The organism is Chitinophaga rhizosphaerae (assembly GCF_003958645.1).
Lineage (GTDB): Bacteria > Bacteroidota > Bacteroidia > Chitinophagales > Chitinophagaceae > Chitinophaga > Chitinophaga rhizosphaerae.
The window spans coordinates 286,741-339,928 of the sequence record NZ_RXLO01000007.1 but is presented as its reverse complement, the minus strand read 5'-3'; the positions used below and the strand labels follow the sequence as shown (position 1 = coordinate 339,928).

Annotated in this window: 48 protein-coding genes, 2 tRNA genes and 1 pseudogene (1 of these 51 cut by a window edge); 25 read left to right on the top strand and 26 right to left on the bottom strand. The window is 55.4% G+C overall.

All coding sequences use genetic code 11. The annotated features are described in order from the left end of the window. The first annotated feature begins 9 nt into the window (after positions 1–9). Positions 10–624 (top strand): annotated as a pseudogene (locus EJ361_RS25895) (ISAon1 family transposase). Between the two features lie 128 nt (positions 625–752). Here the strand turns inward: EJ361_RS25895 and EJ361_RS18125 are convergent. Both EJ361_RS18125 and EJ361_RS18120 read right to left on the bottom strand, forming a co-directional pair. After that, positions 753–836, bottom strand: a tRNA-Leu gene (locus EJ361_RS18125). Between the two features lie 46 nt (positions 837–882). Then, on the bottom strand, positions 883–2,025 hold the full coding sequence (locus EJ361_RS18120; protein WP_126247049.1) for a sensor histidine kinase: 1,143 nt from the start codon (positions 2,023–2,025) through the stop codon (positions 883–885). 126 nt (positions 2,026–2,151) lie between these two features. Between EJ361_RS18120 and EJ361_RS18115 the strand changes: the two genes are divergently transcribed. The 3 genes from EJ361_RS18115 to EJ361_RS26025 all read left to right on the top strand — a co-directional run bounded on the left by EJ361_RS18115 (position 2,152) and on the right by EJ361_RS26025 (position 3,766). Further along, complete coding sequence (locus EJ361_RS18115) at positions 2,152–3,189, top strand: glycosyltransferase family 2 protein (protein WP_240646669.1); 1,038 nt, start codon at positions 2,152–2,154, stop codon at positions 3,187–3,189. A gap of 59 nt (positions 3,190–3,248) precedes the next feature. Continuing rightward, complete coding sequence (locus tag EJ361_RS18110) at positions 3,249–3,443, top strand: hypothetical protein (RefSeq protein ID WP_126247047.1); 195 nt, start codon at positions 3,249–3,251, stop codon at positions 3,441–3,443. A gap of 191 nt (positions 3,444–3,634) precedes the next feature. Next, positions 3,635–3,766, top strand: a complete 132-nt coding sequence (locus tag EJ361_RS26025) for a hypothetical protein (RefSeq protein ID WP_262707079.1) — start codon at positions 3,635–3,637, stop codon at positions 3,764–3,766. Positions 3,767–3,794: 28 nt separating this feature from the next. Here EJ361_RS26025 and EJ361_RS18105 read toward each other — a convergent pair. Beyond that, positions 3,795–3,867: transfer RNA gene (locus EJ361_RS18105), tRNA-Gly, on the bottom strand. Between the two features lie 195 nt (positions 3,868–4,062). On the opposite strand from EJ361_RS18105, the gene EJ361_RS18100 reads away from it, so the two are divergent. Then, on the top strand, positions 4,063–5,271 hold the full coding sequence (locus EJ361_RS18100) for a DUF6786 family protein (protein WP_126247046.1): 1,209 nt from the start codon (positions 4,063–4,065) through the stop codon (positions 5,269–5,271). Here EJ361_RS18100 and EJ361_RS18095 read toward each other — a convergent pair whose 3' ends face one another. After that, a complete protein-coding gene (locus EJ361_RS18095; RefSeq protein WP_126247045.1) occupies positions 5,272–5,868 on the bottom strand; it encodes an IMPACT family protein in 597 nt (198 codons plus the stop codon). 9 nt (positions 5,869–5,877) lie between these two features. Beyond that, on the bottom strand, positions 5,878–6,867 hold the full coding sequence (gene ribD / locus EJ361_RS18090; RefSeq protein WP_126247044.1) for a bifunctional diaminohydroxyphosphoribosylaminopyrimidine deaminase/5-amino-6-(5-phosphoribosylamino)uracil reductase RibD: 990 nt from the start codon (positions 6,865–6,867) through the stop codon (positions 5,878–5,880). A gap of 99 nt (positions 6,868–6,966) precedes the next feature. Here ribD and prmC point away from each other — a divergent pair, with 99 nt between their 5' ends. Then, positions 6,967–7,821: a peptide chain release factor N(5)-glutamine methyltransferase gene (gene prmC / locus EJ361_RS18085; RefSeq protein WP_164714311.1), complete on the top strand. Its 855-nt coding sequence runs from the start codon at positions 6,967–6,969 to the stop codon at positions 7,819–7,821. Positions 7,822–7,876: 55 nt separating this feature from the next. Here the strand turns inward: prmC and EJ361_RS18080 are convergent, their stop codons facing one another. The 4 genes from EJ361_RS18080 to EJ361_RS18065 all read right to left on the bottom strand — a co-directional run bounded on the left by EJ361_RS18080 (position 7,877) and on the right by EJ361_RS18065 (position 10,870). After that, the gene (locus tag EJ361_RS18080) at positions 7,877–8,290 is read right to left on the bottom strand and encodes an ExbD/TolR family protein (RefSeq protein ID WP_126247042.1); all 414 of its coding nucleotides are present in this window, start codon (positions 8,288–8,290) and stop codon (positions 7,877–7,879) included. A gap of 24 nt (positions 8,291–8,314) precedes the next feature. Next, positions 8,315–9,034, bottom strand: a complete 720-nt coding sequence (locus EJ361_RS18075; RefSeq protein ID WP_126247041.1) for a MotA/TolQ/ExbB proton channel family protein — start codon at positions 9,032–9,034, stop codon at positions 8,315–8,317. 73 nt (positions 9,035–9,107) lie between these two features. Beyond that, positions 9,108–10,358 (bottom strand): peptidase T, encoded by a 1,251-nt coding sequence (pepT, locus tag EJ361_RS18070; RefSeq protein ID WP_126247040.1) that lies wholly within the window; start codon positions 10,356–10,358, stop codon positions 9,108–9,110. 83 nt (positions 10,359–10,441) lie between these two features. Further along, positions 10,442–10,870: an FKBP-type peptidyl-prolyl cis-trans isomerase gene (locus EJ361_RS18065; protein WP_126247039.1), complete on the bottom strand. Its 429-nt coding sequence runs from the start codon at positions 10,868–10,870 to the stop codon at positions 10,442–10,444. Between the two features lie 100 nt (positions 10,871–10,970). On the opposite strand from EJ361_RS18065, the gene EJ361_RS18060 reads away from it, so the two are divergent. Next, positions 10,971–12,131 carry an exo-beta-N-acetylmuramidase NamZ family protein gene (locus EJ361_RS18060; RefSeq protein WP_126247038.1) on the top strand — a complete coding sequence of 387 codons (1,161 nt, stop codon included), beginning with the start codon at positions 10,971–10,973 and terminating at the stop codon, positions 12,129–12,131. A 19-nt stretch (positions 12,132–12,150) separates the two neighbouring features. Further along, positions 12,151–13,068 (top strand): methionyl-tRNA formyltransferase, encoded by a 918-nt coding sequence (fmt, locus tag EJ361_RS18055; RefSeq protein ID WP_126247037.1) that lies wholly within the window; start codon positions 12,151–12,153, stop codon positions 13,066–13,068. A gap of 111 nt (positions 13,069–13,179) precedes the next feature. Here the strand turns inward: fmt and EJ361_RS18050 are convergent, their stop codons facing one another. The 6 genes from EJ361_RS18050 to hemH form a co-directional block, all read right to left on the bottom strand. Continuing rightward, positions 13,180–14,229, bottom strand: a complete 1,050-nt coding sequence (locus EJ361_RS18050; protein WP_126247036.1) for a LysM peptidoglycan-binding domain-containing protein — start codon at positions 14,227–14,229, stop codon at positions 13,180–13,182. Positions 14,230–14,352: 123 nt separating this feature from the next. Continuing rightward, on the bottom strand, positions 14,353–15,735 hold the full coding sequence (locus EJ361_RS18045) for a methyltransferase RsmF C-terminal domain-like protein (RefSeq protein ID WP_126247035.1): 1,383 nt from the start codon (positions 15,733–15,735) through the stop codon (positions 14,353–14,355). Between the two features lie 27 nt (positions 15,736–15,762). Then, on the bottom strand, positions 15,763–17,331 hold the full coding sequence (locus tag EJ361_RS18040; protein WP_126247034.1) for an NAD(P)(+) transhydrogenase (Re/Si-specific) subunit beta: 1,569 nt from the start codon (positions 17,329–17,331) through the stop codon (positions 15,763–15,765). A gap of 7 nt (positions 17,332–17,338) precedes the next feature. After that, positions 17,339–17,647 (bottom strand): NAD(P) transhydrogenase subunit alpha, encoded by a 309-nt coding sequence (locus tag EJ361_RS18035; protein WP_126247033.1) that lies wholly within the window; start codon positions 17,645–17,647, stop codon positions 17,339–17,341. 29 nt (positions 17,648–17,676) lie between these two features. Next, positions 17,677–18,810: a Re/Si-specific NAD(P)(+) transhydrogenase subunit alpha gene (locus EJ361_RS18030; RefSeq protein ID WP_126247032.1), complete on the bottom strand. Its 1,134-nt coding sequence runs from the start codon at positions 18,808–18,810 to the stop codon at positions 17,677–17,679. Positions 18,811–18,948: 138 nt separating this feature from the next. Next, positions 18,949–19,992, bottom strand: a complete 1,044-nt coding sequence (gene hemH / locus EJ361_RS18025) for a ferrochelatase (protein WP_126247031.1) — start codon at positions 19,990–19,992, stop codon at positions 18,949–18,951. A 306-nt stretch (positions 19,993–20,298) separates the two neighbouring features. Between hemH and hemA the strand changes: the two genes are divergently transcribed. The 7 genes from hemA to hemL are packed head-to-tail and all read left to right on the top strand — an operon-like array spanning position 20,299 to position 27,422. Further along, on the top strand, positions 20,299–21,552 hold the full coding sequence (gene hemA / locus EJ361_RS18020; RefSeq protein ID WP_126247030.1) for a glutamyl-tRNA reductase: 1,254 nt from the start codon (positions 20,299–20,301) through the stop codon (positions 21,550–21,552). Between the two features lie 13 nt (positions 21,553–21,565). Then, positions 21,566–22,483, top strand: coding sequence for a hydroxymethylbilane synthase (gene hemC / locus EJ361_RS18015; protein WP_240646667.1), 918 nt, complete (start codon positions 21,566–21,568; stop codon positions 22,481–22,483). Beyond that, a complete protein-coding gene (locus EJ361_RS18010) occupies positions 22,467–23,189 on the top strand; it encodes a uroporphyrinogen-III synthase (RefSeq protein ID WP_126247028.1) in 723 nt (240 codons plus the stop codon). Before hemC ends, EJ361_RS18010 begins: the two co-directional genes overlap by 17 nt. Further along, complete coding sequence (gene hemE / locus EJ361_RS18005; protein WP_126247027.1) at positions 23,186–24,214, top strand: uroporphyrinogen decarboxylase; 1,029 nt, start codon at positions 23,186–23,188, stop codon at positions 24,212–24,214. The genes EJ361_RS18010 and hemE overlap by 4 nt, the downstream gene beginning before the upstream one ends. Beyond that, positions 24,207–25,121: an oxygen-dependent coproporphyrinogen oxidase gene (hemF, locus tag EJ361_RS18000; protein WP_126247026.1), complete on the top strand. Its 915-nt coding sequence runs from the start codon at positions 24,207–24,209 to the stop codon at positions 25,119–25,121. The genes hemE and hemF overlap by 8 nt, the downstream gene beginning before the upstream one ends. Positions 25,122–25,147: 26 nt before the next feature. Next, positions 25,148–26,119, top strand: a complete 972-nt coding sequence (gene hemB / locus EJ361_RS17995; protein WP_126247025.1) for a porphobilinogen synthase — start codon at positions 25,148–25,150, stop codon at positions 26,117–26,119. Positions 26,120–26,132: 13 nt separating this feature from the next. Further along, positions 26,133–27,422 carry a glutamate-1-semialdehyde 2,1-aminomutase gene (gene hemL, locus EJ361_RS17990; protein ID WP_126247024.1) on the top strand — a complete coding sequence of 430 codons (1,290 nt, stop codon included), beginning with the start codon at positions 26,133–26,135 and terminating at the stop codon, positions 27,420–27,422. A gap of 97 nt (positions 27,423–27,519) precedes the next feature. Here hemL and EJ361_RS17985 read toward each other — a convergent pair whose 3' ends face one another. Next, a complete protein-coding gene (locus EJ361_RS17985) occupies positions 27,520–28,293 on the bottom strand; it encodes a carboxylesterase family protein (protein WP_126247023.1) in 774 nt (257 codons plus the stop codon). Between the two features lie 115 nt (positions 28,294–28,408). After that, positions 28,409–29,200: a hypothetical protein gene (locus tag EJ361_RS17980; protein ID WP_126247022.1), complete on the bottom strand. Its 792-nt coding sequence runs from the start codon at positions 29,198–29,200 to the stop codon at positions 28,409–28,411. Positions 29,201–29,372: 172 nt separating this feature from the next. On the opposite strand from EJ361_RS17980, the gene EJ361_RS17975 reads away from it, so the two are divergent. Continuing rightward, positions 29,373–29,966 (top strand): DUF4142 domain-containing protein, encoded by a 594-nt coding sequence (locus EJ361_RS17975; RefSeq protein WP_126247021.1) that lies wholly within the window; start codon positions 29,373–29,375, stop codon positions 29,964–29,966. A 212-nt stretch (positions 29,967–30,178) separates the two neighbouring features. Here the strand turns inward: EJ361_RS17975 and EJ361_RS17970 are convergent, their stop codons facing one another. After that, positions 30,179–30,643, bottom strand: coding sequence for a hypothetical protein (locus tag EJ361_RS17970; RefSeq protein WP_126247020.1), 465 nt, complete (start codon positions 30,641–30,643; stop codon positions 30,179–30,181). 160 nt (positions 30,644–30,803) lie between these two features. Between EJ361_RS17970 and EJ361_RS17965 the strand changes: the two genes are divergently transcribed. Then, entirely contained in the window at positions 30,804–31,907 is a 1,104-nt protein-coding gene (locus EJ361_RS17965) for a calcium:proton antiporter (RefSeq protein ID WP_126247019.1), read from the top strand. A 49-nt stretch (positions 31,908–31,956) separates the two neighbouring features. Here EJ361_RS17965 and EJ361_RS17960 read toward each other — a convergent pair whose 3' ends face one another. Both EJ361_RS17960 and EJ361_RS17955 read right to left on the bottom strand, forming a co-directional pair. Continuing rightward, entirely contained in the window at positions 31,957–32,346 is a 390-nt protein-coding gene (locus tag EJ361_RS17960; RefSeq protein WP_126247018.1) for a DUF5071 domain-containing protein, read from the bottom strand. A gap of 22 nt (positions 32,347–32,368) precedes the next feature. Beyond that, positions 32,369–33,160, bottom strand: a complete 792-nt coding sequence (locus EJ361_RS17955; RefSeq protein WP_240646666.1) for an O-methyltransferase — start codon at positions 33,158–33,160, stop codon at positions 32,369–32,371. 192 nt (positions 33,161–33,352) lie between these two features. Between EJ361_RS17955 and EJ361_RS17950 the strand changes: the two genes are divergently transcribed. After that, on the top strand, positions 33,353–34,591 hold the full coding sequence (locus EJ361_RS17950) for a hypothetical protein (RefSeq protein WP_126247017.1): 1,239 nt from the start codon (positions 33,353–33,355) through the stop codon (positions 34,589–34,591). 112 nt (positions 34,592–34,703) lie between these two features. Next, complete coding sequence (locus tag EJ361_RS17945) at positions 34,704–35,654, top strand: hydrogen peroxide-inducible genes activator (RefSeq protein WP_126247016.1); 951 nt, start codon at positions 34,704–34,706, stop codon at positions 35,652–35,654. Positions 35,655–35,761: 107 nt separating this feature from the next. On the opposite strand, the gene EJ361_RS17940 is transcribed toward EJ361_RS17945, so the two are convergent. Continuing rightward, positions 35,762–37,906, bottom strand: coding sequence for a carboxy terminal-processing peptidase (locus EJ361_RS17940; RefSeq protein ID WP_240646665.1), 2,145 nt, complete (start codon positions 37,904–37,906; stop codon positions 35,762–35,764). A gap of 206 nt (positions 37,907–38,112) precedes the next feature. After that, on the bottom strand, positions 38,113–39,291 hold the full coding sequence (locus EJ361_RS17935) for a PQQ-dependent sugar dehydrogenase (RefSeq protein WP_164714310.1): 1,179 nt from the start codon (positions 39,289–39,291) through the stop codon (positions 38,113–38,115). Positions 39,292–39,417: 126 nt separating this feature from the next. Here EJ361_RS17935 and EJ361_RS17930 point away from each other — a divergent pair, with 126 nt between their 5' ends. After that, positions 39,418–40,674, top strand: a complete 1,257-nt coding sequence (locus EJ361_RS17930; RefSeq protein ID WP_240646664.1) for an MFS transporter — start codon at positions 39,418–39,420, stop codon at positions 40,672–40,674. Positions 40,675–40,681: 7 nt separating this feature from the next. Here the strand turns inward: EJ361_RS17930 and EJ361_RS17925 are convergent, their stop codons facing one another. Continuing rightward, a complete protein-coding gene (locus tag EJ361_RS17925) occupies positions 40,682–41,173 on the bottom strand; it encodes a YkgJ family cysteine cluster protein (RefSeq protein WP_126247014.1) in 492 nt (163 codons plus the stop codon). A gap of 176 nt (positions 41,174–41,349) precedes the next feature. Between EJ361_RS17925 and gcvP the strand changes: the two genes are divergently transcribed. Further along, entirely contained in the window at positions 41,350–44,232 is a 2,883-nt protein-coding gene (gene gcvP / locus EJ361_RS17920; protein WP_126247013.1) for an aminomethyl-transferring glycine dehydrogenase, read from the top strand. A 313-nt stretch (positions 44,233–44,545) separates the two neighbouring features. Beyond that, the gene (locus EJ361_RS17915; protein WP_164714309.1) at positions 44,546–47,323 is read left to right on the top strand and encodes an outer membrane beta-barrel family protein; all 2,778 of its coding nucleotides are present in this window, start codon (positions 44,546–44,548) and stop codon (positions 47,321–47,323) included. Positions 47,324–47,396: 73 nt separating this feature from the next. Here EJ361_RS17915 and EJ361_RS17910 read toward each other — a convergent pair whose 3' ends face one another. Together EJ361_RS17910 and EJ361_RS17905 are read right to left on the bottom strand one after the other, a co-directional pair. Next, positions 47,397–48,926, bottom strand: a complete 1,530-nt coding sequence (locus tag EJ361_RS17910) for a DUF4955 domain-containing protein (protein WP_126247011.1) — start codon at positions 48,924–48,926, stop codon at positions 47,397–47,399. A 63-nt stretch (positions 48,927–48,989) separates the two neighbouring features. Further along, complete coding sequence (locus tag EJ361_RS17905) at positions 48,990–49,499, bottom strand: DinB family protein (protein ID WP_126247010.1); 510 nt, start codon at positions 49,497–49,499, stop codon at positions 48,990–48,992. A gap of 86 nt (positions 49,500–49,585) precedes the next feature. On the opposite strand from EJ361_RS17905, the gene EJ361_RS17900 reads away from it, so the two are divergent. From EJ361_RS17900 to EJ361_RS17890, 3 genes are read left to right on the top strand one after another with little or no spacing between them, the layout of a single operon-like run. Beyond that, positions 49,586–51,475, top strand: a complete 1,890-nt coding sequence (locus EJ361_RS17900) for a CocE/NonD family hydrolase (RefSeq protein WP_126247009.1) — start codon at positions 49,586–49,588, stop codon at positions 51,473–51,475. Positions 51,476–51,505: 30 nt separating this feature from the next. Beyond that, a complete protein-coding gene (locus tag EJ361_RS17895) occupies positions 51,506–52,210 on the top strand; it encodes a membrane or secreted protein (RefSeq protein WP_126247008.1) in 705 nt (234 codons plus the stop codon). Positions 52,211–52,245: 35 nt separating this feature from the next. Next, positions 52,246–52,959: an FKBP-type peptidyl-prolyl cis-trans isomerase gene (locus tag EJ361_RS17890; RefSeq protein WP_126247007.1), complete on the top strand. Its 714-nt coding sequence runs from the start codon at positions 52,246–52,248 to the stop codon at positions 52,957–52,959. A gap of 138 nt (positions 52,960–53,097) precedes the next feature. Here the strand turns inward: EJ361_RS17890 and EJ361_RS17885 are convergent, their stop codons facing one another. After that, a protein-coding gene (locus EJ361_RS17885) for a hypothetical protein (RefSeq protein WP_126247006.1) crosses the window boundary here: on the bottom strand, positions 53,098–53,188 show its 3' end. 176 nt of this gene lie beyond the right edge of the window; only the last 91 of its 267 coding nucleotides appear in the window; its start codon lies off the right edge, out of view; its stop codon occupies positions 53,098–53,100.

Below are 53,188 nucleotides of genomic sequence, written 5' to 3'. Positions count from 1 at the left end.
AGTTTAAATCTGGCAGTCAAAAGATGTTTCCCCAATGCCCACCGGGTAACCGATCGTTTTCATGTGCAACAATTAGCTTTTGATGCTGTACAGGAGACCCGGATCCATTACCGGTGGGAAGCGCTCGAGCAGGAAAATGCGGCCTATGAGCAGGCCCGCAAGCACCAACAGGCCTATCATCCCGAGGTTTTACCTAATGGAGATACGCTTAAGCAGTTGCTGGCCCGCAGCAGGTATCTGCTGTTCAAACACCACCGGCTCTGGACAAGGGAACAACAGCAAAGGGGCGAACTCCTTTTTAGCCGCTATCCTGTTATTCAAAAAGCGTATCAACTGTCTTTGCGGCTGTGAGAAGTTTATCGGTTGTCCACCTGCAAGGAGCAGGCATTCAAGAAGCTGGCGTTGTGGTATAATGATGTGGAAGAAGCAGGGCTTGCTTCCTTCAGAACCCTTGCCAGGACGATACAGCACCATTATTTGGGCATACTGAACTTCTTCAATAACAGGTCAACCAATGCTGCTGCAGAATCATTCAATGCGAAGGTTAAAGCGTTTAGAAAAAGTATGAGAGGGGTAAGAGATATTCAATTCTTCCTTTTCAGACTGGCTAAATTGTATGCTTAAATTTAAAATCCCCCAGGAATTTGACTTGATCCGCGTTTTCCCGCGAAAAACCGTTTCGTATAGGAGTCGATGTTAGGAAAGTAAGGGCATAAAAAAAGCACCGGTTGAATGTTCAGCCGGTGCTTTTGTGCGGAGGAAGAGATTCGAACTCTCACACCCTTTCGGGCTCTACCACCTCAAAGTAGCGCGTCTACCAATTTCGCCACCTCCGCGTTGGGGTTGCAAAAATAAAGCCTTTTCACAAATATCCAAATAAAATTATTTCCGAAGCCAGATCCGGAAGGTGGTCCCCTTGTTCAATTCCGACGATTTCACCGTCAGCCGCCCCTTGTGATAATCCTGGATGATGCGCCTGGCAAGGGAAAGGCCCAGCCCCCACCCTCTTTTCTTGGTACTGAAGCCCGGGTGGAACACCTTTTCCTGCAGCCGCTTCGGGATGCCTTTGCCGGTATCGCTTACGTCGATGATAAGGTGGGCGGAATGGTTTTCGATGAGCACCTGGATCTCGCCTTTCCCTTCCATCGCGTCCAGCGCATTTTTCAGGAGGTTTTCGAGGACCCAGTCGAACAAGGTGGGCGAAATCATCGCCATCACTTCCTGTTCGGCCGAATGCAGCGAAAAATTGACTTTCTGGGGCGCCCGCTTTTTGATATAAGCCATCACGGCCGCCACCTGCTCCACTACATTCCGCTCCTCCAGGTTGGGGACGCTCCCGATCTTGGAAAACCGGTCGGTAATCAGTTTGAGGCGGTCCACATCTTTGGCGAGCTCCACGGCAAGGGGGCGCACTTCGGCCGTTTCCTTCAGGATTTCCACCCAGGCTTCCATGGAAGACAGCGGCGTGCCCAGCTGGTGGGCGGTTTCCTTCGCCATACCCACCCAAACCTGGTTCTGGACGGCCCGGTTGGTGGACGACAGCGCAAAGAGCGTCAGCGCGATGAACAGCGCCACCACCAGCAGCTGGATATACGGATAATACCGCACCTGCCGCAGGATGAGGGAGTCACCATAATAAATGTAGTTGTTGGAATGCGAATCCACCGCCATGATGAACGGCGGGTGCTGCCGCCGGAAATCCTCCAGCTGGCGGGCCAGATACCCCGGATCGCGCAGTATCTGCGCAGAATCGAGGTTCGCATGGTCTTTGATCCGGCCCTGCTCGTCTGTCAGGATCAGCGGGATCGTGGTGTTGGTCGTCACGATCTGCACCGCCAGGTTGATGTTCGCGTCTGACGGCGACTGCAGCAATTCCTGGTTCGCCTCCACCCAGGTGGCCACTTTCTTCGTTTCCTCCTGCCGTATTTTTTCGGACAGGTTGTTGACGAACCAGATGGTAGTGATGATAATGGCGGCCGCCACGGCGATCAGCGAAAATTTCCAGCCGATAATTTGTTTAAACATCAGGATTTGAATAATGACGGCCCGCAAGCCGTTAACAATAAACTAATTTAGTAATATTTGGAGGCTTTGTTGCATATTTGCAACGCTAAAAAAATTCCGAAAAGCCAAAACTTACGTCTTTTGTCAATGCTGCCAACGGTCGCGGTCGTTATCCTCAACTGGAACGGAAAGGGATTCCTCGAGAAGTTCCTGCCCTCCGTGTGCGCGTCTGTGTACGACGGGCTGCTGGACATTTACCTGGCCGACAATGCCTCTACAGACGATAGCGTGGCTTTCACCGAACAGCATTTCCCTACGGTAAAGATCATCCGGAATGCTTCCAACAGCGGTTTCGCGGGCGGATATAACGAGGCTTTACAACACGTAAAGGCCGATATTTTCGTATTGCTGAACCAGGATGTGGAAGTGGAGCCCAACTGGATTGGGCCCGTTGTGAACCATATGCTGGCCAACCCCGACATGGCGGCCTGCCAGCCCAAGTTGCGCGCCTGGGCCGAGCGGGACAGTTTCGAATATGCCGGTGCGGCGGGCGGCTGGATGGACATCCTGGGGTATACTTTCTGCCGCGGGCGCATCCTGTACACTACGGAAAAAGACAATGGCCAGTACGACACGCCGCAAGACATATTCTGGGCCAGCGGCGCGGCGCTTTTCATCCGGTCTGCGGCATTTTTCGAGGCCGGAGGGTTCGATCCTTACTTTTTCGCACATATGGAAGAGGTGGACCTTTGCTGGCGGCTGCAGCGTGCGGGGTACCGGATCGGGTATTGCCCGGATTCGGTGGTGTACCACGTTGGCGGGGGGAGCCTTCCACAGGGGAATCCCCGGAAGCTGTACCTCAATTTCCGCAACAACCTGATCATGCTGCGCAAGAACCTCCATTTCCAGGAGCAATGGATCATTCTCACGCAGCGCCTGGTGCTCGACATGATGGCCGCCGCCAAGAGCCTCGTGTCCGGCAAGCCGAAAGATATGACCGCCATCTTCCGCGCCTACCGCGATTATTACCGCTGGCGCCGCGAAGTGGACCAAAACCGGCCCGATACCCTGCCCCGCAAGCGGCTGTTCGACCTGCAAGGCGTTTTCCACGGCATCATGATCTGGCGCTACTACTTCCTGAACCGCAGGAAGTTCTCCGAATTATCGAAGTCAGGGAAGAAATAAATCCCATATTTGGACTTTGCCGATTTACTTTGTAAGTTTGCACAGCGAAAAAAATGTATATGGAGCATACAGTTGAAAATAAGAATGACTTCACCCGCGACTGGGTTTCTTCCTCCCGTTTCCTGTTTTACCTGAAACTGGCTTGTGTACTGGGTTTTGTGCTGGGCGGCTGCTACAAGCTGTCTGAGCATCGTTACAAAAAACCGAAAGTGCAAGTAAACGAAAGCTCCCTTTACAACCCGAAATACAAATAATCTCCGGATATAAAATATCTGAAGCCGTACTGAAAAGTGCGGCTTTTTTTGTGTCCCTTCCCCCCTCCATTTGCTCCGCTCCGCAGGATGATTTTCGTCAGTTTTACATCCCGCTTTCCCATCCCGCATCGCATCGTTATTCGCCCATTTTTCCGGCGAAATACCTGCAGGAAAAAATGGATTGAACATCAATGATCGAAGTGGATTGGGAGATGAAATTCAAGGATGAACGTCAAATGGCAACCCATCCGCCAGCCGAACTTTCCGAAAAACCGGCGGAAGCGCCTGAAAAGGAATGGGTTATATACAACAAAAAAGCCTGACTGCGATGCAATCAGGCTTTTGTTTCTGAGCGGAAGACCGGGCTCGAACCGGCCACCCCGACCTTGGCAAGGTCGTGCTCTACCAAATGAGCTACTTCCGCTTGTCCGTTTTGGGATTGCAAAAATAGGAAAGAGTTTGAATACCGCAAATAATATTCTCAAAAAACTTGAAAAAAATTTTCCGCTGTGCAGTCGAAAACTTTGTAGTCCGCGCCCATGCTGCAAATGCGCGCTTACCGTTATTAAAGAAATTGATTTATCATTGTACAATCCTTAGATTGCGAGACCGTTCTTCTATGCATACAACCATTCCGGCTGTATGCTTCCTTTCGCTGTTGTTCGCCTGTAACAACAAACCCAGGGAAGCAAAGGCCCCCGTTCAACAGGAACAAACCATATCGCGGCCAGACAATTTCGCGGAAGACCTCGCCTTCCTGCGCGATTTCACATCGCCGGCCGTTTTGAAAGACAGCACCAGCAAGTCTTCCATCGCCATCGTGAGCGCCTGGCAGGGACGTGTCGTCACTGCTGCCGTGGCCGACGACGGGCGTAGTTTCGGGTGGCTCAATTACGGTACCATCGAAAATGGCAAGCAATATCACTTCAGCACATTCGGCGGAGAAGACCGGCTGCTGTTCGGCCCTTCGCCCGACAGCGCCCTTCAGATCCCCGAGCATGGCTCCGCCGATTCGGCAACCGTCACCGCCATTCCCGATCCCCTGCGCGATTCGGCCGTTTTGCGGCAGGTTTCCTCCGCCAGGGGCGTTACCGTTTTCGAAGGCAATATCAACCTCCCCAGCGCGAAAGGGACCATTTTAAACGCAAGTATTTCCCGCACCATTTCGCTTCTCTCCCGCCGCGACCTTCACAACTATCTCGGCGCAGACATTCACCGGAGCGTGCATGCCGTGGGGTTCCATTCAGACAATATCATCCTCAACACCGGCACCCATCGCTGGGATACGGCTTACGGCACCACCGCCATCCGTATCCGCGGCATGTTCCCGGTCAGTGCAACTTCCATCGCCATCATTCCCCTGAAGCCCGGCGGCAATGTGAGCACCGTAGCACCTTTGCCCAAAGAGCGTTTCGTGGTGAAGAACAATGTCGCGTTTTTCAGGGCCGATGGAAATTATAAAGCGGAATTGGGGATAAAACAGGCGGCGGCGCTGAATTTCATGGGTATTTACGATCCGGAGCGCGGCGTGCTGACCGTTATCCAGTTCACCATGCCCCGCCAACCGCAGCACTACCTCGGCGAAACCGCTTCGGATGCGCGTGCGGAAGTGCTCCGCATCCGCAACAACGGGCCCGGCGATACCGATGCCCCCGGCCGTTTTTTGGAAATACAGAGCGCTTCGCCGGCCGCATTGCTGAAACCCAAAGGCAGGATGCAACACTTCCACCGCACCATCCACCTGGAAGGCAGCGAGAAGCATCTCGGCGAGATCACGAAGAAAATATTCGGCGTTACGCTGAAAGAAATTACGGCCGCACTCCCCTGATCAAAGTGGCTTGATCTCGAGGTTGTAGATATCGCGCAGGCGGAGCAAAGTGAGGTCCAGACTGGCTTTGGGGATACCGATCTCCATGCTGCAGAACAGCTGGATATCCTGTTGTAAAATGGTGCAGTTATTCTGCTTCACCACCATCATCACATCGTTAAGGATCGTATAGTCGAATATCAGCTGGAACCGTGCTTCCACGTTTTTCTGAATGGCCGGCACCAGTTGCAGCACCAGCGCACAACTCATTTTGTAGGCGTTGATCAGCCCGGGAACCCCGAGCAATGTGCCCCCGAAATACCGCACCACTACCACCAGCACGTCTGTCAGCTGCTTGCTGTCGATCTGCCCGAGAATGGGCTTCCCGGCCGATCCTGCGGGCTCACCGTCGTCTACCGCGCGGAACTGGAGGCCGTCGGTCCCCAACCTGTACGCATAGCAATGGTGCGTGGCTTTGGGATGTTCCTTCTTCACTTCCTGCAGGCATTCTTTGACCTGGTCGGCATTTTTCACAGGGAAAGCGTAGGCGAGGAATTTGCTTCCGCGGTCTTTGAATTCCGCTGTCGACTTTTTATCAATCGTATAGTAAACGTTCATTTCCTGGGTTTAATGTTTGGCGGGAACGAAGATGTCGATCCGGTCGCCGGCGATGTGGTTGCTTTCGAGCATGCGGGCGTTCTTGAGCACGGGTGCGGAAAGGCCGCCGCCCAATGCCGTTTGCCCGGTGATGATGCGCACTTCGTCCCAATGCCCGCCGCTGATGAATTGCTGCAATAATACGGCGCCGCCTTCCACGATCACGCTCAGCACGGATTCCCGGTGCAATTGCGCGAGCACCTGCGGCACGAGGGGCCGGGCGCTGTCGATTTCGGCGGATGTGAGGATGAGGGTGCGTACCGAACCGTCTTTCACATAATGGCTCCCCGGCACTTTATCCTGCAGGTCGAGCACGATGCGGACGGGAGACTTGCCCGGCCAGAGCCTGGCGGTAAGCCGCGGGTTGTCTAGCAAAGCAGTTTGTGTTCCGACCATGATCCCCGCTTCCTCCGTTCTCCAGCGATGTACGAGCCGATCCGCAAACGGGTTTGAGATACGTACCGGTTCGCGGCTGGCGGGGGCGATATATCCATCGGCCGATTGCGCCCATTTGAGGATCACGTAGGGCCGTTGCTGTTCGTGGAAGGTGAAGAAGCGCCGGTTGAGGTGGCGGCATTCCGCTTCCAGCACGCCCACGGTAACGTTGATGCCTGCGTTGCGGAGTTTTTCGATGCCTTTGCCGGCCACTTTCGAGAAGGCGTCGATACACCCTATCACTACATCCGGAATGTTCTGCGAAACCACGAGATCTGCGCAGGGCGGCGTTTTGCCGTGATGGGCGCAGGGCTCGAGGGATACGTAGAGGGTAGACCGGGGGATCAGCTCCTGCAATTCCGGGGGAACGGAATTGACGCAGTTGACTTCGGCGTGGGGGCCTCCCCAATAGTGGTGATATCCTTCGCCGATGATGATGCCTTCATGCACGAGCACGGCACCCACCATGGGGTTGGGCGCGGCATGACCGGAACCCTTGAGCGCCAGGTCGATGCAACGTCGCATAAAAAATTCGTGCGGGTGATGGTCCATCATTGCGTCGTAAATGAGATATTTGCAAAAATATCGTTTCAGCGGCGATTTTCCGCTGATTTGCCGTATAACATGACCATCCAATCCGCATTCGCAGACCTGACCAATGCCATCCGCCCCCTGTACGACGCCCGCGAAGCCGCCAACATCGCGCATTTGCTTATGGAGCACATCACGGGGCTCGGCAAGCTGGACCGCATCGTGCATAAGGAAATGGACCTCACGCCCCGGTGGGAATCGCAGTACCGGGAAGGCCTGGCGCAACTGCTTTCCGGCAGGCCCATCCAGCATATCACCGGCAAAAGCTGGTTCTACGGCTTAGAGCTCATCGTTTCCGACCAGGTGCTCATCCCCCGGCCGGAAACGGAAGAACTGGTGGAATGGGTGCTGCTCGACCATCCTTCCCACCCCGCCCTCCGCCTGCTCGATGTTGGCACCGGTAGCGGATGTATCCCCATCGCCCTGAAAAAACACTGGCCTTCCGCCGATATCTGGGCGATGGATGTGAGCCCCGGCGCCCTGGAAATCGCAGCCCGCAACGCGCAAATGCAGCACACGCCCGTCAATTTCATCCGGCAGGATGTGCTCGACCCGCAGGCCGCCGCTCCCCTTCCCGCCCTCAACGTCATCGTCAGCAACCCGCCTTACATCCCCCAAAAGGAAAAAGCCGGTATGGACACCAACGTGCAACAGTTCGAGCCGGCTACGGCCCTGTTCGTCCCCGACAACGATCCCCTGCTTTTCTACCGCCGCATCGGCCAGCTGGCCCAGGAGCGCCTGGAACCGGGGGGCAGACTGTATTTCGAGATACATGAAGATTACGGGGAAGCGGTGAAGACGGAGCTCCTCCATCAACAATTCACCGACGTCGTCCTTAAAAAAGACATGTTCGGGAAAGACCGGATGGTACGCGCCACGAAGGCATAAAAAAAACTGCACCCGTTACGGATGCAGTTTATCAATGTTCGTCAGTTTTCTTGTTTTACCGCTTCGGCGCGTTTTGCGGCTTGGCGGTGCCCAGTACCGTTTTGGCGCCCAGTTCCCGTGCGATCTGCATGACGGAAACCACGGCGCTGATGGGCACGGATTCTTCCGCGTTGATGACGATGGTGGGGTCCACTTCGCCGACGGGAATTTTAGCGGCGAGTGCAGCCTGCAACTCGCTGAAGTTAACGGGGTTGGTGCCCACGAAATACTTCTGCCCCGCGTCTATGCTCACCACCACCGTTTGCTTGGCCTTGGTGTTGGAAGCGGCTTTCGGCAACGCCAGTTTGATGACGTTGGGATTGGCCAGGGTAGAGACGATGAGGAAGAACAGCAGCAGGATGAACAGGATATCGTTCAAAGCGCCGCTGTGCAACTCCGCATGTCTTTTATTTCGGCTCCGCAGGTTCATGATGCTTCAGTTTCAATTGAAAAATTAACGTTTAACCGGCTCCATCAGCACGTCGATGAACTCGGAGGAAGCCGCTTCCATCTTGTTCACCACTTTGTCGATCTGCGCCTGCAGGTAACTGTAACCTACATACGCCACGAGGCCGATGATAAGACCCGCTGCGGAGGTCACCATTTTCACGTAGATACCGCCGGCGATGGTGCTCAGCGTAATATCCGACGTCTGGGAGATGTTGAAAAACGTCTGGATCATCCCGGCGATGGTGCCCAAAAACCCGAACATCGGGGCGATGCCGGCGATGATGGACAGGATCACGAGGTTCTTTTCCATTTTATATACTTCCAGCTTGCCGACGTTCTCCATCGATTTCTCGATGCTGTCTACCGGTTTGCCGATACGCTGGATGCCTTTATCGATCATCCGCGCGATGGGGCCCTGCGTGTTCTTGGAGAGCGAGCGGGCGGCGGAGATATTGTCGGAAGTGATGTGATCGCGGATCATCGGCATGAAATTGCTTTCCATCTTACCGGCGCGGGCGATGGTAAGATACCTTTCCACGAACACATAAATAGCGATCACGGAAAGCACCCCGAGCGGGATCATCAGCGGTCCGCCTTTCACGATCATATCCCACAGCTTCATTTCCTGCGCGGCGGTGGCGGCCCCTTGTGCGGCCGTGGCCACGGTGTCGGCCTTCGGCAACAGCAACGAGTCCTGCATAAGCGTTACGAGTCCTAGCAACATGTATTAAATTTTCGTTCTTTTTGTATTAACAAGGGATCAAAGTAATAATAAAAACGCATTCCCCGGCAATAAATTATACGGCGCGCTCCTCCCATACACGAGCGAGCTGGATGATCACATCAACGGCTTTCTCCATATCCTGCACGCTCACGAATTCGTGCTTTGAATGCAGCGCCATTTCGCCGGTAAAGATGTTCGGACAGGGAAGGCCCATGAACGAGAGCCTGGAACCGTCGGTCCCGCCGCGGATACTCATTTTCAAAGGCTCCACACCGGCCCGGCGGATCGCTTCTTCCGCGTTGGCGGACACCTGCGGGAACTTGTCGAGCACCTCTTTCATATTGCGGTATTGTTCCTTCACCTGGAAAGTGCCGGTGGCACCGGGGTGTTTGGACACTACGTTTTCCATGATCTTGCGGAGGTAAAACTCGTGCCCTTCCAGTTCCGCCGTCGTGAAATCACGGATGATGAATTCGATCTCCGCCTTTTCCACGATCCCTTCGATGCGCACGGGATGAATGAACCCCTGGCGGTCTTCCGTGGTTTCGGGGCTGAGGATGTCTTTGGGCAACGAATGCAAAATCTCCGCAGCGATCTTGATGGCACTCACAAGTTTGCCTTTCGCCGCTCCCGGATGGGCGCTTACGCCCTGGATGGTGATCTTGACACCGTCGGCCGAGAAAGTTTCGTCTTCCAGCGCGCCCAGTTCTCCCCCGTCGAGCGTATATCCGAATTCGGCGCCCAGTTTTTCCATATTCACGTGCTGCACGCCTCTGCCCACTTCTTCGTCGGGCGTGAAGAGTATCCGGATTTTGCCATGCGGCACTTCGGGATGCTGGATGAAGTATTGCGCCGCGTCCATGATTTCAGCCACACCTGCCTTGTTATCCGCCCCCAGCAAGGTTTTGCCGCTGGCAGTTATGATATCGTCACCGATCTTCTGAGAGAGGTACGGATGTTCCTTCACGGAGATGATCTGCGAGGGATCGTCGGGCAGGATGATGTCTTGTCCATCGTATTTTTTATGTACGATAGGCTTCACGTTTTTCCCGGAGCAATCGGGCGCCGTGTCCATATGCGCACAAAGGCAAATAACCGGCACGGGCTTGTCTGTCGTGGCGGGGATGGTGGCATATACATACCCATGTTCGTCCAGCTCGGCGTCTGCGATGCCGATTTGCTGCAATTCCTGTACCAATATGCGGCCCAGGTCTTTTTGCTTTTCGGTGGAAGGGAATGTATCGCTCTGCGGATCGGATTGGGTGTCTACCGTCACATAGCGGAGGAAGCGTTCGGTGACGGAGTATGCATATTTTTTGTCCATATGGGAAGGGTCTAAAAAAGTGAAAGTAAAAAGCAGCGGACCACTTTTTACTTTCAGGTATTGTATGAGGGAACGATCGTCGATTAAACGATCTCTACCAGTTCGATGTCGAAAACGAGGGGCTCGCCGGCGAGGGGATGGTTGGCATCCAGGGTGATGAATTCCTCTGTGATGGCTACCACCTTAACCGGGAACACCTGGCCCTGGGGGTTGCTCATCTGGAGGTCCATACCTACCTGGGGATTCAGATCGGCCGGGATGTTCGCTTTGGGGAACTCCATGATCAGCTCGGGGCTTTTTGCACCGTATGCTTCATCAACCGGGATGTTCAGCGTTCTTTTATCTCCAGGCTTCATATCGAGGACACCGTTGTCAAAACCCTTGATCACCATACCGGAGCCCACCTTGAACTCAAGCGGATCTCTGCCTTCGGAGGAGTCAAAAGTCTGGCCATTTTGTAACCGTCCGTGGTAGTGCACGCGAACGGTATCACCGGTCTTAACTTGTTGCATATAAAATTTTTAAAATAAGATAATAGAAGGTGAAGGTACGTTTTTTGTTTTTTATTTCCGGAATGCCGCCTTATTTTGTTGATTTCAACCCGATTTCCGCATGACTCGATTCCTGAAACTACTGATCAGCTGTTGCTTCCCCATGGCCGTTTGGGCGCAAGACGCGAACGTGCGCACCGGCGCACAGCAGACCGACGTTTACCTCCCTCTCCTGAAAGGCAAACGGGTGGGCATGCTCGTGAACCAGACCGCCATGATCAGCCCGGGTGTTCACCTGGTAGACTCCCTCCTGGCGCACAAAGTCAATATCGTCAAGATTTTCAGTCCGGAACATGGTTTCCGGGGAATGGCAGACGCCGGGGAGAAGGTCGGCAACAGCCGCGACACGCGCACCGGGCTGCCGATCGTTTCCCTCTACGGCAAACACCGGCAGGCCGACGCGGCAGACCTGGCGGATGTGGATATCCTCGTTTTTGACGTGCAGGACGTGGGAACGCGGTTCTACACCTACATTTCCACCCTGCAGGAACTCATGGAATCGGCCGCCAAATTCGGCAAACCCCTCATCGTCCTCGACCGCCCCAATCCCAACGGCCATTATATCGACGGGCCCATCCTCGATACCGCCTTCCGTTCTTTCGTGGGCATGCAACCCATACCCACCGTGCATGGCATGACCGTGGCCGAATACGCGCAAATGCTAAACGGGGAAGGCTGGCTGGCCGGGAAAGTTCGATGCCACCTTACAGTAGTGCCCTGCGAAAACTACGACCATACCACCATGTACCAGCTACCGGTGAAACCTTCGCCGAACCTGCCCAATATGCGGAGCATTTACCTGTACGCGTCTACCTGCCTGTTCGAAGGGACGGTTTTCAGCCTGGGACGGGGAACAGACAAGCCTTTCCAGGTGTACGGCCATCCGCTGCTGCCCAAAAATCTCTTTTCCTTCACACCGAAAAGCGTACCCGGCGCGAAATCTCCCGTGCTGATGGACTCTACCTGCTACGGCTACGACCTTACCGCCATCGACCCGAAGGCAGACGAGATCGACCTGAGCTTCATCCTCAACGCCTACCGGCTTTTCCCCGAAAAAGCGCGTTTCTTCAATAACTTTTTCGACAAACTGGCGGGCAGCGACATCCTCCGGAAACAGATACAGCAGGGCCTTTCCGCCGAGGCGATCCGCAAAAGCTGGCAGCCCGGCCTGCAACGTTTCGCATCCATCCGGAAGAAATACCTGTTGTATACCGATTTCTAAATTGAATACATTTGCACCCATGAGAATCATTTTTATGGGAACGCCCGACTTCGCCGTTGCCTCGCTCGATGCGCTGGTGAAAGCCGGGTATAACGTAGTGGCGGCGATCACCGCGCCCGACAAACCGGCCGGCCGCGGGCTCCAGCTCCAGCAAAGCGCCGTGAAGCAATATGCCGTGGCGCACAACATCCCCGTGCTGCAACCCGAAAAACTGAAAAACCCCGCGTTCCTCGAAGAACTGCGCGGATACCGGGCCGACCTCCAGGTGGTGGTCGCATTCCGGATGCTGCCGGAACTGGTGTGGGACATGCCGCCGCTGGGCACTATCAACGTGCATGCCTCACTGCTGCCCCAATACCGCGGCGCGGCGCCCATCAATTGGGCCATCATTAACGGCGAAAGCAAAAGCGGCGTTACCACGTTCAAGCTCCAGCATGAAATCGATACGGGAAATATCCTCTTCAAATCGGAAGTGCCCATCCGCCCCGATGAAACCGCCGGCGAACTGCACGACGCGCTCATGCAGGCAGGCGCCGAAACGCTCCTCCGCACCGTGGCCGCGCTGAAAGAAGGGAATCTCCACGGCCAGCCGCAAGACGATATCGACGCCGGCCAACTGAAACATGCGCCGAAAATTTTCAAAGACGATTGCAGGATCGACTGGGAACAGCCACTGGAGAAAGTCTACAACCTCGTTCGCGGCCTTAGCCCCTACCCCGCCGCATTCACGACGCTGCAAGGCAAAACCCTGAAAATCTACAAAGCCTCGCCAGACCCTGTTGCGCACACCTGTGCACCCGGCACGGTACAAAGCGATCAGAAAACCTACCTCAAATTCGCCGCCCGTGGCGGTTTCCTGAATGTGTTGGAACTGCAGCTGGAAGGGAAAAAGAAAATGGGCGTGGAAGAATTTCTGCGGGGATTCCGTTTCGAGTAGCGAAGAAAAATAATGTTTACAGGGATGCAAATCCGGATATCGGAGGCCCCAGCAATAAAAAACGGGGCGCCTGGTGACAGGGCCCCGTTTTCGTTATGCGGTGTTGATGCGCTATTTCAGATCTTCGTAACTCAGCTCGCAGTAGAAGCGGCCTTCGCTGATGCCGAGGGCGTCCTGCGCGGCGTCGCTCAGTTTGATGATGAGGTTCGCATTGGCTTTCAGCTGCGGGATGGCGTCGAGCACTTTGGCGTACACGGAGCGGCCGGTGAGCGGGTTGGTTACCTTCACGATGGTGCCGCGCGGAACGGAATTATGCAAGGCGTAATATTTGCCAGAACCCACTACTGCGTTGCTTTTGAACCAGGAACCAGGGCCTTTCTCCTTCGTCACGTCGCGGCCATTGCCGGTTTGCTGGTTGAACATTCCTTCGAAGCCGCCATCTGGCACTGCGGGTGTACGGCCCAGGCTGGTCGGCGCTTTCTCTACGGGTTTGGATTCCGGAGCGGCGGTTTGGCTGTTGGAGGATACCGGCTTATTTTCCACGGGCGGCGTGGCCACCGGCTTGGTCTCCGGCGCGGCGGGCTGGCTCACAGCCGCTACCGGCTTGCTTTCCGCGGCCTGCGGCTTCTCCACTGGCCTGGACTCGGCCGCTACCGGGGTTTCCGCTGCAGGAGGCGGCGTAGATGCAGACGCAGTGGGCAACACAACCGACTGGCCGCTGCCTTTCACGTACCCCACAATAAGGAACGCATCTTTCTGCACACCGTCGCCCGAAAGGCGGTTCCATTCCCGCACATTGTCCAGCGGTACTTTACCGTAATTAACATGTATGCGGTACAGCGTTTCTTTCTCTGTGACACGGTGATATACCGGGCGCACGCCGGCGCCGGCAGATTTCGTTTGCACGAAATTTTGTTTGTTGAGGGGGATGAGGACCGACTGGCCGAGGCTGAGCCCGGCCGCCATATCCGTCTTGTTCCTTGCCGCAATCTCTTTGGGGCTCAGGCCATAAGCCCTGCCGAGGCTGTACCAGGTCTCTCCTTTCTTCACGGAATGCGTCAAATAGAGATCGGGCGATTTACCCTGTACCAAAAGCGTATCCTGTGCGGCTACCCTTATCGTACCGGCCATCAAAACACCCAACATTACTGACTTTAACATATTTACTAATACTTTAAGGGAACGAATATAAAAGTTTCCATCCAATTTACGGCTCCTGGCGCGCAAAGTAAATATCCACGCGAATTATGCACATCCGTAAGAACGCTGCGAAGCCCGTCCATATTATGTTTCCGGCATACCGGATTTCAAAATGCGCATTTCTTTGGGATAGTAGTTGTTGACACGGTTGGGAAGGATCTTCGCCCATCCCAGGTTCATCCCGCGATATCGCATGAGCGCCCAGCCTTTGAGCGGCTCGCCGAACCGGAGGTCTTCCCTGCGAAGATAATGCAATGCATCTTCCAAAGTTAGTTCCACCCCGGGTAAATCCTGCGCAATTATCGTGCTAAGCGCCAGCTGGTGGTCGGGAATCAGTTCTTTCGCCGAAAGCTGGCCCGCTTTCACACCCGCTTTCCGGATGTACAACTGTTGCAGCAGCGGCATGTCTTCCGCCACGGCGGGCGACAGCAACAGCACTTCGCCATCGTGTAACATCATGCGCACATCCGCGCCAGGCTTGAGCCAGGGCAATATGCGCTCCGCATCTTTCTTCGGCAGTTCCGCGAATTTCTGTTTTCCTTTTTTTGGTGGTCCGGCTTCGCCTTCTTTCCGGAAACAGGCGATGAAAAACCCTTCCCCCTTCACTTTATCCGGATAGAACCGGTACCCGGAGGCCTTATGCACAGGAGATGCTGTAGCAACGATGTTCCATTCCGGCTGCAATTGCAACGGCAGCGAAACGAGTTGTTCGTGATCCATGAGCCAGTCGAGCAGTTGTTCATCTTCCTCGCGCGCATACGAGCAGGTGGAATAAATCAGCACGCCGCCGGGTTTGAGGGACGGTAGCGCATCGGCCAGGATTCTTTGCTGGCGCTGGCTGCAGAGCATCACGTTGTCGTACGACCATTCATTGACCGCCTCCGGATCGCGCCGGAAGAGGCCGGAGCCGGAGCAGGGCGCATCCACGACCATCAGGTCGAAGAAACCTTCCAGCCGCGAAAAATCCCGCGGATCGTTGTTGGTGACTACTACGTCGGTAGTGCCCCATCTCGATAAATTATCCGCCAGCAGCGCGGCTCTCGGACGGATAACCTCATTGGAAACGAGGAAGCTCCCGGCCGGAAGCGCCGCCTGGATCAGCGTGCTCTTCCCCCCCGGCGCCGCGCAAAGATCGAGCGCCCTGAGGGGCGCCGAAGCCGGGATCGTTTGCCGCAGGGCTTCTTCGAGGAACATCGATGACGCCTCCTGCACGTAATACGCGCCGGCATGGAATTGCGGATCGAATGTAAACGACGGGCGGGTGGAAAGATAGTAGCCGCCGCGGGCCCAGGGCACGCGCGTAATTTCCAGCTGCGGAAAAACGGACGTGGCATCCTGCACCTTCTGCGGCTGCAAACGCACGCTGGTGATCCTTTCCGGGGATTCATGCACTGCCAGGAAAGCGGCGGCATCGTATCCCGGAAGGCCTGTCAATGTATCGATAAATGCCTGAGGTAATGCTGGCACGGAAATATTTTCCGCAAATGTAAAGATTTATAACGTCTTCACTTCCGCCACCAGCTGTTGCAGCACCGATTTGGCATCGCCGAAGAGCATGGAGGTTTTGGGCTGGAAGAACAGTTCGTTTTCGATGCCGGCGTAACCGGGCTTCATGCTGCGCTTGTTCACGATCACCATTTTGGCCAGTTCCACTTCCAGGATGGGCATGCCGTATATGGGGCTGGAAGGATCGTTTTTGGCTGCGGGATTTACCACGTCGTTAGCGCCCAAAACCAGCACCACGTCCGTATTCGGCATGGCGGCGTTGGCCGTTTCCATTTCTTCCAGTTTCTCGTACGGCACATCCGCTTCCGCGAGCAACACGTTCATATGCCCCGGCATGCGGCCCGCCACGGGATGGATGGCGTAATTCACTTCCACGCCTTTTTCTTCCAGCAGTTTTTCCAGCTCATGGCAAACGTGTTGCGCCTGTGCCACGGCGAGGCCGTATCCCGGTACGATCATCACTTTGCCGGCATACCGCATCATGACGGCGGCATCGGAAATGGTCACTTCCTTGTAATTGCCCTGTTCCTTCGAACCGCCGCCGGCGGATGTTGCCTTTGCGCCGAAAGATCCGATCAGCACGTTCTTCAGCGACCGGTTCATGGCCTTGCACATGAGAATGGTGAGGATCGTGCCGGCAGACCCTACGAGAATACCGCCGGTGAGCATCACCGGATTGTCGTACAGGAAGCCGCCGCACGCAGCGGCCACGCCGGTAAAGGAATTGAGCAGCGAAATCACGACAGGCATATCCGCCCCGCCGATGGGCATAACGAACATGACGCCGTAAATCAAAGACAATGCAAACACGGTATAAAACAGGATATGTACGATCGAACCGGCTTGCTGAACGTCCAGTTTCATACCGATCCCCTGCCCGCGCATTTGATTACCGACGAACAACTCTCCATTTCCGTAAGCATGATGAACATCAAACAGCAGCCACGCGGTGCCGATCACGATCAATGCCAGTACGAGCAGGTTCATGATGTGCTGTCCGTTGAAGGAAAAATCCTTCACTTTGCCGTTCAGTTTTCCCCAGGCAACCATGCTGCCGGCGAAGGAAATGCTGCCGATAATGAGGCCGAGCAGGATGATGAGATATTTCCCGGCCGGGTTGGTGAAACTTTCGCCCACATGGATATCTCCGCTGATCGTGAGGCCGGGCCCAACCACTTCTTTAAAGAACCTGGCGAGGTCGATGAAATTATGATTGGCGAGATGATCGAATTCCACGATGGAAATGAGCATCGCGCAGGCGCCGCCCATACCGTTGAAGAGGCTCACCATTTCGGGCATGGCCGTCATTTTCACCTTTTTCGCGGCCAGTACGCCGACAACGGAACCGATGAAGAGCCCGCCGAATATCCAGCCGTAGTTATGCAGCCGTTCCCCGTTTTCCTCGTACAGGAAAATGGTGCCGATAATGGCGATGAACATGCCCCCCGCCGCTATGAGGTTGCCTTTGCGGGCGGTGGCAGGGTTGCTGAGCATCTTGAGGCCCACGATGAACGTGATGGAGCCGATGAGGTAAGCGAGCGTCAATAATCCGGACATAAGGAGCTTATTTCTTCTTTTTAAACATTTCCAGCATGCGATCGGTCACCACGAAACCACCCACTACGTTGAGCGTGCCGAGTATTACGGCGAGGAACCCAAGCACCAGGGCCAGCCAGTTGTCCGCCTCGGCCTTTCCCATTACGATGATGGCGCCGATGATCACCACGCCGTGAATGGCGTTGGCGCCGCTCATGAGCGGTGTGTGCAAAACGGACGGAACCCGCGAGATCACTTCGATCCCCAGGAAGACAGACAGTATCACGATGTATACCATCTCGATGTGGAGTTGCAGAAAATCCAGGATTGCGGTCATAATTCGATCTGTTGGAATGGAATGAAATATCAGACGGCCGCGGGTTGCAGCTGTTTAACGCGCTCGTTCACCACCTGCCCGTCTCTGGCGATGCAGGCCCCCTGCACGATGTCGTCCGCAAAATCCGGCTGCCACTGCCCTTCTTTTCCGATGAGCAGTTTCAGGAAATTATGCATGTTTTTCGCATAGAGCTTGCTCGCGTCTGCAGGCGCCGTGCCGGCCAGGTCGGAATTGCCGATGATGGTGACATCTTTGTGGACGATCGTTTCCCCGTTCTTCGTCAACCCCGTGTTCCCGCCCGTTGCCGCCGCCAGGTCGATAATGACGCTCCCCGGCCGCATGCCTTCCACCGCTGCCGTGGGCAACAGTATGGGCGCGGGTTTGCCGGGAATCTGGGCGGTGGTGATCACGACATCCGCTTTGGCGGCGCTTTCCGCGATGCGGGCCGCCTGCCGTTCCTTGAAATCTTCTGATTGCTCCACGGCATACCCGCCCGCTTTCGACGCGTCTGCCGCGCCTTCCACTTCCACGAATCTGGCGCCGAGGCTCATCACTTCTTCCTTCACGGCCGGCCGCGTATCGAATACTTCTACCACCGCTCCCAGCCTGCGCGCCGTAGCGATCGCCTGGAGACCGGCCACGCCGGCGCCGAGAATGAGCACTTTGGCCGGCGGAATGCTGCCCGCCGCGGTCATGAACATGGGGAAATAGCGGCTATACGTGAACGCGGCCAGCAGTACGGCTTTGTACCCGGCAATGTTGGCCTGGGAACTGAGCACGTCCATGCTCTGGGCGCGGGTGGTGCGGGGGATGGAATCGAGACTGAAAATGGTGAACTGCCTGCCGGCCAGTTGTTGCATCAGTGCGGGGTTGAACAGGGGCTGGAACACGCCGGCCCAGGTTTTTCCGGGCGGTACCTTTTCGAAATCCGCCGCTTCCGGTGGACGGATCGTCAGCAGCACGTCTGCGCCCTTCAGGATGTCTTCACGGGATTTGAGGGCTGCCCCGGCCTCGCGGTAACCGCTGTCCGGATAAAACGCCGCGGCCCCTGCGCCTTCCTCCACCCAAACTTCCACCTGTTGCTGAACGAGTTGCTTTACGACTTCCGGAACGAGCGATACCCTGTTTTCACCTGAATTTTCTTTGAGAACGGCCAAGATCATCGGGTTGGAATTTAGCTGATGGAATTTAGTGAAAAAATCCGGTCTGGCCGAAATAAATATCTCCGCAAACCACCCGTACCCGCACAAAAAAAGCCGGCGCACACACGCCGGCTTCCGTTTCTATCTTTTTCAAGGTTTTTAAACCATGACCGTTTCCATTTTTTCGCGGCACAGGATGCCGAGGGCTTTCACCCATTCCGGATGCGTGTTCACACAGGGGATCATCGTGAAAGAATCGCCGCCCGACTCGATGAAGGTATGCTTCCCTTCCACCGCGATCTCTTCCAGCGTTTCCAGGCAGTCGGACACGAACGCCGGGCAAGCCACCAGCAGCTTTTTCACGCCTTCTTTCGGCAACGAGCGCAGGCGCTCGTCGGTATACGGCCGGATCCATTCTTCCCTGCCGAGGCGGCTCTGGAACGAAACGCTCCATTTTTCCTTCGGGATGCCCAGTTCCTTCGCAACCAGCTCCGCCGTAACGGTCACCTGGTGGCGGTAACACTGCTTGTGCGCGCGGGAATCCACATGGCAACAGTCGTTCACTTTCAGGCAGTGCCCGCCCGTTACGTCGCCTTTACGTATATGCCTTACCGGTACTCCATGGTAGCTGAACAGGAGATGGTCGAAATCCTGCTCCACGTAAGGCCGCATGCTTTCCGCCACGGCGTGGATGTAGTCGGGATGGCGGTAAAACGGCTCCACGATCTTCATTTCGAAGGGATACTTTTTCTTACGGTAGATTTCCTTCGCGTATTCTGCGGCGGTCTCGAAGCTGCTCATCGCGTAATGCGGGTACAGCGGCACGAGGATGACGTTTTTCACGCCGGGATGTTCTTTCACGATCTTGTTGAAAGTGAATTCGGGGGAAGGATTGCCATATCGCATGGTGATCTCTACCGGCATTTCGAGATCGTGCTGAAGCGCTTTCTGGAGTTGCTGTGTGAGCACGATGAGCGGGGAGCCCTCTTTCCACCAGATACTCTTGTACGCTTCGGCGCTCTTTTCCGCGCGTTTCGGAACGATGACGCCGCCCACGAGGAGCTTGCGCATCAGCCAGGGGTAATCGATCACCCGTTTGTCCATCAAAAATTCGAGGAGGTATTTCTTCACGTCCGGAACAGCGGTGGAATCCGGCGATCCAAGGTTCATGAGCACGATTGCGGTATCAGATATTGCGACCATATAACTTGTCAAATTCCTGCAAAAGTAAGTGCTTTTACAGGGAACTTCCGCATGATGTGTCATTAAATTGTTAGATTCGTTTTGATGGAACCGGCCACGGAGGCCGACTTTACCATGACATCCATCATGGCTCTACGTCATGCGATTGTTACAATGCGGCAGCAGAACGGTGTTCAGCCACCTGATCAAAATCATTTTTTCACAGCGGCATTCACCATAGGGAGAAATGACATACCGGTGACAGCCCCTGACGTGGTTTTGAAGGGTATGACAGTATTTTTGCACCCGGAAGCTTTTAAGAAAATCATGCAGGTCAATCAGCCTAAAGACATATCGAATTTTCATATCGTTGGGATCAACTATAAGAAAACTGACGCTGCGATCCGGGGACTTTTTGCCATAAACCAGGACCAATACCAGCAACTTTTACTGGCGGCGCAATCCGCCGGCATGAACGATCTGTTCGTGCTCTCTACTTGCAACCGCACGGAAGTTTACGGATTCGCGCCGGACCCGACGGTGCTCATGCGCCTCCTTTGCGACGCCGCCAACGGCAACCCGCAGGTATTTGCGCAGATGGCATATGTCAAATCGGGAGAAGGCGCCGTAAGGCATCTTTACCAGGTGGGCACGGGGCTGGACAGCCAGATCCTCGGCGACTATGAGATCATCGGCCAGATCAAGGGCGCTGCCAAGTTTGCGAAAGCGAACGGATGTGTGGGCACTTTCCTGGAAAGACTGGTAAACAGCGTGCTGCAGGTTTCCAAACTCATCAAGAACGAAACCGGCCTCAGCTCCGGCACCGTTTCGGTGGCATTCGCCGCCGTAAGGCTCCTGGAAGCCAAAGTGGCCGATATCCAAAATAAAAACATCGTATTGCTCGGTGTGGGCAAAATCGGCCGTAACACCTGCAAGAACATGATGGATTACCTGGGCGTGCGCAACATCACGCTCATTAACCGGACTACGGCCGTGGCGGAAGATTTCGCCGGGAAGCACGGGTTGCGGTATGCTCCTTACGAGCAGATGGACGAATCGCTCCGCGCGGCAGACGTGATCCTGGTGGCCACCAACGCCCCCCAGCCCACGATCCTCCGCAAACACATGGAAGGTACGGCATCAAAACTGGTGGTAGACCTTTCCATCCCCTTCAACGTTGCCCCCGACGTGCGCGATCTGCCCCATGTCGAAGTCGTGAACGTAGACGATCTCGGCAAGATACAGGACGAAACCCTCGCCCGCCGGCTCAACGAAGTTCCCAAAGCCATCTCCATCATCGAGGAGCACATGGAAGAATTCCTCTACTGGCACAAAATGCGCAAGCATGCCGTGGTACTCAAAGCGGTAAAGGAAAAACTCACCGAAATCCATGCCCGCGAGATCAAGGAACAGAAAAACGGCGCACATTATAACCTGGAAGACATCGAGGAAGTTTCTTCCCGCATCATCCAGAAAATGATCAATCTCATGGCCGGAAAAGTGCGCAAGGAAACTGAAAAGGGCGATATGTACATCGCCATGATCAGTGAAATATTCGAGACCGGCGCAAACCAGGAATAAAACAATGGACAAAATGATCCGAATAGGCACACGGGATAGCCAACTCGCCATGTGGCAGGCTAACCTGGTGAAAGATTTATTGACACAATACGGCCATGCCGCAGAACTGGTCCCCATTAAAAGTGAAGGCGACATCGACCTGATAACGCCCCTTTACGAGATCGGCGTTCAGGGCATTTTCACCAAAACGCTCGACATCGCGCTGCTCTCCGGCAAGATCGACGTGGCGGTCCATTCCTTCAAAGACGTGCCCACCCAGCTGCCCCAGGGGCTGATCAACGCCGCCATCCTGGAGCGCGGGCCGGTGAAAGATCTGCTCGTCCACAAAGGCAGCACCGCTTTCCTCGACGATCCCGCATCCACCGCCAACATCGCCACCAGCAGCATCCGCCGCAGGGCGCAATGGCTCCGCCGGTACCCCCATCACCAGCTCCACAACCTCCGCGGCAACGTTATCAAGCGCCTGGAAAAGCTCGCCGCCGAGAACTGGGACGCCGCCATTTTCGCCGCCGCAGGGCTGGAACGGATCAACGTTCGCCCGGGAAACTCAATGGAGCTCGACTGGATGATCCCCGCACCTGCGCAAGGCGCCATCGTGGCCGCCTGCCGGGAAGATAACACGGCAGTCCGCGAAGCCCTGGCTCCGCTGCACCATGCAGATACCGCCATTTGCACCGGCGAAGAGCGCGCTTTCCTGCGCACCCTCCTCGGCGGCTGCACCACACCTATCAGCGCCTTCGCCTATATCAACGACGGCGAACTGTTTTTCGAAGGCAGCCTTTGCAGCCTCGACGGCAGCCGCTCGCTCCTGGCCTCCCGCCGCGTTCCCGTTTCGGCGGCCGCAGGCACGGGGCACGACGCCGCGCTCGACATCATTTCCCAGGGCGGAGACGCCATCATCCAGGAAATCAAACATGCCCAACAGCGATAAATACCGCATATTAAGCACCAAATCCCTCCAGGAATCGCTGCGCCAGGCCGCCGCACAACGCGGCATCGCCCTGGTAGACCAGCCTTTCATCGACATCCTGCCGGTACGCACGCCCCAACTGGACGCGCGGCTGCGGGAGATCGCCCTCGGTGGACAGATACTCGTTTTCACCAGTCCGAATACGGTAAAATCCGTGACCGGGTACTGGGATAACGGCGTGAAACAGCAGATTTACTGCCTTGGCGGCGCCACGCTCGAAGTGGTGCAGGCCGAAATCCCCGGTGCGGAAGTGCTGGCGACGGCAGCCAGTTCCCTGGAACTGGCGAAGCTGATCGTAGCGGACGCCACCATCGGAAAAGTGGTGTTCCTTTGCGGGAACATCCGCCGGAACGAGCTGCCCGAGCACCTTTCCGCCCACCAGATCGGCGTGGAGGAACTCGTGGTATACCATACCGTGGAAACGCCCGCTTTGCTGGGAGAACGGTACGACGGGGTCCTGTTTTTCAGTCCCAGCAGCGTCCGCAGCTTTTTCCAGCAGAATGCGCCTGACGGGGCAACCGTTTACTTCGCCATCGGCGAAACGACGGGCGCCGCTGTGCGGGAAATTACCGGCCGGCAGCCGGTCATCGGTGCGGAAGCTTCGGTTCCCGCGCTGGTGCAGACAGCCATCGATTATTTTGACAACATCAATAATAGCAACGAATGAACGGATTACAGAACGACCTGCTGCTGAAGGCCCTTTCGGGCAGCCCGGTACCCCGCCCCCCGGTATGGATGATGCGCCAGGCCGGCCGCTTTTTGCCTGACTATATCAAGCTCCGCGATAAATATTCCTTCTTCGAGCGTTGCCAGACGCCCGAACTGGCCACCGAGATCACCGTGATGCCGGTAGACCAGGTAGGGGTAGACGCGGCCATCATCTTCTCCGACATCCTCGTGGTACCGCAGGCGATGGGTATGGAAGTGCAACTCGTGGAAAAATTGGGGCCCCTCCTCCCACAGCCCGTTAAATCGGCGGCAGACCTCGACCGCATTCATATCCCCGACGTGAAAGACAGCCTGCATTACGTGATGGACGCCCTGCGCCTCACCAAACAGACGCTGGCCGGCCGCGTGCCCCTGATCGGCTTCGCCGGCGCCCCCTGGACGCTGCTTTGCTACATGGTACAGGGCAAGGGCTCTAAAACATTCGACGAGGCCAAAGCTTTCTGCTATACCCAGCCCGAAGTGGCCCACGAACTGCTGAACCGCATCACCGAAACCACCATCGCCTACCTGAAAGCGCAGGTGGAAGCGGGTGCAGACGTGGTACAGATTTTCGATTCGTGGGGCGGGCTGCTGAGCCCGGAAGATTTCGAAAACTTCTCCCTCCGGTACATCCGCCGCATCGTGGCCGCATTGCAGGGCGTTGCCCCCGTGATCGTGTTCGCCAAAGGCGCCTGGTTCGCACTGGAAGAAATGGCCGCCACCGGTGCGCAGGGCCTCGGCCTCGACTGGTGCATCAAACCGGAACTGGCCCGCAAATTTGCAGGGCCTGCCGTAACTTTGCAAGGCAATTTCGACCCCGCGCAGCTCATGAAGCCCATCCCGGAAATACAGAAATCCGTGAAAGCCATGATCGACGCGTTCGGGCCGCAGCGCTACATCGCCAACCTGGGCCACGGCATTTTGCCGAACATCCCGGTAGATCATGCCAAAGCATTCATCGAAGCCGTTAAGAACTATGCATAATATTTCCGTAAAAGACCGTTTCGTCCCTTTCATCCACCAGCTGCAAAACGACATCTGCGCTGCGCTGGAGCAGGCAGACGGGAAAGCGAAGTTCCGTGAAGACCGCTGGGAGCGGCCGGAAGGCGGCGGGGGCATCACCCGCGTCATCTCCGGCGGCAATGTTTTCCAGAAAGGAGGCGTGAACACCTCGGTCGTAAGCGGGAAACTGCCGCCCGTTATGGCACAGCAGTTCAAAGTGCCGGACAACAGCAGCTTCCTGGCGGCGGGGCTCTCGCTCGTCATCCATCCCGAAAACCCTTATGTGCCAACGGTGCACGCCAACTGGCGGTACTTTGAGCTGTACGGGGAAGACGGATCGGTGCGGGATATGTGGTTCGGCGGAGGGGCAGACCTCACGCCGTATTACCTTCAGGAAGAAGACGGCGTTCATTTTCACCGTACCTTCAAGGAAGCCTGCGGCGGATATTACGAACAATACAAGCGCCAGTGCGACGAATACTTCGTCAACAAGCACCGGAACAACGAAGCCCGCGGGATCGGCGGCGTGTTTTACGACTACCTTCGCCCATCGGCGGAGCGTACGGCCGAAGACCTGCTGCAGTTCCAGTTTTCCAATGGCAATGCGTTCATATCCTCCTACCTGCCTATCGTTGAAAAGCGGAAAACCGCTCCTTACGGCGAAGCACAGGTGGAGTGGCAGGAATACCGGCGCGGCCGGTACGTGGAATTCAACCTGATCCACGACCGCGGCACGCTTTTCGGGCTCAAGACCAACGGCAGGATCGAATCGATCCTTATGAGCCTCCCCGCCCGCGCGCGCTGGGAATACGATTACCACCCGGCGCCCGGCAGCCCGGAAGCGGAACTGCTGGAATACCTCAAGCCGCGCGAGTGGGTAAAACCGTAACAGACGAACCTTAAAATATTTCAGTGATGATCAGAAGAAACAGAATTTTGCGCACCTCCCCCGCCATCCGTGCGATGGTAGCGGAAACCATTTTGACCCCGGCCAATTTCATCGCCCCGCTTTTCGTGGTGGAAGGTAAAGGCGTGAAGGAAGAGATCGCGTCCATGCCAGGATATTTCCGTTATTCCCTCGACGGTACCGTGCAGGAAGCGAAGGAACTGTGGGCCATGGGCATCAGGAGCGTGCTGCTGTTCATTAAATGTGCGGATGAACTGAAAGACAACAAAGGCACCGAGGCCGTGAACCCCGACGGGCTCATGCAGCGCGCCATCAAAGCCGTAAAGGACGCCGTTCCGGGAATGGTGGTGATGACCGACGTTGCGCTGGACCCCTTCTCCATCTATGGGCACGACGGCATCGTGGAGGGAGAAGAGATCGTGAACGACGCTACGGTGGAAGTGCTGGCGCAGATGAGCCTCAGCCATGCGCAGGCCGGTGCGGACTTTGTGGCACCCAGCGATATGATGGACGGGCGCATCGGCGCTATCCGCGACATCCTTGAAGAAAACAACTTCACCAAAACCGGCATCATGGCTTATAGTGCCAAATACGCCAGCTGCTTCTACGGTCCTTTCCGCGACGCGCTGGATTCCGCGCCCGGTTTCGGTGACAAGAAAACATACCAGATGGATTATGCCAACGCCCGCGAAGCCCTCCGCGAAACGCTGATGGACGTAGACGAAGGCGCCGATATCGTGATGGTGAAACCCGCCATGGCGTATCTCGACATCATCCGCCTGATCAAAGACAGTGTAACCGTTCCCGTGAGCGCCTACCATGTATCCGGCGAATACGCCATGATCAAGGCGGCGGCGAAAATGGGATGGATCAATGAAGAAAAGGCCATCCTGGAAAGCCTTACCAGCATCAAGCGGGCCGGGGCCGACCTCATTGCCACGTACTTCGCCAAAGATGCGGTACGCCTGTTAAACCAATAAAAACCCTGCAAAGATGTTTACAAAAAGCCAAGCATTATTCGAAAAGGCCGGCAGATCGATCCCCGGCGGCGTGAATTCTCCCGTGCGTGCATTCCGCAGCGTGGGCGGCACGCCCGTGTTCATGCAGCACGCGAAAGGCGCGTATATGTACGACGTAGACGGCAACCGCTATGTGGATTACATCAACTCCTGGGGCCCCATGATCCTCGGCCATGCCTATGAGCCCGTGGTGAAAGCCATCCAGGAACATGCCACGTTCAGCACGTCTTTCGGCGCGCCCACCGAGCTGGAAGTGACCGTGGCCGAGCTGATCGTAAGCATGGTGCCCAATATCGACATGGTGCGCATGGTAAACTCCGGCACGGAAGCCTGTATGAGCGCCCTGCGCCTCGCACGCGGGTTCACCGGCCGTAACAAGGTGATCAAGTTCGAGGGTAATTACCACGGGCATGCAGACTCGTTCCTCGTAAGTGCAGGCAGCGGCGTGGCTACCCTTGGCATACAGTCCGTTCCCGGCGTTACGGTGGCCGTGGCGGAAGATACCCTCAGTGTTCCTTACAATAACCTTCCCGCGGTGGAGCAACTCGTCGCCGAAAACCCCGACCAGATCGCCGCCATCATCGTAGAGCCCGTTGCGGGCAACATGGGCTGCATCCTGCCACAGCCGGGATTCCTGGAAGGTTTGCGCGCGATCTGCGATAAAAACGGCATCATTTTCATTATGGACGAAGTGATGACCGGCTTCCGCCTCGCCCGTGGCGGCGCACAGGAACTGTTCAACATCAAGGCCGACATCGTAACCTTCGGCAAGATCATCGGCGGCGGCATGCCCGTTGGCGCCTTCGCCGGGAAGCGCGAGATCATGGAACACATCGCCCCCGCGGGCAAAGTGTACCAGGCCGGTACCCTCAGCGGCAATCCCATCGCCATGATCGCGGGATACACCCTCCTGAAAACGCTCAACGATCACCCGAACATCTATTCCCAGCTGGAAGAAAAAACCAATGCGCTGGTTGGCGGCCTGCGCGAAGCGTTGGGCGCGGCCGGCGTCGTTCACCAGGTCAACCACATCGGTTCCATGATGAGCGTGCATTTCGCGGAATATCCCATCGTGGATTTCACCTCCGCTTCCGGCGCCAACAACGAACTGTTCCGCCGGTTCTTCCACGCCATGCTGGAAAGAGGCGTGTACCTGCCGCCCTCCGCATTCGAGAGCTGGTTCATCAGCCACGCCCTCGGCCAGGAAGATATCGGCTTCACCATCGACGCAGCCAAAGCGGCAATGCAGGCCATCAAAGCATAAAAAAAACAGCCCGGAGCGCCATGCTCCGGGCCTGTTCATACATCGTTAACGATCAATTGAATATTGTGAGAGTGGAGCTGCCTTCGGGCAGCTTTTTTTATTTCAGCCGATGCGAGAACAGCCATGGCAGCAGCTCCGGATCTGCGAAAGCGTTATCCCAACTGTTGTGCCCCACGCCGGGGTACTCCGTATATTTCACGTCGGCGCCCTTTTCTTTCAGCATCTCGTAAAACTTCCGGCTGGAAGTCGGCGGTACCACATTATCGTCTGCCCCGTGGAAGATCCAGAGCGCCGTGTTCTTGGCGTAGCGCTTGGCCAGCTTTTCGTTGCCCGCGCCACAAATGGGGAACGCGGCGGCGAAGCGCCTGGGGAAGCGCGACAACATATCGAAAGTACCCATCCCGCCCATCGACAGGCCGCCGACGTAGACACGTTTGGCGTCTACGCTACCGGAGGCCAGGAGGCTGTCTATCAGCTGGTAAAGCAGTCGCGACGGCGCCGTGGGCGGAAGGGATGTGGGGAAATTGAAGATGCGGTCGCCCGTGGAGTCCTGCGTTACCATCATGGGCGCCCAGGTGGCATTGTCGGCGCATTGCGGGAATACGACGAAAGCCGGGAATTGCTGGCGGATGGAATCGTTCCCGAAAAACGGCCCGCCGTTCACGAGTTGTTTTTCGTTATCCGCCCCCCGTTCGCCGATACCATGCATGAAAATAATGAGCGGATAGGTTTTACCAGCATTGTATCCGGCCGGCGGGAGGAACCGGTACGGCAGCGTCTCCGCGCCGCGCGTGAACCAGCGGGCTTCGTAGCCCTGGGCCCCTGCGAACAACGGACAGCAAATCAGCAAGGATAGTAAAAATCGTTTCATATTCTCAAGATAAGCAATTACCGGGCCTTTTTGCGGTTGTTAACAATCTGCTGCGGTTATCCCGTAGGCGTTAGGGAAAATTAACTTCAATTCCGGAATATCAGTCGATTTTAAACTAGCCCTTTTCCCTATGTTCCCAATAAAACCCGCGGACCTGGTTGAACATGAGCTGGCTGAAGCTTTCCAGCGTTTCGATGCTGATCTCCCGGAAACGGTTGCGGTAACGAAGGGCGAAGTAAACGGAGCCCAGCGTCGGGTATTTGACGTCTTCGTACGCCAGTTTGACCTCGCGCCCCGCATTGAGCCGGAAACCTTTAAAGCCCCCTCGATAGTATTCATATCTTTCCAGCAACTGCCTGCCGGATGCATCGAACCGGTACATAAACTCCCCTCCATACATGGCTACATCGGCAGGCTGCAGGGCGGGCAGCAGGTAAATGGAAATGCTGCGGTCGCCATTGAGGCGGATGAACTTGTTCATCCGTACGTACGAACGCCCCAGCATGAGGCCCGCATATTTGTAAGACGACCGTATGCAGCGGGACACTGCATGCAGCATGGCCGTATCCGGCCTGGGCTCGCTGACGGCTTCTATGGAATCGGAACGGTTGATGCGGAAATGCAGCGCCAGGTCGTACGCCGTATCCTGGAACTTACCATACGCCCCGTACCAGAGGCTATCCCGCCCCCTGTACACGAACCATTCCTTTCCCGTGCGCTGCAACAGGTCCATATCTGCGTGGGTTACGGTATCGGAAAGGCGCCAGGCGGCGCTGTCGTATTCGATCAGCCATTCAGCCGTGCGCACATGCGCCGAAAACTCCGCCACCGGGAACGCCGGCTTGTCTGCCAGCCCGTTGACATGTAAATGCACCAGCAGAAAAGCCAGGTATTTCCAAAGTATCATAGGACAGGGTCGTAATTTCTTCCTTCAAATATATAAAAAATAATAATACATAGAACAGATCAGACATTCCGGGAAGCAAACTCCACACTTTTCCGCAAAGTCGGGTTAACAGCCATGCGAATCCGTATGGCATAGAATTTTCAAAGGATTACCTGAACCCAATCCTGCAAATATGAAAAGAATAATGGCATACCTGCTTCCAGTTGCGATAGGCTTCGCAGCCTGTAACAGCGGTGGCACGCAAAACAACGGCGACACTACGCTGCCTTCAGACACGGGCATCACAGATAACATGGCCCGTGATGCGAACCGCGATGTGCTGCCCGACGATTCCGTGCGCGACGATTCCAAAAGCCTCGTGAAAGCCGCTGAAGACGGCCTGTTCGAAGTACGGCTTTCCACCGACGCGCAATCGAAGGCCAGTTCCGCATCCGTGAAAACGTTGGCCAAACACATGCAGCAGTCGCACGAGAAGATCAATAAGGATTTGAAGGCGCTCGCCGCTGAAAAAAGCATCGTAACGCCTACCGCCATCAGCGACGGTCAATCGAAAGACATCAGCGATTTAATGGAAAAAAGCGGAAAGGATTTTGACAAAGCTTTTGTGGACAAGCTCGAATCGGCGCATAAAGATGCGATAGATTTATTCGAAAAAATGTCGGAAAAGGCGGAAGATCCGGATATCAAGGCATTCTTCACCAGGCACTTGCCCGAGCTTCGCATGCATCTGGACATGGTGATGAAAGAGAAAGATAAATTGAAGTAGCTACAAACCAATAGGAAGTTTCCTGATCCGGGTAATGCCGGCGAAGGGAATGGAGAGATTGGATGAGGAGGGTGAGCGTTTTGCTCATCCTCTTTTTTATTGATGCCAGATCTATTTCACAGGTTTCATCAGCCAATTTCTAATGCGGCCAACCGATATCCAGCAAACCAAATTCCCCCGAATGTCTATTTCTCCACTAATATGCTCTTTAATCATTTCGCATCAAATTCTACCGGCAATGCAGCCCACCCATCCGGAGGAACGAGTGAATCCCTGCATTCCGGAACATGGAACAATATGCGGGCTATTTCGGGATTTTTCGAAGAAAATTTTACGTAATAACGCCCGTTCTCGAAGTTTACGTACGTGCTTCTTGCAGTTCTGCCGGAGGTTTCAAACCTTCTGCCGTTTATAAAGTAATAGTAAAATACGTAGCGCGAGTTGTTCTGATAAATCTGGCCCGTTGTATACCCTATCGTATACCGGCCGTTTTCAGCAAGTTCCTTTTCCTCGGCTTTATTAACTTTATCGTAAACGATCACATACAACACCGGCATGGCGATAAACAAAGCGCTGCCGATAAAAACTTCGGTCCAGGTGGGTATTCTACTCGTCCAGCCAAACGGTTCCCACGTGATCCTCCATTTCCCGGTTTCTTCCGGTTCATTCAGTAGCATGGTGTCTCATTTTCAAACATTCCTAAACATACCATCAAATCCCCATATTACAAACATCCATTCAACAAAACGCCTTACTTATCAGTTATATTAGTCATAGTGTCCCGGATTCTAACGGAATTTTAAGGTGCCGGGGAACGGCAAATACTTATTTTACACCATGCCATACAATCACATCCTTTCCCGCAAATGGAACATCAAGCTCCCGTTATGGACCCTCGTTTCCCCGATCATCGGGGCCTGTTTCCTCGCGTTTGCAGGGGCGGAACTGTCTGGCTGGATGGCCGCGCTCCTCGGCGTTTCCCTCATCAGCGTGGTGCTCGCCGCCGTTCACCACGCCGAAGTGGTGGCGCATAAAGTCGGCGAGCCTTACGGCACCCTCATCCTCGCGCTCGCCATCACCGTCATAGAAGTTTCCCTCATCGTGTCGATGATGCTGTCCAAAGACGGCGCAGGCTCCACTACCCTCGCGCGCGACACCGTTTTCGCCGCCATCATGCTCATCAACACGGGCATCATCGGGATTTGCCTGCTCTGGGGCTCCTATCTCCATAAGGAACAGATCTATATCAAACAGGGCGTTTCCGCAGCGCTTGTGACCCTCACGGCCATTTCCGTGCTCACGCTCGTGCTGCCCAATTTCACGACCACCACGCCCGGGCCCGTCTATTCCTCCAGCCAGCTCATTTTCGTGGCCATTATTTCGCTGGTTTTATACGGCGGCTTCGTGTCTGTCCAAACCGTCCGCCACCGCGACTATTTTCTGCCGGAAGAAAGCGAAGGAGATTACCACGCGGCACCGCCGACACACCTCACTACCGCCATCAGTCTCGTCACCCTCGTGGTTTCGCTGGCGATCGTGGTGTTGCTGTCTAAGAAATTGTCGCCCACGATCGAGGGCATCGTCATGGACCTTGGCGCGCCCAAGAGCCTGGTGGGCGTCATCATCGCCGCGGTGATCCTCATGCCGGAAGGCCTCGCCGCCATCCGCGCGGCCCGCAAAAACAGGTTACAAACGAGTCTGAACCTGGCGCTGGGGTCGGCACTGGCATCCATCGGCCTTACGATCCCCGCCGTGGCGCTGGTGTCGATCATCGCGGGGTTCGATGTAACGCTGGGGATCGATACGAAATCTACCTTGTTGTTATTGTTATCGCTATTCACGATCAGTATTTCCTTCAATGCCGGGCGTACCAACATCCAGCAGGGCGTGGTGTTGCTGGTGATCCTGGCGACGTATCTGTTTACGACGATCGTGCCGTAGTCGGAGAAAATGCGATTAGTTTTCGGATGAATAAGGTTCACCCTTTCCATCACAGGAGATTCCATTCCTGCGCCAGTTCGCGCGCTGCCTGCGAGGTGTCGTGATAGATTTCGCCGGTGGTGGGATTTTGCGCCATGCGCAGGAGCATCGCCAGCAATTGCGGCTCTGCCATGGGAACGCGTGCTTTTTCGAGGAGATAAATGCAGTTGGTTTTCCAGATATCGTTGTCCGTAGCGAACACATCACAAAATTCCGCGGCCAGTTCGTGGATATGCGGCATGAGGTAATTGTAGATCGGGTTGAAATGAGGGCTGTTGATGTCTTCCAGCCACTCCATCAAAGCCATGGCAAATGGCCTTGCCGCCGTCCATTCGGTTTTGCGCAGCAATTCGATCGCCTTGTCGTCGCATTTGTGGGCGGGCACGAAGGAAGGAAGCATACCGGAATTTACGCCGATTTCCTCAGAATTTGATGGTAAAATGCTGCTTCGCCTTGAAATCGGGGCGCACGAACGCGATGCCGATAAAGAAAAGGTCGATGGTAGTGGTTACGGAAGGATGGGATTTCACCGTTTCCCAGGCGCGTTCCATCCCCTCCGTCCAATGCACGTCATCGAAAATAACGATGCTGTTGGGCCCGAGGAATGGCAGGCTTTCCTCGAAATAGCGGACCGTTGGCTCCTCCCGGTGATTACCGTCTATATACACGATATCGGGGTTCGGCATATTTTGGAGCACTCCCCGCAGTTCATTGTCGAAATTGCCGGTATGCTGGCGGATATTTTCCAGTCCGAGGGTTGAAAAATTCATTTTTGCGAGCGCCGCGATGTTGGGACAACCTTCGATGGTATGCACCGTGGCCCCGGCCGAAGCCATGTAGGCCGTGGAAAGGCCCAGCGAAGTCCCCAGTTCCAGGACGTTCTTTGCATCCAGGTATTGGACGAGGCGGTAGAACAGCTGCCCGAACTTGGCCGGTTTGGCCGCATGCCGCACAATGTCGCGGACGCGCCGGGAATTGGAAGCACCCGTCAGCGAACCGGCACCGAGGTCCGTCACCTCCACCACATCGCCGCTTTGCAACAGTCGCGTGCGCAACCGCTCAACCGGCTCATAAGCCGGACGGAAGCCCTTTTTGTTGAGAACTTCCTCTACAAGACCGTACACGAAGGGCGAATGCACATCGTGCCGGTTGCCCGCCGTCATATAATAACGGATATATTTCTTAGCCAATGCCGCCTGGTGCCGTATGCTCAATGTCAATCAGTTTTTATTCAAAAAACAGGGGTAATTCAGCCGCCAAAGGTATAAAAAAGGCCTAATACGACGATCGGGATTTATTGACTAGGGGTTATGCAGTAAAATTTATCACTATCTTTACATGTTGGAACTATTTTTGGCATTATATTTTCTTTAAGGTTTTCTTAACATAAAAAGGACATTTCAAGCATGCTCAAGCTAATCAGATGGATGATGCCATTTGCGATGACGGGATTTGTGACATTGACCGCACTGGCGCAGGACCCTACGCCCACGCCTCCGACGGATATTAAGCCGCCGCAGGTGAGGACCGCCGATACGACCATCAAGAAAATCATGGAGGATCTGCAAAAAGTAGCCGACAGCGATAAACAGAACGCCAAGGCCATCGAACAGCTGTCGCTCGGCCGGGAACTGGACAACATCACCAAATACGACCTGATCAAGAACAACCTGATACAGGCCACCGAAACCTACTATCTGCTCAACAAAAAGATCATCGACCTCAAATCCAGGACCACCACTTCCAACCTGGACGTGTTCATCACCTCGCTCAACAACCCGGAAAGCAAGGAACTCGGCTTTTCGCTGAGCGACCGCGTCGTGGAACTGGTCGAAAAGATCATCCTCAAAGGCAAATCCGACAAGAACGAGCGCAATACCAAGCTGGTAGAATCCACCAAATCCATCATCAACAGCCCGATCTTCAAATCTTTCACCTCCCTCACACCGCCCCTGGCCATCGCCAGCTCGGTGATGAACTTCCTCCACAGCGTGAGCCAGTCCAACAAGGCCATCAACCACAAACTGTTGCAGGATTTCGAAAAGGAGCTGAATAAATATGTGATCTATTACACGGCCCTCAACGATGCGAACCAGAAATTCGAATTCGGCCTCAACTTCAATAAAGACCAGCTTTCCCTCCTGCAGGATAATATGTACGACCACCTCGCCTTCACCGCGCAGGTGCTCAAAACACCCCTTCCCGCACGCGGCAACAAAACCATCGCCGAATCGCTGAACGAATATTTCATCGATTTCCGGAAAGATAAAGTGGTGGATTTCTTCGCCAAACTGGAAACCCAGTATTCCAAAGGCGGAAAAATCAACTACGAAAGCCTCCTGCGCGACAATCCCAACCTGAAGGAAGCGAACAACCAGCTCGAAGACCTCGTGCTCATGACCAAACGCTTCGAAAACCTCTACAATGAGTACTTCAGCCTGCTGGATTCCTATTATACCAAGGTAAACCACTCGCTCCGCCTCGCGCAAGACAACGCCCTGGCAGAACGCACCATCGTGGAAGCCAAGCAAAACGAATTCCGCGGCCTCAAAAACGAAGCCGTACAGGAAATCCAGGCGTCCATCAACATGCGCGAGCTCACCCTCAATGTCGACAAGATCAAATACCGTTACCGGATCTTCTAAAACCGGCAACGTTCACACCCTATTCATTACGAACGGCACCTCCGCCGTTCGTAATTTTTTTTATAGATATCGCCTATTGTTCCCGTACCTTGCAATTGATTTTACCAATATCATGACTACGGTACAACTGGAATATGTAGTAGCGGTAGACACGCACCGAAGCTTCGTTACCGCCGCGGAAAAATGCTTTGTGACCCAGCCCACGCTGAGCATGCAGATCCAAAAACTGGAAGACGAACTGGGCGTGAAAATTTTCGACCGGAGCAAACTCCCGGTGGTGCCCACCGAGATCGGTTCGGCCGTCATCGCCCAGGCGCGCATCATCATCAAGGAAAATGCCCGCATCCGCGAAATCATCGCAGACCGCAAGAAGGAAGTGCAGGGCACCCTGAAAGTAGGGATCATCCCCACGCTCGCTCCTTACCTCCTCCCCCGTGTATTAACGGCCTTCCTGAAAAAATACCCGAAAGTGAAACTGGAAGTCTGGGAATACTCCACCGAACAGATCATCCAGCTGCTGCGGCAGGAACAGCTCGACTGCGGCCTCCTGGCCACCCCCCTTCACAACCAGCACCTCGAAGAACACCCGCTGTTTTACGAAAACTTCGTCATCTACGCCGCCAAAAGCAACAAACTGTCGGAAAAGAAACTCGTGGATGCGGCAGATCTCGACACCAAAGACATCTGGGTCCTCAACGAAGGCCATTGTATGCGCAACCAGGTGCTGAACATCTGCCAGGACAAGTTCGGCATGGGCGAATTCAAGAACCTGGAATACAACACCGGCAGCGTGGAAACCCTCAAACGCATGGTGGAGCTCAACGAAGGTTATACCATCCTGCCCGAGCTCAGCCTGCAGGACCTAACGGCCAAACAACTCAACATGGTCCGCTTTTTCCGGTCGCCCGAGCCCGTGCGCGAGATCAGTCTCGTCACGCACCGGTACTTCATCAAACAGGCGCTCATCGAAGCTTTCCGGAAAGAAATACTGGCCAGCGTCCCCGAAAAGATGCGCACCCGCAAAACGCGCAAGGTGATCGACATCCTGCTGGAAAAACCGTAGCCTGGCCGTGGAAGGGAATGGCAACGCCGCCGAAACAGAATAACCGGGAATCCGTCATCAGCCTAAAACTAAAAAAGGGTAAAGCGCGATGCTTTACCCTTTTTCTTTTATCGTTTCGGTCCGTTGACCTTCGTTTCTGTGTAATTGTTTTTCAGCTTGGGGAACGATTGCTGCATGATGAGATCGTTCATGACATTGACCGCTTCGCTGAGGTAGGGGTCTTTGTTACGGGCCTTGAGCCAGTCTTTGTTACGGGCCAGTTTCACGGTGTCTGCACCTATTTTGTCCAGATCGGCCTTGAGGCTGGAGATGTTGAGCGGCTGTACCTTATCGTTCACGGAATCGTAGCGTTTGAGTGCCGCTGCGTTCTTTTTCTGGTCTGCGCGGTAAGACGCGATGTCCAGCGGGTAGGTTTTCTGCTCGTCCAGCTTTTTAAGGGTGGCGATATTTTCGTTGATCATGCGGAACGCTTCGTTATTGGCGACACGCGCTGCGGATTTGGCTTTCAGCGGGGCCACGTCTACCGGCTCGCTCCAGGTGGCATACTCGGCCTGGGGCACCACGTCCCACTTCAGGGCGTCTTTGTCTTTCTTTTCGCCTACTTCGTAGTAGGGAGAAGGCAGCACCACGTCGGATTCCACACCTTTCAACTGGGTGGAGCCGCCATTGGCGCGGTAGAATTTCTGCACGGTGAGCTTGATGGCGCCGAGGCTGCCGCCTACGTCCCCTTTCACGAACGCGTCGAGGTCGAGGAGGCGTTGCACGGTGCCTTTACCGAAAGTGCTGGGGCTGCCGATAACCACTGCGCGCTTGTAGTCCTGCATGGCTGCGGCCATGATTTCCGAAGCGGAGGCGCTGAATTCGTTCACCATGATGGCCAGGGGCCCGTCGTAGGCTACGCCTTTATCGCGGTCGCGCTGCTGCTGCACTTCGCCGGAACGGGAACGTACCTGCACCATGGTGCCTTCGGGTACGAAGAGGCCCGCCATCTTGATCACGTCGGGCAGCGAGCCGCCGCCGTTGAAGCGGAGATCGAGGATGATACCGTCTACTTTCTCGGCTTTCAGCTTTTCGATTTCCCGGGCCACATCGTCATACGAAAATGCGCCCTGGCGGTCGTTGAAATCTGCGTAGAATTCGGGAAGGTAGATATAACCGATTTTATGTTGATTGTTGATCACGGCAGATTTGGCGAACACGTCGTCGAGCTTGATCTCGTCGCGCACGATGGGGATCACCTTGATGGTGCCGTCTACGCTTTTCACGGTGAGTTTCACTACAGTGCCTTTGGTGCCGCGGATGTGGGTCACGGCTTCTTCCACGGGGAACCCGCTGATGTCTATGGGCTCCTTATCGCCTTCGCCTACTTTCAGGATGATATCGTCTGCCTTCAGCTGGCCCTGTTTCCAGGAGGGGCTGCCGGTAACGATGCTCACGATCTTGATGCGGCCTTCCTCTTCGCGGAGCTGTGCGCCGATACCGTAGAACTTGCCGGCCATCGACTCCTGGAAGGAGCGTTTCTCCAGCGGCGGCATGTAATCGGTATGGGGGTCCATGGTGGTGGTGATGGCATTTACGTAGAGCGAGAAACGGTCGTCGTCTTTCGTCCGGTTTTTCAGCCGGTCGAAATAACGGTCGTATACTTTCTTCACTTTTTCGCGGGCTTCGGCTTCGAGCTGCGCGTCGGTTTTGCCGTTTTTCTCTTTATCGCGGATAGTGGTGAGGTCGGCGTATTTTTCGAGGGTGCGGTACTTGAGGGCTTTCCTCCAGGCTTCCACACGCGCCGCTTCATTTGCCGGCCAGGGAATGGTATTGGGGTCGATGTCCATTTTCTCCGCCTTGCTGAAATCGAACGGTTTGGAGAGGATGTCCTGGTAAATGGTCGACACTTCCACCGTGCGCTGCTTGATCAGCTCGGTGCTTTTGTAGAAGAAATCCAGCGGGGCGCCGTTAAGCTCGTCGTCCACATGGTTTTCCAGTTTCTTCAATTCATCGATATCTCTTTGCAGGAAAAATTTCTTCTCGCCGTCGATGTTCTTGAGGTATTTCGTGAATACTTCACGGGAAAAGGCGTCGTTGATCGGTTTAGGCTGATAATGGCCTTCTTTGAGGATCTGTCCCACCAGGGTCATGATCGTCTGGTATCTTCCGGGTGGGTCGTCATTCACTCCGATCTTCGCGAATGCAAATATGCCAGCCAATAAGCAAACGATGAGCATTATTGGAACGACCGCTTTCAGTTTCATCTTCATAACCCTGTCAATTGGATTTTTTTCAAACCAGGCCGGCTGTTGCCGCCTGCGGATTCTCTATTCAAATATAAGCCTAATTCACGCAGTTCTAAAGGCCTGTATCCGATTTAACATATTCTTGCCGGCAAAAACCGTGCAATATACCATTCCGGCCTACCGCCCGCCTGCCAGCGGCGCCACTGGTAAGCCGGAATGGCAGGTTCGTCCTATTTTACGAGCTTGTAAACCCCGCCTTTGTTGTTGGCGCCGGCGATGGTCACCAGCATGTAGATTTCGCCCGCTTCGTCCTGGCCCCAGCTCAGCAACTGGAGATTTCCGCCGGGTTTGTTGGCGAAAACGAGGTCTTCCCGCGTCCATTTTCCGCCTTTTTCCGTGAGTGTCCAGGTTTTGCCGTTGTAGTCGCCGAAGATGTACTTCCCGGTCAGCGCAGGCAACGCTTTCCCGCGGTACACATATCCGCCGGTAATGCTGATTCCGTCTGCATGGTCGTATTCGTGGATGGGCGCGATATGTTTCGCTTTGCCGGCGCCTTCCGGAACATTGAATTCGTGGTACCCTTCCATGATCCGCCAGCCGAAATTGCCGCCTTTGGTCACGATGTCCACTTCTTCATACTTGTTTTGCCCGACATCGCCCGCGAACAGCCGTCCATTGGCCTTATCGAACGAAATACGCCAGGGGTTGCGGAGCCCGTACGCCCAGATTTCCCGTTTCGCGCCGGCGGTATTGAGGAAGGGATTGTCTTTCGGAATGCCGTACGGCGAACCGTTGACATCGATCCGGAGGATTTTCCCCAGCAGCGTTCCCAGATCCTGCCCGTTCCCGATGGCCCCGTGCTTGTCGCCACCACCGCCGCCGTCGCCAGACGCGATGTAGAGGTAACCGTCGCGGCCGAAGATGATATCCCCGCCGTTATGGTTGCTTTCGGGCTGGTCGAATTCCAGCAGTACGCGCTTGGTGGAAGGGTCTGCCGAATTGTCGGCCGCCTTTCCCAACCGGTATTCCGCCACCACCGATTTATGGTTGAGGCCTTTGCGCGGATTGGCGACGGGCGCGCTGAAATAGAGGTAGAATTTGCCGTTCTGTTTGAATTTGGGATGGAAGGCCATGCCGAGCAGGCCGCGCTCGTCGTACGCGGGGTTTACCTTCACCATGTCGGCACTCACGTCGATAAATGGTTTGGGCTGCAGCTTACCGTTCTGGACGATCCAGACCTGGCCTTCTTTCTGGACGATGAACTGGCGGTTGGAGCCGTCTCCCGGAACGGCCATGCAAACGGGCGACATGACTTCATCGGTCACCAGTTGAAGCCGTGCCTGTTGCGCGGAAACGAAAAGGGGGCAGGTCGAAAGCGCACCTGCGAAAATCAAAGGGACTAGTTTCATTAAATGGAATTTTAGCGACATAAAAATAATGTTTCCGGCTATACGTTGCTGAAAAAAGGGAAGGGTGGAACGGGAAAGCTTTTGACGGGAAACGCTTACCTTTGGCACGGATTAAAACAGACCCGCTTGGAAGAAGTTTCAGTACCCCGGAACGACCCGTACGCCTCGATGCGGAATGTGGAATTCAGGTATTTCCTGGTGATCCGTTTTGCGACGATTTTTGCGCTGGCGATGCAATTCGCCATTATCGAATGGAAAGTGTACATCCTCACCCGCGACCCGCTCAACCTGGGCCTCATCGGCCTGGCGGAGTTCATCCCCGCTTTCTGCCTGGCGCTTTTCGCCGGGAATATCGTTGACAAGAAGGAGAAGCGCGGCATGGTACTGAAGTGCCTGCTGGGTTATGTGTTCGTGGGAACGGGGCTGTTCCTCCTCACCTGGGACGATGTCATGCGCGGCGTTCCGCAATCCTGGGTGCTTTTCATGATCTACTTCCTGGTTTGCTGCGGCGGGATCATCCGTGCGTTCGTAAGCCCGAGCAACTTTTCGCTGCTGGGGCTGCTGGTGCCGCGCGAATTGTATGTGAACGCCACTACCTGGAGCACTTCCGCCTGGCAGATCGGCGCCATCGCCGGGCCTGCGCTGGGCGGGCTTTGCATCGCCGCGTTCGGCGTGCACTGGTCGATGCTCCTGGTGCTGGGATGCATACTGTTGGCGCTTTTCTGCATTCTGCAGATCAAGCGCAAGCCGGTACATTACAAGGAGATGGGGGAAACGGTGAAGGAACGGTTGACGAAGGGGTTGAAGTTCGTGTGGGACACGAAGGTGCTGCTGAACGCCATGACGCTCGATATGTTCGCCGTCCTGTTCGGCGGCTCCGTGGCCATGATCACCATTTATGCGAACGATATCCTGAAAGTGGGGCCCGAGGGCTTCGGTGCACTGCGCGCCGCGCCGGCGATCGGTGCTTTCCTGACCATGATGGCCCTGGCCTACCGCCCGATCGTGACCAAACCCGGCATCAAGTTGCTGGCGGCGGTGTTCGGGTTCGGGCTTTGCATTATCGTGTTCGGTATTTCGAAGAATTTCATCCTGTCGATGGCGGCGCTTTTCGGCAGCGGGATGCTCGACGGGATCAGCGTGATCATCCGGCAAACGATCCTCCAGCTCAAAACGCCCGACGACATGCGGGGGCGGGTTTCATCCGTAAGCTCCATTTTCGTGGGGTCCAGCAACGAACTGGGATCGTTCGAAAGCGGGGTGGCGGCGCGGATCATCGGGCCCGTGGGCTCGGTGGTGTTCGGCGGCTGCATGACGCTCGGCATCGTGATCACCACCTACATCATCTCCCCCGCCATGCGCAAGCTGGACCTGAAGGCGTAGTTTTTCCTTATTTAATGATGGATTTCAGGCGTTCCAGGACGTAAAACACAGCCGGGCAGATCGTGCTGTTCAGCAACGTCGTGTTCGGGCGCTTGAAGAATTCGTAGCTGTCCGTGTAGGGATAATTGTGGCAGTCGCCGGGGCGGACGTCGTAAATCCCGCAGTAGTTGTCTTCGCCGAGGAACGGGCAGGGACTGCGTTTCACGACGTAATCGCCGTCTTCGTCCAGCCGCAGGTACGTTTCGATGAACACGCTTTCGCGGAGGCCGAGGTGTTTGGAGATGCGCTTGATGTCGGGGGTTTTGAAGCGGGGGCTGATGGTTTTGCAGCAACCGGCGCACTGGAGGCAATCGATTTGGGAAAAGGCCTCCTCATGCAGGCCGGGCAGGTGTTTTTCGACGCCTTTTCCCTTTCGGTTCTGCATTTTCTGGAGGAACTGTTTGTTCGCTTTCTGCTGTTCTTTCGCTTTTTTCTCCCAATCCGTGAGACTGACTGACATGTACGCTATTTGACCGCAAAAATAGGATAATCTCCCGGTATGAAAATTCCGTGACAATCTGCGGTGCGGAATGCCGGGTAATATCAGCCCTATATCCCCTGTAGACCGGGTGTTTTGGCCATTGTGGAAAAACATCATAGCTTTGCGCATTCTTTCAATTAATACCTGCTTACATCATGAATTTATTGAATACGTTCAAGCATGCTTTCATTGGCCGCCACATCGGGCCTAATGAGGCGGAAACCCGCGCCATGCTCGAAAAGATCGGCATCGGAAGTGTAGATGAACTGACGGGCAAAACGGTACCCGCTTCTATCCGGATGCAGCACGCGTTAGACATTCCTGAGGGGATGAGTGAGTACGATTACCTGGCGATGCTGAAAGACATTTCGCTGAAAAACAAAGTATTCAAGAATTATATCGGCCAGGGATATTACGACACGATCACGCCGAGCGTGATTTTGCGGAATATTTTCGAGAACCCGGGATGGTATACCCAATATACGCCGTACCAGGCCGAGATCAGCCAGGGCCGACTCGAAAGCCTCCTGAACTTCCAGACCATGGTGAGCGACCTCACCGGCCTGCCCATCGCCAACGCCTCCCTGCTCGATGAATCCACTGCGGCGGCAGAAGCGATGACGATGTTCTTCAACGCACTGAACAAAGACCATGAGCATATTACCCGCGGCAAGTTTTTCGTGGACGAGCGCGTGATGCCGCAGACCAAAGACGTGGTGCTGACCCGCGCCATGCCTTTGCAGATCGAGGTGGTGTTCGGTAATTACGAGACCGTGGCCATCGACGGGCAGTTCTTCGGTGCGCTGGTGCAGTACCCCGGTGCCGAGGGCACCGTGGCAGACTACCGTTCCTTCATCGAAAAGGTGCATGTTGCCGGTGCTTACGTAGCCATGGCTACCGACCTGCTGGCGCTGACGCTCCTCACGCCTCCCGGCGAGCTGGGCGCAGACGCGGCGCTGGGCAGCGCACAGCGTTTCGGCGTTCCCCTGGGCTTCGGCGGCCCGCACGCGGCGTTCTTCTCCACAAAAGATGAATTCAAACGTTCCATACCCGGCCGTATCATCGGTGTGAGCATCGACGCACAAAACCAGCGCGCCCTGCGCATGGCGCTCCAGACCCGCGAGCAGCACATCAAACGCGAAAAAGCCACTTCCAATATCTGTACCGCACAGGCGCTCCTCGCCAACATGGCCGCCATGTACGCCGTGTTCCACGGGCCGGAAGGGCTTAAAAACATCGCCCTCAAAACCAGCCTGCTCACCTCCGCACTGAAAGCCAAACTGGCCACAGCCGGCGTTCAAACCGTAAATGCAGGCCATTTCGATACCATCACCCTTTCCGTAACCGACGCATCCGCCATCCACGCCAAAGCACAGGCTGCCGGCATCAACTTCCGCAAAATCTCCGCTAACCAGCTGGGTATTTCGCTGGACGAGACCACTTCCGTCGAAGATGTGAACGCCGTGCTCGCCGTTTTCGGCGCCGGCCATGTAACCGAAGCCGATGTGGAAAGCGCAGCCAGCGGCATCCCGGCCAACCTGCAGCGTACCAGCCCCTACCTGCTGCACCCGGTGTTCAACACCCACCACAGCGAAACGGAAATGATGCGCTACATCAAATGGCTGGAAAATAAAGACCTTTCGCTCAATACTTCCATGATCTCCCTCGGTTCCTGCACCATGAAACTGAACGCAGCCACCGAAATGATCCCCCTCAGCTGGAGCCACTGGAGCAAAATGCACCCCTTCGCCCCGGCAGACCAGGCAGGCGGCTATCTCCAGATCATCCGGGAACTGAGCGATTACCTTTGCAAGATCACCGCGTTCGACGCCTGCTCCCTGCAGCCCAACTCCGGCGCACAGGGCGAATACGCCGGCCTCCTCGCCATCCGCAACTACCACGAAAGCCGTGGCGAAGCGCACCGCAACGTGATCCTCATCCCCATCTCCGCCCACGGCACCAACCCCGCCTCCGCCGTTATGGCCGGATATAAAGTTGTGATCGTGAAAGCGCTTGAAAATGGTTATATCGATATCACCGACCTGAAAGCGAAAGCGGAACAACATAAAGACAACCTCGCCGGTGTCATGATCACTTACCCCTCCACCTACGGCGTATACGAAGAAGGTGTGAAAGAGGCTTGCCAGATCATCCACGACAACGGCGGACAGGTATATATGGACGGCGCCAACATGAACGCCCAGGTTGGCCTTACGGCCCCCGGCCTCATCGGTGCCGACGTTTGCCACCTGAACCTGCACAAGACCTTCGCCATTCCCCACGGCGGTGGCGGCCCCGGCATGGGCCCCATCTGCGTGGCGAAGCACCTCGCACCGTTCCTGCCCGGTCACGTAGACCTCCAGGCTGCAGGTAACGGCAGCAAACAGGCGCACGCGGTATCCGCAGCTCCCTTCGGCAGCGCTTCCATCCTGCTGATCTCGTACGCCTACATCCGCCTCCTCGGCCGTACGGGCGTGAAGCAATCCACCGAATACGCGATCCTCAACGCCAATTATATGAAAGCAAGGCTCGAAAATGCCTTCGACATCCTGTACACCGGCGTAAGCGGCACCTGCGCCCACGAATTCATCGTGGACCTGCGCCCCTTCAAAGCCACCGCGGGCATCGAAGCGGAAGACGTGGCCAAGCGACTGATGGACTACGGTTTCCACGCGCCTACCATGAGTTTCCCGGTCCCGGGCACGATCATGATCGAGCCCACGGAAAGCGAGGATAAAGCAGAATTGGACCGCTTCTGCGACGCGCTCCTTTCCATCCGGGAAGAAATCCGCGCGGTGGAAGAAGGCAAGGCCGACAAGGCGAACAACGTGCTGAAAAATGCGCCCCACACCCAGGCGGTGATCACTGCCGACGAGTGGACGCGCCCCTACGGCCGCCAGCAAGCCGCATTCCCGCTCGATTACGTGAAAACCAGCAAATTCTGGCCTTCCGTTTCCCGCGTGAACAACACCTTCGGCGACCGTAACCTCATCTGCACCTGCGAGCCTACCAGCGCTTACGCTGAAGCCGAAGCATAACATCGAATTGATCGGACATCACCATAGCGAACAGCGGCCCCCGGGCCGCTGTTTCCTTTTTATACCATTCCACGGAGTATTTTAAACAAGATAAACTTTCCGCATTAACCACTGACTATCATATATTTAACTTCAAATTACCTTTTCCCGCACAGAAGAATTTCAGCCGCTGGCGTGTGGATTTTTTCCGCTCATGCATCTTTTAACTACTAAATTCGTTTATCTACGAAAATTTCGTAATTTGCTATCTAGAAACCAATACCCTCCGATGTACCGTAGTAATGCATTCCTCATTATCCTCTTAATGTTTTGTTTGGCTGCAACCGCGCAGCAGCGGACTGAAGTCAAGGGCGCCGTAGCGGATTCCGCCAGCAACGAGTTCCTCGAAATGGCCACCGTTACCGCCCAGGACGCGAAAGACAGCAGCCTCATCACGTACACCCTTACCGACAGGAAGGGCGCTTTCCGGTTGACAGGCCTCCCCGCCGGCAAGCCTGTCCGCATCCTCGTCTCCTACACCGGTTACCGCACCTGGATACAGACAGTGGGAACAGACCGCGCGCCAGACCTAGGCCGCATCTCCCTCGCCCCTGCGCCACGCGAACTGGGTGTAGTAGAAGTAGCGGGGAACCGGCCGCCCATCAGTATCCGTAAAGACACCATCGAGTTCAATGCCGATGCGTTCAAGACCCGGCCCAACGCCGTGGTGGAAGAACTGCTCAAGAAATTGCCCGGCGTAGACATCGACCCCGACGGTAAGATCACCGTGAACGGCAAACCCGTGTCGCGCATCATGGTAGACGGGAAAGACTTTTTCGGCGGCGATTCCAAAATCGCGCTGAAGAACCTCCCCACACACATCATCGACAAAGTGCAGGTGTCTGACACCAAAACGAAAATCGAATCAAAAATAGGCGTCGAAAAGGACGGGGAAGACAAGACCATCAACCTCACCCTCAAGCCCGGTAAAAAGAAGGGCCTCTACGGGCGTGTGACCGGCGGATACGGAACGGACGAGCGATACGACGCCAGCGGCATGATCAACTTCTTCAACGGATCCCGGCAGATCAGCCTCCTCGGTTCTTCCAACAACCTGAACAAATCCGGTTTCAGCGTCAATGAAATGATGTCGGCCGCACCCATGCGCGGCGGCGGTATGACCGTTGCTTTCGGCGACGGCGGCATGAACGTAAACGGCATGAGCTTCAGCGGCGGCGGCGAAGGCATCCGCACCGGCTCCATGCTGGGCGTGAATTATAACGACGAATGGTCCAAAGACCTCAAATCCAATACCAGCTATAACTTCAACAATACCAATTCGAAGTTCTCCACCCTTTCGGAGAACCGGTATAACGATGGCCGCAGTGTTTTCGGCAATCGTGAAGGATACGGCCGTAACCAGGCGCACAACGTCAACCTGAACTTGGAATACCAGCTGGATTCCATGACCATCCTCAGCATCGTTCCCCGGTTCTCGAACACCCGCCAGTCTTCCAAAACCACCAGCGAAGAAACGACCTTCCGCGACCTAGACGATAAAGCCAACGAGCGCAACGGCCGGAACACTTCGCGGAGCGATCAGAACAATTTTTCGCTGGATTTCAATGCCATGCGCACACTGAACAAAAAAGGCCGGAGCATCAGTTTCCGGTTCAAAGGGAACTACGGGGAAACCACCGGCAACGCGTTCAATTATTCCGATCAGAAATTCTATGTCGGCAACGTGCTCGATTCCACTAACATCCTCGACCAGCAAAGCATCACTTCCGGAAAAAGGGAAAGCTACGATGCTGCCATCACCTATGTGGAGCCCTTGTCTGACCGCTGGCGCATGAACGCTTCGTACAGCTACCGCTACAACGTCAATAACTCGCGCCGGGAAACGTATAATTTCAACGAAAACGAGAAAGGGTATTCGGAATTCGACAGCCTGTATTCCAACCGTTTCAACAACAAGCAGATGACCCATTCGCCCACCGTCAATTTCCAGTTCAGCAACAAGAAAAAGAATATCAACGCCACTATCGGCGGCGGTGTCCTGTTCAACACGCTGGAAAACTATTCGTTTTACGACAAACAGGCGTTCCGGCAAGACCAGGTCAACTTCAACCCGAATTCCCGCATTACCTACACCTTTGCCGACAAGGGCCAACTGACGTTCTCCTACAACGGATACAGCCAGCAACCCAGCATCGAGCAGTTGCAACCCGTGCCGGACAACAGCAACCCGCTGAACATCCGCCTCGGCAATCCCGACCTGAAAACCGTCTTCTCCCAATCATTCAACCTCAACTATAACAAGTTCAAACCAAACGGTTTCGGTATATTCAGCTATGCCAGCTTCCGCCCGGTCAATAACCAGTTTTCGACCATGACCCGCGTGAACAGCGATGGTAGCCAGGTGACCCAAACCATCAATGTGAACGGCGTGTACAACGCGAACGGTAGCATCAACCTCAGCTACAACAAAGTGAAAAAGGATTTCCAGTTCCGTACGAACGGCGGCGTTTTCGTCAACTATTCCAACAACGTCAACTACTCCAATATCAACAACAAGCGGGGCGATACCGCGGTGCATAAAAACGTCAGCAAAAACTTCTCCATCGGCCCGAACGTGAACGCATCGTTCTCCTGGAAAGAGCTGCTGGACCTGACCATGAATTACCGCCCCAACTACAACCAGGTGACCAACGACCGTACCAACGTCAAAACGAGCAATTTCACACAGCGTTTTACGATGGGCGGCACGCTCTACTGGCCGAAGCATTTCTTCATCGACAACGATCTGCAATACACCTACAACTCCAACATCGCACCGGGCTTCAAAAAAGGCGTGCCGGTATACAGCGCCGCGATCGGGTATGAATTCATGAAAAGGTCTGCCAACATCAAGTTGTACGGCTACGATCTTTTCCGTCAAAACACCAACATCCGCCGCATGGTATCCGAACTCGGCACCTTCGACACGCGGACGGCCATGGTAGACCAGTATTTCATGCTGTCGTTCACCTACAATTTCGCGAAGTTCGGTTCCAAGATCGGCAGCAACCGCCGCCGCGACGGGGCCCGTTCGATCGATTTGATGTTCTAGCACTTCCGCCATTTCGAAATATAAAAAGGCCGCCTGTTACGGGCGGCCTTTGCTATTTGATCGACGATCCATTTTACTTTTTCACGGCGATGCCGGATTCTTTCAAACGCAGTGCCAGCTGGGCATCGAAAAGGCTTTCCGGCGCCACGCGCTTGCCGGGCGAATCGTTCCGGCCTTCGTTTTTGAACTGGATCTTCCTGTCGGCCGTGAACCCGACGAAAACCGGTTGCGCAAAGGTGTGGTTCTTCCGCTTCTGCAAATCCCAGAAATCATATGTAAAATCCCAGGTGGAGCGATGCTCGAAATTCCAGAAAACGAGGTCTCGGCCATGATGCGGGAACCCTGGCTGCGGCCCGCCGATATTGCGGAACACACCTCCACGCACGTTATCGAACAAAGTGGCGTAGGGTTGGCCGGAGTGGCTGTCGATGTTCTGGTCTACCGCCATGCGGCACCCCGTCACCACCGTGTTCACACCGGTATAACCCGTTCCGGGGCCGTGATGGCCGGACAGGAAATCGCAGTTACGGACGAGCACACCATATCCGGAGCGCGCGTGGATGGTACTGTGGCCGCCTTTTCCGCCGAAACGGTTGTTTTCCAGCGTAACGCGGTAGCCCGCGCGGATGAAGATGCCTTCGTTCCAATGCTCGAACGTGCAGGACCGGACCCAGGCGTCTTTCACATATTCCATCGCAATGGCGCACCAGCCGCCGTCGTGGATACTGTCTTTGTGATGGACGAATTCCTCCGGATAGCTGTTCCAGTTACCGGTGAACCGGATGTTTTCGATGCCGCATTCTTCCAGGGCTTCGTACCGTTCGAGGATGAAATCGTGGCCTTCCACGGGCTCGATGGCGATGTGGAGCGGGTTTTCGAAACGCACACGGTTACCTTTCACTTCGGCGATGGTGTGGATTTCCTGGATGACCATACCGCCATTGCCGCCGAAGAGGCGCGACCAGTCCTGCTTCAACTCCTGTGGAGCAAAGTAGCGGCGGGTGAAAGTTTCACTTTTGTGGCGGAGGGTAACATCTTGCCCTGCTTTGAGGGCGGAAGCGTCAATTACGTTCACCCAAAATCCACCGCGTTCCGCTTTGCCGGTGATCACGGCGAGTTTGCGGGTGTCGCGGGAAGGGGGTTCGAAACGGAATTGCCGGCTGTTGATGCGCATGTTACTGGCGAAGATTTCCGTGCCGCCGGGGCCGCTTCCGGCTCCCCGCAGTACGATCCCCGATTTGTGGATGGTGATCTTTTTGGATTTGTCGTCGTCTGGCGCGATGAGGAATTTCCCTGCAGGGAAGAATACGATCCCTCCGCCCGGGTTGGCCGCTGCCGCGCGAACGGTTGCCTGGATGGCGTCATCGTCGTACCGGTCATCGTCCGGCTGCGCGCCGTAATCGGTGACGTTGAAGATTTTTTTGAAATCGCCGGACGGCGGCTGTTTCTCCGAAAAGTGGTACCCTGCGTAGGAAAAATCCGGCAGGGTGGCCGTTTTGCCCGATTTCCGGGCGGCGAGGAACTCCTTCCAAAGTGGAGATTCCTGCGCACAGGTGGTTGCGGCCGCGCACAAACATGCGGCAAGGGCATAGCTAATTTTCATCGTGGACATAAAATTTGCGTAATGCTACCGATTTTTACCGGCCCGAACTGATAGAAATTTGCTTTACAGGTATCTTTCTTTCACCACTTCCATATGGTGAATGGCATGGCCGAGGATAATGAACCCCAGGGCCCTGACGCTGACAGGGTTCCCGCTGGCAACGCCCGTACGGGAAAGCTCCTCTTCGTTCAGCGCGCGGAAAAAGTGGTCGGACGCGTTGCGGACGAACTGGAATTCTTCCACCATATCGTTCCACTCGCGATGTTCCGTGCGCGCCACTGCTGCGAACGCGTTCTCGTCGAATCCGGGCAGGGGGTTTGCGTCTTTCCGGGCGAAATTAAGGGCGCGGTAGGCGAAAACCCGCTCGGCGTCTATGATGTGCTGCAATACTTCCTTGACGGTCCATTTGCCGGGGGCATAGGCGTATTCCCTTTTGGCGGCGGGGATTTTGTTGAGGAACACCAATAAGGATGCGGTGTGCTTGCGGAATGCGGCGGTCAGATCGTCTTCGGGCACCCTGCTTACGTAGGTCTCGTAAAACACGGCGTACTCCGGCTTCATGGGTCTGGGCATAGATGCTAAGTTTGTGGCGGGAAGTTAGGTAAAATCCGGTCATGTAAAGCAGACACCGTATATTTAAACCCGATCAATTATAAGACATGCTTAAACAAACCCTGGCCCTTTTTGTGGCCATGCTGGCATTTTCCGCCAGTCGCGCGCAGCAGGAACCGGAACCCGCCTGGCTGCAGGAAAATTACACCAAAACGGAAGTGCAGATCCCCATGCGCGACGGCACCCGGCTTTTCACCGTGGTGTACGCGCCCAAAAACGCGCCGGGCCAACATCCCATCCTTATTGAACGTACGCCCTACAGCTGCGCGCCCTACGGCGAAGGCCAATTCCCGAAAATGCGCGCCAGTTTCGCGCATTACCTCCGCAAAGGGTACATCATCGTAAAGCAGGACGTGCGCGGCCGCTGGATGAGCCAGGGCCAATTCATGGACGTTCGCCCCTACAATCCCGCACCTAAAAGGCATGAAACCGACGAATCCACCGATACCTACGACACGATCGACTGGCTGGTAAAAAATGTAAAAAACAACAACCGGAACGTGGGCGTTTCCGGGATCAGCTATCCGGGGTTTTACTCCACCATGGCCGCTTTGAGCCATCACCCCGCGCTAAAGGCCGTAAGCCCCCAGGCGCCGGTGACCGACTGGTTCCTGGGCGACGATTTCCACCATAACGGCGCCTTTATGCTCAACGACGCCTTCGCATTCTACAGCGGCTTCGGCAAACCGCGGCCTTATCCCACAACGGTCGGGCCGACCGGCTACCCCTATCCCACCAAAGACAACTATAAATTCTTCCTCGAAGCCGGCACCCTGCCGCAGATCGCGCAACTGATGGGTGATAGCATCGCTTTCTGGAAAGATCTTTACAGCCATCCCGACCTCGATGCCTGGTGGAAAGCCCGCAACGTGCGCCCGCATCTTCAAAAGCTACGCCCCGCCATACTGGTAGTGGGCGGCACTTTCGACGCGGAAGACTGCTTCGGCGCATGGGCCACTTACAAAGCCATCGAAAAACAGAATCCCGGTATCAGCAACCGCATCGTGATGGGCCCCTGGTATCATGGGCAATGGTCTACCAACGACGGCACCTTCCTCGGCCATGTGAAATTTGGCGCAAATACCGCCGAATGGTACCAGGAAAATATCGAGCATCCGTTCTTCGACCATTACCTGCTCGGCTCGCCCGAAAAAGCGATCCCGGAAGCCACCGTGTTCTTTACCGGCGAAAACCAGTGGCGCCATTTCGATCAGTGGCCTGCCGCCGGCATCACCGAAAAAGCGATGTACCTGCAGCCCGGCGGCGGGTTGTCGTTCAGCAAACCCTCGTCCGGCAAGGAATCCAGCCGATATACGAGCGATCCTTCCAAACCGGTGCCCTACGTGCCGGAAATCCATCATACCCGTACCATCAGCTATATGACCGACGATCAGCGATTTGCGGCCCGCCGGCCCGATGTGCTGGTGTTCCAGACCGGTGTGCTGACCGAAGACATGACCCTTGCCGGCCCGGTGATCGCGGAGCTGCTGGCCAGCATCAGCACTACCGATGCCGATTTCATCGTAAAAGTGATCGATGTGTTCCCCGATGATTTCAGTTATGGGGAGCCTGATGCCCCAACTGCTCACGGTCGTTATCTTTCGGCAACTTACCCCATGGGCGGGTACCAGATGCTGGTGCGTGGCGAAGTGATGCGCGGCAAATTCCGGGAGCGCTTCGAAAAACCCGTGCCCTTCGTGCCCGGGAAAGTGACGCCGGTGAAATTTACGCTCCCGGATGTGGCGCATACGTTCCGGAAAGGACACCGGCTCATGATCCAGGTACAAAGCAGCTGGTTCCCGCTGGTAGACCGGAATCCGCAGACTTTTACGGATATTTACAAAGCCGGGCCGGAAGCGTTCGTGCCGTCGGACATCGACATCTGGCACAGCGCCGCGCACGCATCGCGGATTTTGCTGCCCGTTCTTTCGAATTGATTCATCCACCACGTTAAAAAATACGCAACCATGAAAACACTCTTCACCGCATTTCTTTCTTTCCTGCTCACGGCGGGCTACGCGCAATCGGGCGCCAACGGCGCCTGGATCTATCAGCCGGACGCTCCGAGCGATACCTCGGTGGTATTGCTGATCGAAGACGGCTATTTTTCCGTAACGCATTTCACCGCCCATTCGTTTGTTACCACATTCGGCGGGGCCACCAGGGCTGACAACGGTAAATTGATCAGTACGTTCGAATTTTCGAGTGGCGACAAAGGGATGGTCGGGCAACCGCATGAAGTGGCTTTCCGGCAGGCTGGCGACGAACTCACGGTTACCCTGCCTGAAGGCAAGGTCCTGCGTTGGAAAAGGGCGCCCAATGCTGTGCCGAACAGCCTCACAGGCACCTGGCGCATAACCGGAAGGATGAACGAAGGGAAGATGTCGGAAATGAAGCCCGGCCCGCGGAAAACCTTCAAAATGCTTACCGGCGGAAGATTTCAGTGGATCGCGATGAATACCGAGACCGGGGAATTCTTTGGCACCGGCGGCGGCACGTATTCGTTCGAGAACGGCCAATACACCGAAAACATCGAATTCTTCTCCCGCGACAATAACCGGGTGGGCAAACAGGTACGGTTCGACGCCAAAGTGGAAGACGGAAAGTGGCACCACAGCGGTAAAAGCACTGCCGGCGACCCGATGTACGAAATCTGGAGCCGGATCAAATAATTGGTTATATTGCGCTACAAATTTTATGTATCTGTATGATTTCCAGAAAAAGCCTGTTTATCTGTCTGCTGGGCGTCTTGAGCGTCCAGGCCGCCTATAGCCAGAGAAAAAAGAAGAAAGGCCCCGAAGTGCCGCCCCCTCCTGCCCTCGTCACCACCCTCGATTCCGTGTCGTACACCATCGGGAACGATATGGGCGAAATGCTGAAAAAGCAGGGACTGGATACGCTGAACCTCCGGCTTTTCTTCAAAGCCATCGAAGACATCTATAAGGGCGATTCTGCCATGATCACGACCGAAAAAGGGATGAGCGTTGTCAAGAATTATCTCCAGCAGATCAAGTTGGAAAAAGCCACCAGGAATAAAGCCGCCGGCGAACAATTCCTGGCTGCCAACAAAACGAAGGAAGGCGTGAACACGACTCCCAGCGGCCTGCAATACCAGGTGCTGGTGAACGGGACGGGCCCCAAACCTTCGCTGCAGGATAAAGTGAAAGTGCATTATACCGGCAAACTGATAGACGGTACCATTTTCGATAGTTCCGAACAGCGCGGCGAGCCCATCGTACTGCCGATTACGGGCGTGATCAAAGGTTGGACGGAAGCCCTCCAGCTGATGCCCGTAGGTTCCAAATGGAAGCTCTTCATCCCGGCAGACCTGGCCTACGGCGAACGCCAGGCCGGCGCCAAGATCCAGCCCAACAGCACGCTCGTGTTCGACGTGCAGCTCCTGGAGATCGTGAAAGAATAACACATCCGCATAAACGCATAAAACTGGCCGGTACATCGTTCCCGCCAGTTTTTTTTATTCCGGTATTCGCAGCTACTCCACACCGCCAGTACCAGTATCACATTGCATCCCGGTAAAAAAATCACCGTGTCGCGGCCCCTACCACATCTTCAATAACATCATCACGGAAAACCCAAATAAAAATCCGCCCGCGAGCAGGTACCATACCTGCCCGGGGGCTTTCTTCGCA

Bases quoted from the DNA above. Each gene is read 5' to 3' on its own strand.
- hemH (WP_126247031.1), bottom strand. From the start codon at position 19,992: ATGGTCGCAATATCTGATACCGCAATCGTGCTCATGAACCTTGGATCG.
- EJ361_RS18120 (WP_126247049.1), bottom strand. From the start codon at position 2,025: ATGTTTAAACAAATTATCGGCTGGAAATTTTCGCTGATCGCCGTGGCG.
- EJ361_RS17890 (WP_126247007.1), top strand. From the start codon at position 52,246: ATGATTTCCAGAAAAAGCCTGTTTATCTGTCTGCTGGGCGTCTTGAGC.
- EJ361_RS26025 (WP_262707079.1), top strand. From the start codon at position 3,635: ATGATCGAAGTGGATTGGGAGATGAAATTCAAGGATGAACGTCAAATG.
- EJ361_RS18040 (WP_126247034.1), bottom strand. From the start codon at position 17,331: ATGTCCGGATTATTGACGCTCGCTTACCTCATCGGCTCCATCACGTTC.
- EJ361_RS17985 (WP_126247023.1), bottom strand. From the start codon at position 28,293: ATGAAACGATTTTTACTATCCTTGCTGATTTGCTGTCCGTTGTTCGCA.
- EJ361_RS18065 (WP_126247039.1), bottom strand. From the start codon at position 10,870: ATGCAACAAGTTAAGACCGGTGATACCGTTCGCGTGCACTACCACGGA.
- EJ361_RS17980 (WP_126247022.1), bottom strand. From the start codon at position 29,200: ATGATACTTTGGAAATACCTGGCTTTTCTGCTGGTGCATTTACATGTC.
- EJ361_RS17935 (WP_164714310.1), bottom strand. From the start codon at position 39,291: ATGAAACTAGTCCCTTTGATTTTCGCAGGTGCGCTTTCGACCTGCCCC.
- fmt (WP_126247037.1), top strand. From the start codon at position 12,151: ATGAGAATCATTTTTATGGGAACGCCCGACTTCGCCGTTGCCTCGCTC.
- EJ361_RS17905 (WP_126247010.1), bottom strand. From the start codon at position 49,499: ATGCCCAGACCCATGAAGCCGGAGTACGCCGTGTTTTACGAGACCTAC.
- pepT (WP_126247040.1), bottom strand. From the start codon at position 10,358: ATGGACAAAAAATATGCATACTCCGTCACCGAACGCTTCCTCCGCTAT.
- EJ361_RS18080 (WP_126247042.1), bottom strand. From the start codon at position 8,290: ATGAACCTGCGGAGCCGAAATAAAAGACATGCGGAGTTGCACAGCGGC.
- EJ361_RS17975 (WP_126247021.1), top strand. From the start codon at position 29,373: ATGAAAAGAATAATGGCATACCTGCTTCCAGTTGCGATAGGCTTCGCA.
- EJ361_RS18010 (WP_126247028.1), top strand. From the start codon at position 22,467: ATGCCCAACAGCGATAAATACCGCATATTAAGCACCAAATCCCTCCAG.
- EJ361_RS18050 (WP_126247036.1), bottom strand. From the start codon at position 14,229: ATGTTAAAGTCAGTAATGTTGGGTGTTTTGATGGCCGGTACGATAAGG.
- prmC (WP_164714311.1), top strand. From the start codon at position 6,967: ATGACCATCCAATCCGCATTCGCAGACCTGACCAATGCCATCCGCCCC.
- ribD (WP_126247044.1), bottom strand. From the start codon at position 6,867: ATGCGACGTTGCATCGACCTGGCGCTCAAGGGTTCCGGTCATGCCGCG.
- EJ361_RS17940 (WP_240646665.1), bottom strand. From the start codon at position 37,906: ATGAAGATGAAACTGAAAGCGGTCGTTCCAATAATGCTCATCGTTTGC.
- EJ361_RS18115 (WP_240646669.1), top strand. From the start codon at position 2,152: ATGCTGCCAACGGTCGCGGTCGTTATCCTCAACTGGAACGGAAAGGGA.
- EJ361_RS18100 (WP_126247046.1), top strand. From the start codon at position 4,063: ATGCATACAACCATTCCGGCTGTATGCTTCCTTTCGCTGTTGTTCGCC.
- hemF (WP_126247026.1), top strand. From the start codon at position 24,207: ATGCATAATATTTCCGTAAAAGACCGTTTCGTCCCTTTCATCCACCAG.
- EJ361_RS17960 (WP_126247018.1), bottom strand. From the start codon at position 32,346: ATGCTTCCTTCCTTCGTGCCCGCCCACAAATGCGACGACAAGGCGATC.
- EJ361_RS18075 (WP_126247041.1), bottom strand. From the start codon at position 9,034: ATGTTGCTAGGACTCGTAACGCTTATGCAGGACTCGTTGCTGTTGCCG.
- EJ361_RS18035 (WP_126247033.1), bottom strand. From the start codon at position 17,647: ATGACCGCAATCCTGGATTTTCTGCAACTCCACATCGAGATGGTATAC.
- EJ361_RS17925 (WP_126247014.1), bottom strand. From the start codon at position 41,173: ATGTCAGTCAGTCTCACGGATTGGGAGAAAAAAGCGAAAGAACAGCAG.
- hemL (WP_126247024.1), top strand. From the start codon at position 26,133: ATGTTTACAAAAAGCCAAGCATTATTCGAAAAGGCCGGCAGATCGATC.
- hemB (WP_126247025.1), top strand. From the start codon at position 25,148: ATGATCAGAAGAAACAGAATTTTGCGCACCTCCCCCGCCATCCGTGCG.
- EJ361_RS17965 (WP_126247019.1), top strand. From the start codon at position 30,804: ATGCCATACAATCACATCCTTTCCCGCAAATGGAACATCAAGCTCCCG.
- EJ361_RS18095 (WP_126247045.1), bottom strand. From the start codon at position 5,868: ATGAACGTTTACTATACGATTGATAAAAAGTCGACAGCGGAATTCAAA.
- hemA (WP_126247030.1), top strand. From the start codon at position 20,299: ATGCAGGTCAATCAGCCTAAAGACATATCGAATTTTCATATCGTTGGG.
- EJ361_RS17970 (WP_126247020.1), bottom strand. From the start codon at position 30,643: ATGCTACTGAATGAACCGGAAGAAACCGGGAAATGGAGGATCACGTGG.
- hemE (WP_126247027.1), top strand. From the start codon at position 23,186: ATGAACGGATTACAGAACGACCTGCTGCTGAAGGCCCTTTCGGGCAGC.
- EJ361_RS18110 (WP_126247047.1), top strand. From the start codon at position 3,249: ATGGAGCATACAGTTGAAAATAAGAATGACTTCACCCGCGACTGGGTT.
- hemC (WP_240646667.1), top strand. From the start codon at position 21,566: ATGATCCGAATAGGCACACGGGATAGCCAACTCGCCATGTGGCAGGCT.
- EJ361_RS17910 (WP_126247011.1), bottom strand. From the start codon at position 48,926: ATGAAAATTAGCTATGCCCTTGCCGCATGTTTGTGCGCGGCCGCAACC.
- EJ361_RS17945 (WP_126247016.1), top strand. From the start codon at position 34,704: ATGACTACGGTACAACTGGAATATGTAGTAGCGGTAGACACGCACCGA.
- gcvP (WP_126247013.1), top strand. From the start codon at position 41,350: ATGAATTTATTGAATACGTTCAAGCATGCTTTCATTGGCCGCCACATC.
- EJ361_RS18060 (WP_126247038.1), top strand. From the start codon at position 10,971: ATGACTCGATTCCTGAAACTACTGATCAGCTGTTGCTTCCCCATGGCC.
- EJ361_RS17950 (WP_126247017.1), top strand. From the start codon at position 33,353: ATGCTCAAGCTAATCAGATGGATGATGCCATTTGCGATGACGGGATTT.
- EJ361_RS17895 (WP_126247008.1), top strand. From the start codon at position 51,506: ATGAAAACACTCTTCACCGCATTTCTTTCTTTCCTGCTCACGGCGGGC.
- EJ361_RS17900 (WP_126247009.1), top strand. From the start codon at position 49,586: ATGCTTAAACAAACCCTGGCCCTTTTTGTGGCCATGCTGGCATTTTCC.
- EJ361_RS18030 (WP_126247032.1), bottom strand. From the start codon at position 18,810: ATGATCTTGGCCGTTCTCAAAGAAAATTCAGGTGAAAACAGGGTATCG.